This is a genomic window from Cupriavidus sp. GW822-FHT03E04 (assembly GCF_058801495.1).
In genome coordinates this window covers 1-55,783 of the sequence record NZ_JBXANI010000035.1, presented here as the reverse complement: position 1 = coordinate 55,783, position 55,783 = coordinate 1, and the positions used below count along the sequence as shown (strand labels likewise).

Sequence of the window (55,783 nt, the reverse complement as noted above, 5' to 3'; positions counted from 1 at the left end):
TGCCCTTGGACTTGGACATCTTCTCCACGCCATCCAGGCCCACCAGCAGCGGCATGGTCAGGATGCACTGCTGCTCCTGGCCGTATTCCTTCTGCAGCTCCCGGCCCACCAGCAGGTTGAACTTCTGGTCGGTGCCGCCCAGTTCCAGGTCGGCCTTGAGCGCGACGGAGTCGTAGCCCTGCATGAGCGGGTAAAGGAACTCATGCACCGAAATCGGAATCCCAGTGCGGAAGCGTTTGGTGAAGTCGTCGCGCTCCATCATCCGCGCCACGGTGTACTTGGCCGCCAGCTGGATCATGCCGCGCGCGCCCAGCGGATCGCACCACTCGCTGTTGTAGCGGATCTCGGTCTTGGCCGGATCCAGTACCAGGCTCGCCTGGCTGTAGTAGGTCTGGGCGTTGGCCTCGATCTGCTCGCGCGTGAGCGGAGGACGGGTGGCGTTGCGCCCGGACGGATCGCCGATGGTGGAGGTGAAATCGCCGATCAGGAAGATGACCTGGTGGCCCAGGTCTTGCAACTGACGCATCTTGTTGAGCACCACCGTGTGGCCGATATGGATATCGGGCGCGGTCGGGTCCAGCCCCAGCTTGATGCGCAGCGGCACACCGGTGGCCTCGCTGCGCGCGAGCTTGGCCAGCCATTCGGATTCGACCAGCAGTTCGTCGCAACCGCGCTTGGACACCTCCAGGGCGTGCATCACGGTGGGCGTGAGGGGGTAGGAAGTGGCAGCGCCGGAGGAAACTTCAGTCATGACGTAAGTCTTTGAAAAACATGAGAATTCAGACCGCGGCACAAAACGGCTTGCGGCCGGTTTTGGTATAATCCGCGCTTCTTGTGCAAACGGGATTGTTCCCGTGGGCCAACCGCCATTCTAGGCGGCAAACCAATATGGCAGGCGCCGCCCCTCCGGGGAGGAAGGCAGACGAGGCAAAAAATCGTCGCGGCAACGCAGCCCGAAACAAAGAGTGAATTTTACGTGATGTGGTCCAGACTCCGCGAAGTTTTCGCGCGGGAGCTGGTGGTTCTGGTCGATCCTACCAATGCCCTGCACGCCCGTCGGCGCAAGCAGTTGACAGCGGCGGTGGGTACGGTGTTCACGCTGGGCATGGCAGCCGCCATGGGCGTGGCCCCCCGTAGCGCCTTCGACGACCCCCAGGCTCCGCGTGTCCGGGAGGCGATACGCCTGCCCGATCTACGCACACAACTCGAACAGCTTACCGAAACCGACGCCACCTTTGTGCGCGAAGAGCGCATGCAGCGCGGCGACACCATTGCCAGCCTGCTCAAGCGGCTCGGTGTGGACGACCCCGATGCGCAGGCCTTTATCCGCCGCAACACCACCGCGCGCGGCCTGTTCGACCTCAATCCCGGCCAGACGGTGCAGGCCGAGGTTGACGAGAACAACCTGCTGGTGTCGCTGCAAGCCAATCTCGGTGGTGACGCAAACGCCTCCCGCGAACTGGTGATCGAACGCGCGGGCGACCCTGCCGATCCGGTCTACAAGGCCCGCGTGCAGTCGGTGAAGAACGAGCTGCACTATGAGATGCTGTCCGGCGCCATTGCCTCGGGTGGCTTCTTCAAGGCCATGGACGCGGCCAATGTGCCCGACGAGATCGTCCAGCAGATGCTATCGATCTTCTCCGGCGTGATCGATTTCCACCATGACATCACCAGCGGAGACCGCTTCCGCATCGTCTACGAAGCGGGCTTCCGCGACGGTGCGTTCGTGCGCAACGGGCGCGTGATGGCGGTCGAGCTGATCAACCACAACCAGTTGCACCAGGCGCTCTGGTACGCACCGGAAGGCAGCAAGCAGGGCGCATACTACACCTTTGACGGGCGCAGCATGAAGCGGCCGTTCCTGCGCTCGCCGGTGGAGTTCTCGCGCGTGTCGTCGGGCTTTGGCGGGCGCGACCATCCGCTGCACCACCACTGGGCGCAGCACAAGGGCGTGGACTTTGCCGCACCTACGGGCACCAAGGTGATGGCCACCGGCGACGGCGAAGTCGAGTTTGTCGGTCAGCAGAACGGCTACGGCAACATCGTCATCCTCAAGCACCATAGCGGCTACTCCACCTACTACGCGCACCTGTCCGGCTTTGCCACGATGAAGCGCGGGCAGCATGTGTCGCAAGGCGAGGTCATTGGCTACGTCGGCCAGACCGGCTGGGCCACCGGCCCGCACCTGCACTACGAGTTCCGCGTCAACGATGTGCCGCTGAACCCGCTGGCCATCGCCGCGCTCGACACGCCCGCTCTGTCCGGCCCGGCGCGCCAGCAGTTCCTGAGCTATACCAGCGAGATGCTCAGCCGCATCAACGCGCTGCGTACCTACAACGTGGCTTCGGCCAGCAATTGATCCATCGAGCCTGCCCAGCATGCCAACTTCGTCCCCAGACTGCTTTATCGGCATCATGTCCGGCACCAGCATGGACGGCGCGGACGGCGTGCTGGTCGATTTCTCGGGGCCACGGCCCACGGTGCTGGCGGCGGCCTTCCAGTCCTTCCCGGCCGAACTGCGCGACGCGTTCAGCGCGCTGCAGCAGCCCGGCGATGATGAAATCCACCGCGAGGCGCTGGCCGCCAATGGGCTGGCGCGCGTCTATGCGGCTTGCGTGGCAACCCTGCTGCGCAATGCCGGGCTGGCGCCGGAGGCCATCGCGGCAATCGGTGCGCACGGCCAGACCGTGCGCCATCGGCCCGGCTTGTACGACGGCATCGGCTATACCCGCCAGAGCCAGCAACCCGCGCTGCTGGCAGAGTTGACGGGCATCGACGTGGTGGCGGATTTCCGCAGCCGCGACGTGGCGGCCGGCGGCCAGGGCGCACCCTTGGTACCGGCGGTGCACCAGGCGCTGTTCGGCGACGCCGCCCAGACACGGGTGGCCTGCAATATCGGCGGAATCTCCAATATCAGCGTGCTGCCCGCCGCCAGCGAAGGCGGCGCGGCGCGGCCGGTCACCGGCTTCGACTGCGGCCCGGGCAACGTGCTGCTCGACTACTGGATCGACCGGCATCACGGCCTGGCCTACGACGCCGACGGCGCCTGGGGCGCCAGCGGCAAGGTCGACCAGGCGCTGCTGGCGCGCCTGCTGGCCGAGCCTTATTTCAGCGTGGCCCCGCCCAAGAGCACGGGCCGCGACCTGTTCCATCCTGCTTGGCTGGAAAATCATCTTTCCCAGCACGGCACGGCACTCGATCCCGCCGACGTGCAGGCCACGCTGGCCGCGCTGAGCGCCGAAGCCATCGCCCGCGATGTCAAGCAGCACGCGCCCGACGCGGCGCGGCTGATTGTGTGCGGCGGCGGCGCCCGCAACCGCCTGGTGATGGCGTTGCTGGCGCAGGCGCTGCCCGCTGTCACGGTGCAAAGCTCGGACGAACTGGGCGTTCCGGTATCACAGGTGGAGGGCATCGCTTTTGCGTGGCTGGCGCGGCAGATGCTGCACGGGGCGCCGGGCAATGTGCCTACCGTCACTGGCGCGGCCGGCCCGCGTGTCTTGGGCGCGCTCTACCCTCGATAGCCACACCTCGCCACCCTCACGCCGGCTCGGCGTGGCCTGCCTCGCAAACCCACTGGATAAACGCTTGCGCGACGGGCGAAGGCCGCATGGCTGGCGAACGCGCCAGCACCACGCGCTGCGGCGCCACGGCCTCGCGCAGCGGCAAGCAAACGATGGGCTGCCCGTCATAGCTGTGGTCGCCCGCGGGGCGCGTGCATGACAGCGCCACGCCATAGCCGTGCGCCACCAGGCCGCGCTGCATCTCGAAGGTCTGCGTGTACTGGTGCAGTTGCGGGCGCAAGCCGTGCGCCCAGAACAGCGAGAGGAAGTACTCACGTGTTTGCGCAATATCCTCCAGGATCAGCCGTTCGCCAGCAAGGTCTTTCAGACTTACGCTTTGCTGGGCGGCCAGCGCATGGCCGGGGTGCAGCAGCGCGTAAGGCGCAAGCCGGGCAAGTATCCAGCGCGCAATGCGCTGGTCGAAGCCGAGATCGTAGGTCAGCGCCAGTTCCGCCTTGCCGGCAGCGAGCGTGCGATGCACCGTGGCCAGGTCGGCCTCGAACAGCGTCACGGCAACATGCGGATGCAGCCGCCGGAAGCCGGCCAGCAGCCGCGGTGCGTAGTAAGCGCCAAGATCCTGGAAGCACGTCAGCGACAGTTGCCCGCTAAGGCCGCGCGCCTGTGCCTGGTCCACGCCATCGGTTGCCAGGCCGGCGGCCAGCGCCAGGATGTCGCGGGCGCGGCCCAGCAGGCGCTGGCCAGCCGGCGTCAGCTCCAGACCGCGGCTGACCTGGCGGCGAAACAGGGTCTCGCCTAGCGTTTCCTCAAGCTGCGCCACGGCCTGCGACACGGAAGGCTGCGATACGTGGCGCGCACGGGCAGCCGCGCTGATGCTGCCGTGCTCGGCGGCCGCGACAAAATACTCGAGCTGGCGGAAGGAGAATCCAATCATGATTTCCTATACTACAGCATAGGAAATATATTCTTTTCCTATTGCCATGCTGCCCCGATACTCGTCCCAAGCCAGCCATCCACGGGACCCTCATGCACATCACCGCAACCGAAATCGAGACCTACCAGCGCGACGGCGCCCTGGTGTTGCGCGGCGCCTTCACTCATTGGGTGACGCCGCTGCGCGAAGGATTCGAGCAGAATCTCGCGAAGCCGGGCCCTTTTGCCATCGAGAACGTCGGCAGCGGTGAGCGCGGCCGCTTTTTCGAGGATTACTGCAACTGGGAGCGCATCCAGCCGTTCGCCGACTTCATCCGGCGCTCACCGGCCGCAGCCATCGCCGGCCACATCATGCAGGCCGAGGCCGTCCAGGTGTTCCACGAGCACATCCTGGTCAAGGAACCGGGCACGGCAAAGCCCACACCGTGGCACCAGGACCTGCCCTACTACTGCGTGGATGGCCTGCAGACCGCGAGCTACTGGATCCCACTGGACCCTGTCACCACCGCCAATACCTTGCGCGTGGTGCTGGGCTCGCACCGCTGGCCCAAACTGGTCAGGCCCAAGCGCTGGGCCAGCAATGAGAATTTCTATGCTGGCAGCGACCGCTTCATGGAGATGCCGGACGTGGACGACGGCAGCCACACAATCCTGATACCGGAGCTGGAGCCGGGCGATGCCGTGGTGTTCGACTTCCGCACGGTACATGGTGCCGCGGGCAATACCGGCACGGGACGCCGCCGCGCCTTCTCGGCACGCTTCCTGGGCGACGACGTGCGCTACCTGGAGCGGCCTGGCCGCACCTCGCCGCCCTTCCCCGGAATCGGCCTGGCCAGCGGCGAGCGGATGCGCGAGGACTGGTTCCCGGTGGTCTGGCGCCGGGACGCATAAATAAAAAAGCGCACCAAAGTGCGCTTTTTTATTGCCGCGAGAACCTGTCGGAAGCCGCGGCGCCCTTGCGAGCCTTATACTGAGAACGAAGAGCCGCAACCGCAGGTGGTGCTTGCGTTGGGGTTCTTGATCACGAACTGTGCGCCGTTGATGTCTTCCTTGTAATCGATCTCGGCGCCCACCAGATACTGGTAGCTCATCGAATCGATCAACAGCGTGACGCCATTCTTGTCCAGCGTGGTGTCGTCCTCGTTCACCTCTTCGTCGAAGGTGAAGCCATACTGGAAGCCGGAACAGCCGCCGCCCTGCACGAACACGCGCAGTTTCAGATCGGCATTGCCCTCTTCCTCGATCAACTGCTTGACCTTGTCGGCAGCGCTGTCAGTAAAGACGAACGGGGCCGGCATGTCCTCGGTAACGGGTGCCTCTGCGACTGCGTTCATGGGGTTCTCCTATGTAGATACGCCTGTATTTTAAGCGCTCCGGGAAGATCGTGCCGAAACCCCGTGAATTCAAGGGGTTCTGTTGATGCAACCAGGCCACGGGTGCCGTATCAGGCGGATTCTTGCGTGCCGGATGCCAGAACCAGGTTGGGCAGCGCCTTGGGTTGCGCATTGCCGAGCGGCACGAGACGGCCCTCCACCAATGCCCCCTGGTGCATTTCCAGCGCGGCGTAGTGCACCTCGCCCTGCACGCGGGCGTGCGGTTGCAGCTCCAGCAGCTCGGTCGCGTGCACAGGCCCGGTGACCGTGCCGTTGAGAATCAGGTGCCCGACCCGGACTTCGCCCTCGACCACGCCTTTTTCGCTGATGACCAGCATGCTCGCCTGGTCGGCAGCCGCCGTCACGTTGCCGCGTACCCGGCCATCCAGGCGCAGGCCACCCGAAAACGTCAGGTCGCCCTGGATCACGCTGTGCTGGCCAATCAGGGTATCGATCGACAAGCCCTTCTTTTTGGAAAACAACATAGGTCCCTTTTTTCGTTGCTGGCCCAGCGCACCCTCACGGCATGGCCGTCTGGGTCGCGCGCAACTGACCGTTTTGCAAAATTCGTACCGTGACCGCCCGCACTGTGGCGCCGGCAGGCAGCGCAAAGGCACTTTCGATCCGCTGGTAGTGCGTGACCTGCAGGCCAGGCAACGAACCGGCGCCATTTTCCGGCAGGCTCAGGGTGACCGGCTTGCCATCCCGCAACAGCGAAACGACCAACTGTAACTCACCGCGGAACTCCGGCAAGGATGAAAAAGCCTTGGATCCACCCTGCATTATCAGCAATCGATAGTGCATCTTCAGTGGGTCGGCTTCATCAAGACCCACGCGAAAACTCCGCACATGGATGCCGGACGTATTGCCGCTGGCCGGGAGCAGGCCCTCGAAAAATGCCAGGTCTTCCTTGAGTTGAGCGACCTCGCCTTCCGCCGTCTTCAACTGCCCGGCCAGCGCCTCCTGGGCGCTGCGGGCCATCTGCAACTGCGCCTCGGCGGTGTTGGCCACCGCCTGCAAGCGCTCGTGCTGAGCCGTCATCTCCGCCACCTGCTCGCGCAGCGCCTTGTTTTCCGCCGTCATATCCGGCGCACCCGTCAGCCGCCGGCCAGCGTCGTACGCCCAACGCGCGGCGACCACCACCACCACGAGCACGACGACGAGCGCCGCGGCGGCGCCCAGCACGCGCAGCGGCCACGGCAGATGCGAACGCACCGCCAGGCTCCCGGATAGCGAGCCCCGGCGCGGGCGCAGCACGCGATACTTCATGCGCCGCGGGCTCGCGGCACCGTCAGGCGGGCGCGGTGCAGGTCGGCAGGCCATCGCATCCAATGCATCATGGTCGGGTTCTCCGGACGGCAAGAGCAGGGATTGTATCCGGGGAGATGCAAAGTATTTGTAAAACGTGGTGATAGCCTGCCGTTGCGCGGCATTGCACACGCCTTCACCGGCGCTAGCGGCGAAAAAAAAAACCGCACGGCGAACCGTGCGGTTTTTTCTGAACGGCCAGATCCGGTTGAACCGGACCCGCCGAACACACATTAACGCTTCGAGAATTGCTTCCGACGACGCGCCTTGTGGAAACCGACCTTCTTACGTTCCACTTCACGCGCATCGCGCGTGACGAAACCGGCCTTGGACAGCGACGGCTTCAGGGTGGCATCGTAGTCGATCAGTGCACGGGTAATGCCGTGGCGCACTGCGCCGGCTTGACCCGTTTCACCGCCGCCAGTGACGTTGACCTTGATGTCGAAGGTCTGTGCGTTGGCAGTCAGTTCGAGCGGCTGGCGCACGATCATCAGCGAGGTTTCGCGAGCGAAATACTCATTGATGGGCTTGCCATTGACGATGATATCGCCCTTGCCCGACTTGATGAAGACCCGAGCCACTGCGCTCTTGCGGCGGCCAGTACCGTAATTCCAATTTCCGATCATGGATGGCCCCCTTAGATTTCCAGCGCTTTAGGCTGCTGCGCTTCATGCGGATGCTCGGCTTCGGCGTAAACCTTCAGCTTCTTGATCATCGCATAGCCCAGCGGGCCCTTCGGCAACATGCCCTTCACAGCTTTTTCCAGGGCACGGCCCGGGAAACGTTGCTGCATCTTACCGAACGTCGTTTCGTAAATGCCGCCCGGGTAACCCGAGTGACGATAGTACTTCTTGTCGGTTTCTTTGGTACCCGTGACACGCAGCTTGCCTGCGTTGACGATGATGATGTAATCACCCGTGTCGACGTGCGGAGTAAATTCCGGCTTGTGCTTGCCGCGCAGTCGGCGTGCCACTTCGCTGGCAACACGGCCGAGGACTTTGTCCGTCGCGTCAATCACGTACCAGTCGCGCTTAACCTCTGCAGGCTTTGCGGAAAAGGTCTTCATGATTTTTCCTGAGACTTGTAGAACCTGCCCGAAACATTGACTTTACGTCGTCGGCCGACCCTTAGGATCTGACCTTCCTGCTTGTATGTGCAGGCTCTCCCTGAATTCCTTCCCGCGGGCATGACGGAAAAGCCTACGAGTATACTGCGGACTGAGGCCGGAGCGCAAGGAAAGTTAGGGAAGAACGCCAAGATGGTGCCGCTCCGTGCGCTGCTCGCCATCCGGAATGGCAGCAAACAGCATAAAAGCAAGCCATGAAGCACTTCACAGCAGGATGTGCATCCGGCCTGGCTGGCGCAGAATAAAAAAAACCCAAGCTATTGAGCTTGGGTTTGAATCCACCAAAGGAGGAGGGTGGAGGAGACACCGGGAGATCGACGGGGCTGGATCGTGGTGCGGGCCGGCGAATGTGGCTGAAACCATCCGATTCGCTTTCGCACTCTGCGCCGTGTTGTGCGCCGTCGTTCAATGATTCAAATTATACATGAGCACTCTCCCAGCGCAAGGAAATTTGCAGTGCGAAATGTTGTTCCGCATTGTGAAAAACCATCAAGAGGCATAGGGAGATTTTTTATATAATAAAATCAACAACTTAATGATTGATCATGTTGTCACAGCACTGTCATCTTAGAAGAAAGCTTCAGTTTTCGGGAAAAATGTCGAGTTACGGCGCTTCTAGCTAAGTGGCCTATACTCAAAAAGCAAGCTTTGAAATCGCGTGTTCATGATCGAATACGCACTCACTAGAACGCAGGATCGAACAAAATGGAATGCAAAGTAACTTGGATGGGCACCGACGGCATGAGCTTCGTGGCCGAGACGGGCAGCGGCCATATCGTGGCGATGGACGGTGCGCCCGAGGGCGGCGGCCACAACCTTGCCCCGCGTCCGATGGAAATGGTTCTGCTGGGTACCGGCGGCTGCACCGCCTATGACGTGGTGCTGATCCTGAAGAAGAGCCGGCAGGATGTGCGCGGCTGCAGCGTGAAGCTGCAAGCGGAGCGCGCCAGCGAAGACCCGAAGGTGTTCACCAAGATCAACTTCCATTTCACGGTGAGCGGGCGCAACCTGAACCCCGGCGCGGTCGAGCGTGCCATCCACCTGTCGCACGACAAGTATTGCTCGGCCTCCATCATGCTGGCCAAGACGGCGGAAATCACGCACACGATGGAAATTGTAGAGGTGTAGGCGCCTGGCGCCTGCCCAGCCCCGGGGGAGCCGGCGGTGGCGCGCCCAATTGGGATGGGTGCGCGCCACGCTAAAGAATCAGAAGCAAAGCAGGCCGATAAGCCGGATTCTGTGCGCGCCGGCTTCCTTGCGGTTGCCGGCACGTGACAATCATTCCTCTAGGCCGGTCGTTACCGACCGGCTCAAGCTCCCTACCCGCAGGCTCAGCGGGCCGCCTCAATGCCTGCCTATTTGGGATTGCTCCAGGTGGAGGTTACCGCGTTTCACCCTTCCCATCGGGCGAACCCGATGGCAAGACTCGTCTCTGTGGCCCTATTCCGCACGTTGCCGTGGATGGCTATTAGCCAACACCCTGCCCTATGGAGTCCGGACTTTCCTCCCCTTGCACCACGAGGGTGCAAGCAGCGATTGTCTGGCCTGCTTTGCGGCCCGCAGTCTAACACCGTTTGGCCACGAACCGGCCACCCTCATGCGGCCTGCGCGCGGCGCCCGCGACGGAACACCGTGGTATCCGCGTAGTAGGCCGGATCGCGATTGGCTTCGCACCAGCCGGGAATGCCCAGCACCGGCAACGGCGCAAAGCGGCCGCTGTGCAGCTCGGCCGCTTCCAACGAGGCGCACACGGAATCGTCGAGCGAGCCGGGGAGCGCGGCGCCTGCAGCCGGCGGGACGGCCAGCGGCCATGCATGCGCGGTCAGGGCCTTATAGGGCCGCACCAGCTTCTCCAGCAAGGCGTGGCCGAAGGGCACCACGCTGCAGCGGGCGGTGCTGTCACGGCTGCCGGCATGCTCGCTACCGTCCCAGACATCCCGCCGCGCCACGAACAGGTGCTCCCAGCCGAAACCGCGCAAAACGAACTCCAGGCCACTGTCGGCACTCAGGAACAGAATGGCGTTCTCGTCGAACAAGGTCGCGGCATCGCGCAGGCTGCCACGGCGGCCCTGCACGCCCGCCACCGCGATAGCGTGGGCCTGCAGCCGGTTCAGCACGCGTTTGGAACGGGGAAAATGCAGCCAGATGAGCGCATTGAAGAAATCGTGCAAGTTGTCGCGCGTCGGCACGGCGCCGGTGGCGTAAATATGTGCCTCGTAGGCCGTGCCGGCGGGCAATTCGGCTTGCGCAACGAAACGCAGCGGCACACCGCGGGCGTTGCGCAGCGCGCGCTGCGTGGCCACTTCGCTGAGGACGGCGCGCAGGTCGGCGCCGCCTCGCAACGCGCTGCCCAGCGCCGAGCCGATGGTGGCGAACGGCCGGAACCACGGCTGTGCCCAGTCGATCTGCGCCACCGCCGCAGCCAGCGCCAGCCGGACCTGGCTTTCTGCTTGCACTTGCACTTCGCCAGTGCGGCTTAGCGGGCCTTCCAATGCAGCGTCTCGCCGCCGCGCAGCGGCACCAGCGTGGTGTCGCCATAGGGCAGTTCGGCTGGCAGTTCCCACGCCTCGCGGACCAGGGTGAGCGTGCCGCTATTTCGCGGCAGGCTGTAGAACGCCGGGCCGTTGAAGCTGGCGAAGGCTTCCAGCTTGTCCAGGGCACCGGCGGCTTCGAAGGCCTCGGCGTAGAGCTCCATGGCGTGCAGCCCGGTATAGCAGCCGGCGCAGCCGCAGGCATGTTCCTTCAGCCCGCGCGCGTGCGGCGCGCTGTCTGTGCCGAGGAAGAAGCGCTCGCTGCCGGACACGGCCGCGGCCACCAGGGCTTCGCGGTGGGTCTCGCGTTTGAGCACCGGCAGGCAGTAATAGTGCGGGCGGATGCCGCCGGTGAAGATGGCGTTGCGGTTGTACAGCAGGTGATGCGCAGTGATGGTGGCGGCGACGGGGCCTTCCGCGTCGCGCACGTACTCGGCCGCATCCTTGGTGGTGATGTGCTCGAACACCACCTTGAGCGCCGGGAAATCGCGGCGCAGCGGCGTCATGACCTTGTCGATGAAGACGGCTTCGCGGTCGAAGATGTCGATCGCCGGATCGGTCACTTCGCCGTGCACCAGCAGCGGCAGGCCCACGCGCTGCATGGCTTCCAGCGCTGCCGCGCAGTGACGCAGGTCGGTCACGCCGGCATCGCTGTTGGTGGTGGCACCGGCCGGATACAGCTTCACCCCGTGCACGAAGCCGCTGGCCTTGGCAGCGACGATCTCCTCGGCGGTAGTCTTGTCGGTCAGGTACAGCGTCATCAGCGGCTCGAACGCCATGCCCGCCGGCAGCGCGGCCAGGATGCGGTCGCGGTAGGCCGCGGCCTGCGCCACCGTGGTCACGGGCGGCTTCAGGTTGGGCATGATGATGGCGCGGGCGAACTGGCGGGCGGTATCCGGCAGGACGGCGGCGAGGGCCGTACCGTCGCGCAGGTGCAGGTGCCAGTCGTCCGGGCGGGTAATGGTGAGAGTCTGGGTCATGGCTTTCGGGGGCCGGCCGGCAGTCGCGGCTGGCGCTTATCAGGGATTACAGAATCAGGATGGCGCGGTAGTCATTCACATTGGTCCGCGTGGGGCCCGTCACCACGAGGTCGCCGGCGGCTTCGAAGAAACCCCAGGCATCATGCGCATCGAGCCGGGCGCGCGCCGGTGCACCGGCAGCCTGCGCACGCGCGAGCGTGGACGGGTCCAGCAACGCGCCGGCATTATCCTCGGAGCCGTCGATGCCGTCGGTGTCCGCCGCGATGGCGTACACATTATCAACGCCATCCAGCTCCAGGGCGAGCGACAGCAGGAATTCCGAGCACCGTCCGCCACGGGGCTTTCCAGCCGCCCCGCCACCGCCCTGCGGCAACGTGACGGTGCACTCACCACCGGAAATCAGCACCACGGGCACCGCGAATGGCGCATTGTACGCGCGTATCTCGCGCACCAGCGCCGCGTAGACCCGGGCAACTTCCTGCGCCTCGCCAGTCACCGTGTCGCCCAGCACCACCGGCTGGATGCCGCGCGCGCGGAAGTGATCCGCTGCCGCCATCAGGCTGCCGTGGGCGGTAGCAATCACACGATTCTCAACCCGCGCGAACAGCGGATCGCCAGGCTTGGGCGTTTCCGCCACTTCGCCGCGCGCACCGCGCTCCAGGTAAGCCTGCACCACGGGCGGGACCACCGCACCGTAGCGGCGCAGGACCGCCAGGGCATCGGCGTAGGTACTGGCATCGGGCACGGTGGGGCCGGAGGCGATGGCACTGGGGTCATCCCCGGCCACGTCCGACACGATCAGCGTGGTCACCGGCGCGCGGCAAGCCTGGGCGAGGTGCCCACCCTGGATGCGCGACAGGTGCTTGCGCACGATATTCATGTCCGTGATGGGAGCGCCGCAGCGCAGCAGCTCCTGCGTGGTGGCCTTGAGGTCCGCCATGCCGATGCCCTCGGCCGGCAGCGACAGCAGGCTGGAGCCGCCGCCGGACACCAGCACGATCAGCCGGTCATCCGGCCCGAGCTCGCCCGCCCGCGCCAGGATCTCGGCCGCGGCGCGCTCGCCGGCCTCGTCCGGCACCGGGTGGCCGGCCTCTATCACGCGCACGTGTTCGGTCGGCAGGCCGTGGGCGTAGCGCGTCACCACCAGCCCGTCGAGCTGCACCGCGCTGTTCTGGCTGGCATATGCCCGCTCCACGGCCAGCGCCATCGAGGCCGCAGCCTTGCCGGCGCCTACCACCAGGGTACGCCCGCCAGCCTGGGGCGACGGCAGGTGGTCCGCCACGATGCGCAGCGGATCCGCTGCCGCCACCGCGGCATGGAAGCTATCGAGCAGCAGGGCACGCGCGTCGGCCGCGGCGACCGGCAAAGGTTGGGCGGTCGTGCTCACAGCGCTTGCGCGATGGCCTGGCCCAGGTCGGCCGTGCCAGCCTTGCCGCCAATGTCGCGGGTCAGCGGGGCATGCTCCGGCCCGGCCGACAGCACCTTCTCGATGGCGCCCAGCACGGCCGCGCCGGCTTCCGGCTGGCCCAGATGTTCCAACATCATGGCGCCACACCAGATCTGGCCGATCGGGTTGGCCACACCGCGCCCTGCGATGTCCGGCGCAGAGCCATGCACCGGCTCGAACAGGCTGGGGAAGGTGCGGTCGGGGTTGATATTGCCCGAGGGCGCGATGCCGATGGTGCCGGTACAGGCCGGCCCCAGGTCGGACAGGATGTCGCCGAACAGGTTGCTGGCGACCACCACGTCGAACCAGTCCGGATGCTGGACGAAGTGCGCGGTGAGGATGTCGATGTGGTACTTGTCAACCTTCACGCCGGGGTAGTGGGTAGCCATGGCCTCCACCCGCTCGTCCCAGTACGGCATGGTGATGGAGATGCCGTTGGACTTGGTAGCCGAGGTCAGATGCCTGGCCGGACGCTTTTGCGCCAACTCGAAGGCGAACTTGAGGATGCGGTCCACGCCCGTGCGCGTCATCACCGTTTCCTGGATCACCACCTCGCGCTCGGTGCCGGGGAACATGCGCCCGCCGATGCTGGAGTACTCGCCCTCGGTGTTCTCGCGCACTACGTAGAAATCGATGTCGCCCGGCTTGCGCGCATTGCCGTCGCGGTCCACCAGCGGGCTGCGGATACCGGGCATCAGCCGCACCGGGCGCAGGTTGACGTATTGGTCAAAGGAGCGCCGGAACTGCAGCAGCGAGCCCCACAGCGAGACATGGTCGGGCACGGCGTCCGGCCAGCCCACCGCGCCGAAGTAGATGGCGTCGTACTTGACCAGGGTGTCGAACCAGTCGTCCGGCAGCATCTTGCCGTGGCGGGCGTAGTAGTCGCAGCTGGAGAAGTCGAAGTGATCGAACTGCATGTCGATGCCGAACCGGCGCGCGGCGGCGTCCATTACGCGCAGGCCCTCAGGCATCACTTCAGTGCCGATGCCATCGCCGGGGATGACTGCGATCTTGTATTTGCTCATGTCTCGAGGGCCCGCTGAATGGTATTGAAATCGGGGAAAAACGCGCTGCGCTTGGCAGATAACCCGGGCAGGCCGGATAATGGAACATTCTATTGCAATCCGGCAGCCTGCTGCCGGTCCGGTGCCCGCCATGTGCCAGCTGCTCGGCATGAACTGCGCCACGCCGACCGACGTGACGTTCTCCTTTACCGGCTTCGCCGCCCGCGGCGGCGTCACGGATCACCATGCCGATGGCTTTGGCGTAGCGTTCTTCGAGGACAAGGCCTGCCGCCTGTTCATCGACAACCAGTCCGCCGGCACCTCGCCCGTGGCTGAGCTGGTCAAGCGCTACCCGATCAAGTCCAAGAACGTCATCTCCCATATCCGCAAGGCGACCCAGGGCACGGTGCGGCTGGAAAACTGCCACCCCTTCATGCGCGAACTGTGGGGGCGGCACTGGATCTTCGCCCACAACGGCGACCTGAAGGACTTCTCGCCTTTCCTGTCGGGGGTCTACCAGCCGGTCGGCGACACCGATAGTGAACTCGCCTTCTGCACGCTGATGCAGGGGCTGCGCAAGCGCTTCCCCGGCTCGCAGCCGCCGCTCAACGAGCTGTGCCACGCGCTGGCGGACATCACGCGCGAGATCACGCAGCACGGCGTGTTCAACTACCTGCTGTCCAATGGCCAGGCCTTGTTCTCCCACTGCTCCACGCGCCTGTACTACATCGTGCGCCAGTGGCCCTTCTCCACCGCCCACCTGATCGATGCCGATCTGTCGATCGACTTCGCCCAGGTCACCACGCCCGACGACCGCGTGGCGGTGATCGCCACCGCGCCACTGACCGACAACGAAACCTGGACCGCCTTCGCGCCCGGCGAGCTGATGATGTTCGAGGAAGGCCGCTCGGTGATGACGCTGACCGTGCCGATCCCGCCGGAAGTCCAGGCCAAGAACGCGGCCAACAGCGACTGCACCTGAGCCATTGCGGGCAAGCCATGCAAAAAGGGACGCCGAGGCGTCCCTTTTTGCATCCTGCCTGCCACCCATCAGCGCGGCGAGGCGGCCACCCGCATCAGTGATGCAGGATCTTCGACAGGAACTGCCTGGCCCGCTCGGAGCGCGCTTCGATATTGCCGAAGAACTCTTCCTTGGCGCAGTCCTCGACGATCTTACCCTGGTCCATGAAGATCACGCGGTTGGCGACCTTGCGCGCGAAACCCATTTCGTGGGTCACGCACATCATGGTCATGCCTTCCTGCGCCAGCTGCACCATCACATCCAGCACTTCGTTGACCATCTCCGGGTCCAGCGCGGAGGTCGGCTCGTCGAACAACATGCAGATCGGATCCATCGACAGCGCGCGGGCAATTGCCACGCGCTGCTGCTGGCCGCCCGACAGCTGGCCCGGGAACTTGGCCGCCTGGGCTTTGAGGCCCACGCGATCCAGGTACTTCAGGCCCTTCGCCGTTGCCTCTTCCTTCGAGCGGCCAAGCACCTTCATCTGCGCGATGGTCAGGTTCTCGGTGATCGACAGGTGGGGGAACAGCTCAAAGTTCTGGAACACCATGCCCACGCGCGAACGCAGCTTGGGCAGGTTGGTCTTGGGTGAGCCCACCGAGGTGCCGTCCACCGTGATGTCGCCCTTCTGGAAGGGCTCCAGCGCGTTGACGGTCTTGATCAGCGTCGACTTGCCCGAGCCCGAGGGGCCGCACACCACCACAACTTCGCCCTTGGCGACCTTGGTGGTGCAATCGGTCAGCACCTGGAAGGCGCCATACCACTTGGAGACGTTATTGATTTCAATCATACGGCCACCTTTTTCTGGTAACGCTTGACCAGCAGCGATGCGGAGAAACAGATAATGAAATACACCAGCCCGGCGAACAGCAGCATCTCCACGATGCGGCCGTCACGCTCGCCGATGCCGTAGGCCTGGCCAAAGAAGTCCGCCAGCGCACTCACGTAGACCAGCGACGTATCCTGGAACAGGATGATGCCTTGCGTGAGCAGCAGTGGCACCATGTTGCGGAAGGCCTGCGGCAGGATCACCAGACGCATCGACTGCCCGTAGGTCATGCCCATGGCCTGCGCGGCGAACATCTGCCCGCGCGACACGCTCTGGATACCCGCGCGGATGATCTCGGAATAGTACGCCGCCTCGAACAAGGCAAAGGCAATCAGCGCCGAGGTCATGCGCAGGTCGGATGCCTGCGACAGGTTGAACGCCTTTTGCAGCAGCTGCGGGATGATCAGGAAGAACCACAACAGCACCATCACCAGCGGAATCGACCGGAAGATGGTGACGTAGCCCTGCGCGAACCAGTTCAGCGCCTTGACGGAGGACAGCCGCATCATCGCCAGGATGGTGCCCCAGACGATGCCGACCACCACCGCAGTGACGGTGATCTTGAGCGAGACCAGCATCCCCTCGCCCAGCACGTCCAGCGTGGTCGCGTTGATCGAGCTGAAATCGAATGTATATGCCATGACTTGTCCTCTTACTTGCCGCCGATGAAGCCGGGCACGCGGGTGCGGCCTTCGACCCAGCGCATGAGCAGCATGACCACGATATTGATCAACGCGTACATGATGGTCACCGCGATGAAGGACTCATACGGGCGCGCCGTGTAGTCCACCAGTTGGCGCCCCTGCGCCGCCAGCTCCAGCAGCCCGATGGTCGACGCCACAGCGGAGTTCTTGAAGATGTTCAGGAACTCCGAGGTCAGCGGCGGCACGATGACGCGGAACGACATCGGCAATAGCACGTAACGGTAAGTCTGGGCCAACGTGAAACCCATCGCCAGGCCGGCGTTGCGCTGGCCCGGCGGCAGTGAGTTGATCCCCGAGCGCACCTGCTCGCAGACCCGGGCTGCGGTAAACGTGCCCAGGCAAAGCATGGCTGCAATGAACTGCTGCGCGAACGGGTTCATCTGCTTGATCGCCTCGCCACCGGGCAACAGCTCGGGCATGACGAAATACCAGATAAACAACTGCACCAGCAGCGGGATATTACGGAAGATCTCTACGTAGGTGGCAGCCAGGCCGGACAGCCACTTGTTGGGCACCGTGCGCAGTACGCCGAGTACGGAGCCGATGACGAGGGCGATGATCCACGACGAGAGCCCGAGTGCAATGGTGACCTTCAGGCCGGAAATCATCCAGTCCAGGTAGGTCTCGTTCTGGGCCGCTTGTTCGAGGAATACACCCCAATGCCAGCTGTAGTTCATGATGTGTCCTCAAAAAGAAACGGAAGGACATGCCTTCCGTTTCACACAACCGGAATCCCAGTATCAGTCGAGCGCCTTGTCGTTCGGCGTCTTGAACAGTGCCTTCATGTCTTCCGACAGCGGGAAGTCCAGGTTCAGGCCCTTGGGCGGGACCGGCTGCTGGAACCACTTGGTGTACAGCGTGTTGATCGAGCCATCCTTCATCATGCCCGTGATCACGGTGTCCGACAGCTTCTTGAACTGCGCATCGTCCTTGCGGATCATGCAGCCATAGGACTCGCGCGATTGCGGCTTGCCCACCACGATCCAGTCGGCCGGGTTCTTGGCCTTGGCGCGTTCGCCATACAGCAGTGCATCGTCCATCATGAAGGCAACGGCGCGGCCCGATTCCAGCGTCAGGAACGACTGGCCATGGTCCTTGGTGCTGATGATGTTCATGCCCAGCTTCTGGTCATCGTTCATCTTGCGCAGCAGGCGTTCCGAGGTGGTGCCGGCGGTCGTCACCACGTTCTTGCCCTTGAGGTCGGCCCAGTCCTTGATGCCGCCATCCTTCTTCACCATGATGCGGGTGCCGATGATGAAGATGCTGGTGGTAAACGATGCCTGCTTCTGGCGCTCGAGGTTGTTGGTGGTCGAGCCGCACTCGATGTCGATGGTGCCATTCTGCAGCAGGGTGATGCGGTTCTGCGAGGTGATCGGGATTTCCTTGACCTGCAGGTTCGGCAGCTTCAGCTGGTCCTTGACCGCTTCCACGATCTTGACATTGATGTCGTAGGAATAACCGACCTGGCGCACGCCGCCGAGGTTGTAGTTGAACGGAATCGACGACTCACGAACGCCAAGCGTAATCACACCGGTGTCTTTGATCTTCTGCAGCGTGCCCGTCAGTTGCTCGGCAGCTTGCGCGGTACCGCACAGCACGCCAGCAGCAATCATCAGGGAAGCCAACTTGGCAACATTCATAACATCTCCTTGACCATGAAGAGAAAGGCGGGACTCTAACAAAAAACCACCCGCCGACGAAATAGTATTGCGCAGGCAAGCACTCAAGACAACGGGTTTTTCCCCTAACAGCGCCATCTAAGGCATGGTTTGCAAGGCAAACGAGGCATGCCTCCACTGCCGTAAAGCCGTTGCGCTAACGCGTCGGGCCGGCCTTGCGGCAACGCCTCGCCAGCCCGGGAGCCCCCTGGCGTGCGCTGGGCGGCGAGCGCATACGACAACGCGGCTGCCGGGAAGCCCGGCAGCCGCGTTACCAATCCTGGATAGGCTTGTTGCGCCGCAGCATCGCCAGGTAGCGACGCTGCGGCGCCAAGCCGCGTCAGGCATCAGGGATAGAGACCGCGCATTTCGCGCGCCTGAAGAATCCGCGTGCACGCCACGATGAAAGCGGCCGTGCGCAAGGTAACCTTGTTGTCCTGAGCGACCTGCCAGATCGCCCGGAATGCCTCTTGCATGATTCGTACCAGGCGCTGGTTGATTTCCTCTTCGGTCCAGAAGAAGCTGGAAAAGTCCTGTACCCATTCGAAATAGGAGACCGTAACGCCGCCGGCATTGGCGATGACGTCGGGCGCCACCAGGATATTGCGCTCGCGCAGGATGTCGTCGGCCTCGGGCGTGGTCGGGCCGTTCGCACCTTCGATGACCATGCGTGCCTTGATGTGGGGCGCGTTCTGGGCTGTGATCTGGCCTTCCAGCGCGGCCGGGATCAGGATTTCGCAATCCACCTGCCAGAATTGCTCGGCGGAGATGGTCTCGCCCTGGAAACCTTCGATGGTGCCGCTGTGCGAGGCATATTCCATCATGGCGGGCACGTCCAGGCCAGCCGGGTTGTACAGCGCGGTGCGGTGGTCCTGCACCGCCACCACCTTGGCGCCTGCCTCATGGAACAGCTTGGCGGCCACGGCGCCGACATTGCCGAAGCCCTGCACGGCAATGCGTGCGCCCTTGATCTCAAGGCCGAGGTTGCGCGCCGCCTCGGAACCCACCACGAACACGCCGCGGCCGGTTGCCTCGCGGCGACCCAGCGAGCCGCCCAGCGAGATCGGCTTGCCGGTCACCACGCCGGTGGCGGTGCTGCCGGAATTCATCGAGTAGGTGTCCATCATCCATGCCATCACCTGTTCATTGGTGTTGACGTCGGGCGCCGGGATGTCCTTGTTGGGCCCGATGATGAAGTTGATTTCGCTGGTATAGCGGCGCGTGACGCGCTCCAGCTCCGAGCGCGAGAGCGTGCGCGGATCGACGCGGATACCGCCCTTGGCGCCGCCGTACGGCACATTGACCGCGGCGTTCTTGACCGACATCCAGGCCGACAGGGCCATCACTTCCGACAGGGTCACATCCTGGTGGAAGCGCACGCCGCCCTTGCCCGGGCCGCGCGACATGTTGTGCTGCACGCGATAGCCTTCGAAGTGGGCAATGGTGCCGTTATCCATCTCGATCGGCACGTCCACCACCAGCGCGCGCTTGGGGCGCTTCAGGGTCTCGACCCAGCGGGCCAGCGAGCCCAGGTAAGGCGTGACACGATCGACCTGCTGCAGGTAGATGCCCCAGGGCCCGAGCGCATCGGCGTTCAGGTACGAAGGCAAGGTGTGGTTCTTGACGGCAGGATTGGACGGCGCTGCGGAAGACATCGTTTGGTTCCGGTGTGAAGGTGCCGCCAGCTTAGGGGAGGCGGCCCCGCCGAAGCCAATGCCGTTTGATTATCCCGTTATGCATGCTTTGCATAACCTTTGACCAAGGCCCCATGCTGCCCTGTGCCAGCCTTACCTGCTCTGTGGCGGTGTGCCCGGCGCACCCGCTGCACGCCTTCAGGGTTTCGGCTGTGCGGGCAAGGCCTGCGCTGCCAGCGAAGACCACACGCGCTCCACCAGCTGGCGCTTGTTGCGAACCTGCGCGCTGCGCCGCTCGTTGACGTGTTCACCCGGCTTCTCCCGGTAAAGCCGGATTTCCATGTCGATCGACAACGGCGCGCCGCGCGCGGCCTCCGCGCGCACCAGCCGGTGCTGGAGCAGTTCCTCGCGCACCGCGCTCTCCGGCAGAAAGGCCATGCCATGCCCGGACAGCGCCATCACCTTGAGCGCCTCGGCCATATCGGTCTCGTAGCATTTGTCGAGCTTGAGCGCGTCGGTGGTCTCAGACAGCAGCATGTCGACCATGCGGCCAAGGAAGGCATTGGGTGTATAGCTGAGGAAGGGCACCGGTTTCTTGTCCGTGCCCGGCAGCCGGTACAGAGGCTTGCCGGTGGCGTCCGGCACGCTGTATGGCGACAGCCGCTCGGTGCCCAGCACCATCATGTCGTAGTGCGCGGGATCGAGCTGGATGGCCTGGCGCGCATGGTGGTAGACCATCACTAAATCGCAGCCGCCATCGACCAGCGCCAGCACGGCGTCATGCACGTTGAGTGCACGCAGCCGGCACGGCAGCGTGCCGATCTCGCGCTCCACCGCCTTGAGCCATTCGGGGAAGAACGTCAGCGACAGCGTGTGCGGCACCGCGAATTCCAGCACCTGGGCATTGGCCGAACGCTGCCCCCGCATCAGCGCGCGGGTCTCGCTGACCTGCGCCAGCATGGCCAGGGCCTGTTCGTAGAACACCTTGCCCGCCGGCGTCAGGCTGGTGGGATAGCTGGAGCGGTCGATCAGCTCCGTGCCCACCCAGGACTCCAGCGACTGGATCCGGCGCGAGAACGCGGGCTGCGTCACATGACGCTGCTCGGCCGAGCGCGAGAAGCTGTGCGTCTCGGCCAGGCTGACGAAGTCTTCAAGCCACTTGATTTCCATGAGGCGGCATTATCCACCGGCTGCCCGCCGTTTCGCCACCGCCAGGAACAATATTCTATTTATTTGATTTTTATTAGAATGTGATTACACTCACTCCCAGATTTGCACGACAAGACGCACGTGCTTGCTACGGGACGGACGCTATGATGGTCGCAAACCAACAAGGAGCCCTTCATGGCCACCCAACAAGCCGCCGTTACCGATATTGCCAGCCACGCACGCAGCGCTGGCGTGCTTGGCACCCTCGACACGGCCGACGGCCAGCCGGATCTCTTTGCCCCGCTGTCCGACGGCATGTCGTCCGCCTTTGCCGCCAGTGCGCGCATGGTGGCGCAAGGCATCGAAGCCAGCCTGCCGGACGCCGCCACGCTGCTGGCGCTGCTGCCGGAATCGCTGCGCGAAGGCTCGGCTGAGGGCTATGTGCGCCACCTGGTGCACGCCGATCCGCTGGCGCGCTTCTCCGCCATGCTGATCGTCTGGCGGCCGGGACAGCACAGCCCGGTGCACGGACACCAGACCTGGTGCGCCTACCGGGTGCTGCGCGGCACGCTGCATGAGCGCCACTACCGCTGGGACGCGCAAGCGCGGCAGGCGCATCCGTGCGGCGAGATCACGCGCACGGTGGGCGATACCTTCAGCGTGCCGGCTGGGCTGCGCCATATCCATGCGCTCGGCAACGACAGCGACGCGGTGGCCGTGTCGCTGCATATTTATGGGGTGGACCAGGAACACATCTGCAGCGGTGTGAACCTGCTGGTGGACGCGGCCTGAGTCTTGCGGGCGGCCAGGCACCCGAACGACGCTGCGCGCCAACAGGATTTGCCATGGACCGATACGACCGCCAGATACTTGCCGCTCTCCAGGAAGACGCCACCGTGCCGGTGGCCGAGCTGGGCGAGCGGGTGGGCCTCACCTCCACGCCGTGCTGGCGGCGCGTGCAGAAGCTCGAGGAAAGCGGCGTGATACGCAAGCGGGTGGCGCTGCTGGACCCTGCGCTGCTGAATGTGGGCGTGACGGTATTCGTCTCGGTCCGCACCAGCCAGCACAGCGTCAAATGGCTCAAGACCTTTCATGACCTGGTCGCCTCGATCCCCGAGGTGACTGAGTTCTATCGGATGGCCGGGGATACCGATTACCTGCTGCGCGTGGTGGTGCCGGATATCGCGGCCTATGACCGGGTCTACAAGAAGCTGATTCAGGGGGCTGAGCTGGCGGATGTTAGTTCTAGTTTTGCTATGGAGCAGATCAAGTACACGACGGCTTTGCCTTTGGATTATGCGTGATTGGGGTTGGTTGCTGTTTCTTTGAGCAGTGTTGGTTTTTGCGCCCACGGTGCCATATGACATCGCCCTGCGGGGTTGGTCTGCTGTTTCTTTGAGCGGTGTTGGTTTTTGCACCCAACAGCCGTACGACATCCCCCTGCGGGGGATGCCGGTCACTCTTCTTTGCGTCGGCAAAGAAGACTAACGAGAAGAAAGCCGACCCTGCCGGGAGCAGAGCAATCAGGCTTGTGGGCCTCGGTGGTTGCGTCGTACGGCCCTGAGTATTGGCTGGCGTATCTTACCGGCTTGAAGGGCATCGTAACTGCATGACCCAATGGTCACGTGGTGGTGCCCCTGACCTCGTGCTCGGTGAGCGTTCGGCCATCTGCCGTTCGCGGTGCCGAGCGCCACGACGCTGCCTGCATTGGTGGTTTCGTGGTTTTGTCTCTAGCGGCGGGCGCCCGGCCATTTGAGGCGCTGCCGGTTCCTTGCTCTTAACGCCCCTGGTTTCGTGGTGGGCACCGTGGCCCGGTTCGCGGGGGCAGCGCTCGCATATCACGACGCTCGTCCTCCGAGACAAAACCACGAAACCAGCCACACCCGAAATGGCGCAGCACTTCGCCCCGCGAACGGCAGATGTGGGAATGGGCGCCGCGCCCGAGGTCAGGGGCCCCACGACGAAACCCATGGGTCATGCCATTGCGGTGATCTGTGAGCCGGTAACGGCAGATACCAGCAGTACCACTGGCCATACGACGAAACCAGCGCCCTGCGCCCCCGCGATTGCTCTGCCCCCGGCAGGGTCGGCTTTCTTCTCGTTAGTCTTCTTTGCCGACGCAAAGAAGAGTGACCGGCAGCCCCCGCAGGGGGATGTCGTATGGCCTTTGGGTCCAAAAACCAACGCCGCTCAAAGAAACAGCCAAAGACGCAACCCCTTCATCCCCCCTCATCCCCCTTCACCCCCGATGCGCCCACCCCGTCATCCGCCTCTCCACCACAGCAAAAAACTCATACATCACCATCGCCATCACAGCAATCACCACCAGCCCGGCAAACGCCAGCGGCATCTTCATCGCCGATCCGGCGGACACCAGCAAATAGCCGATGCCTTCATTGGCAGCACTCATCTCGGACACGGTAGTGCCGACGAAAGCCAGCGTGATCGCCACCTTGAGCGAAGCAAAGAAGTAAGGCATCGACCGCGGCAGCCCGACCTTGAGCAACACATCGGTGCGCTTTGCACCAAGTACGCGCAGCACATCCTCCAGTTCCGGCTCCAAGGTGGCCAGCCCCGTGGCGATATTGACCATGATCGGGAAGAACGAGATCAGGAAGGCGGTCAGGATCGCCGGGCCGGCACCCAGGCCAAACCACACCACCAGGATTGGCACGAAGGCTGCCTTCGGCAACGCATTGAACGCCGTCATCAGCGGATACGCGGCGGCGTACGCCAGCTTGGACGAGCCCATCAGCAAACCCAGCACCACGCCCACGATGATGGCGAGGCCAAAGCCGACCATGGTGGTCCAGAAGGTACGCCAGGCGTGGCCGGCAATCACATCCCAGTATTCGAACAGCGACGTGACGATCGCGCTGGGGCTGGGAAGGATGAAGTCCGACACATTGAACACAAGGCACGCGCCCTGCCACAGCAGCAGGAACGTGCCCAGCAACAGCCATGGCGCCACGCGCTGCACGCGGCGTTGCTGAGCCGCGCTCATCGAGGAAGAAAAAGTGCTCATGGTCAGTGCTGCCGTACGTGGCCGATCTTCTCGCGCAGCGAATGCACGAGGTCGGCAAAGGGTTCGGTATAGGTCAGGTCGAGGTCGCGCGGACGCGGCAGGTCGATCTCCTTGCGCGTGAGGATGCGCCCCGGGCGCTGGCTCATCACGTAGACGGTGTCGGCCAGGAACACGGCCTCGCGCAGGTCGTGGGTGACCAGGATCACGTTGAAGCGCTGGGCCTGCCACAGGTCGCGCAGCACGCACCACAGCTCCTCGCGGGTAAAGGCATCGAGCGCGCCGAAGGGCTCGTCGAGCAGCAGCATGCGCGGCTCGTGGATCAGTGCGCGGCAGATCGAGGCACGCTGCTGCATGCCGCCGGAGAGCTGCCACGGGTACTTGTCCTCGTAGCCGGCCAGGCCCACGGTGCGCAGCAGCTCGCGTGCGCGCGCCGTGTACTCATCGCGCTTCTGGCGCAGCGTGGAGCGGTAGGGCTCGACAATCTCCAGCGGCAGCATGACGTTCTGCAACGTGGTGCGCCAGGGCAGCAGCGTCGGCGCCTGGAAGGCCATGCCAACCATCTTGAGCGGGCCGGCGACCTTCTCGCCGGCGATCTTGACCACGCCGCGCGTGGCCGGCTTGAGCCCGGTCGCCAGCTTCATGAAGGTGGACTTGCCGCAGCCGGAAGGCCCGACGATGGCGATGAACTCGCCCGGCTCGACCTGCAGCGAGATGTCCTCGATCGCGAACTCGCCCTGGCGCGCGAGTTCGTCGTTATAGGCGAGCCAGACCCGGTTGAATTCGACGAAGGGCTGCGCTGCCGGCTCGGCCGGCAGGTCCGACGGGGCCACGGCCCCTGTGCGCATGGAGATCGTGCCGGCGGTCATCGCAGCACATCCAGTTCGGCAGCGGATGGCAGGTAGGCGTCGGTCCACAGGTTGTCGGGGTTGATGCGGCCCTTGGTGCCGAAGGCGTCAGCCACTTGCGAAGCCATCAGCGACAAGCGCGGCTTGTTGACGCGGCCAAAGCCCTCGGCGCGCGCGTCGGGCGACTTGACCACGCTGTCCAGCGCCATCTTCAGGCGCTTGGTCTCGAGCTTCTCGTCGATGATGCCGTCACGCGCCTTGACCGCCTTGATGCCCTCTTCCGGCTTGGCGATCACGTCCTTGGCCGATTTGGCGAAGGCGCGCAGGAAGGCCTTGACGGCCTCCGGGTTCTTCTTGAGGAAGTCCTCCGAGGCGATCACGGCGTTGCCGTACAGCTTCACGCCGTATTGCGGGTAAGGCAGCACCACGATGTCCTCGTCCTTCACGCCACGCGCATTCAGGTTGAGGATGGAGGTGAACGAGAAGCCCGTGATGGCGTCGAGGTCGCCGCGCGTGAGCATGGTCTCGCGCAGGGTCGGGTCCATCGCCTGCCAGTTGAAGCTCGATGCCTGCAGGCCGTTGGCCTTGGCGAAGATCGGGAAGGCGCGGCGGCCGGCGTCGAATACCGGTGCGCCGAGCTTCTTGCCGGCCAGGTCGTGCGGGGTCTTGATGCCGGACTTCTTCAGCGCGAGCACGGCGGCTGGGGTGTTGTTGTAGACCATCATCACGGCCACCGGCTTGTTCTTGGCATCCGGGTTGTTGCCGTAGAACTCCATCACCGAGGCCAGGTCGGCAAAACCCATGTCGTAGGTGCCGGAGGCCACGCGGTTGACCACGTTGCCCGATCCGTTGCCGGCGTCGATCGACACATCGAGCTTCTCGGCCTTGTAGTAGCCCTTCTGCTCGCCCAGCAGGAACAGCGCCGACGGGCCTTCGAAGCGCCAGTCGAGCTGGAAACGGACCTTGGTCTGGGCGTGCGCCTCGCCGGCAAATTGTGTCGACAGCACCAGGGCGGTGCCCAGCGCCATGCCAAGCTGCAGCCAGCGGCGGCGCGCGGTGGATGCGGCAGCGCCGGACGCGGTGTGGGCGGGCTGGGCGCCGGCGTGAGCGGCAGTGGCCTCGAACGGGGTGGCGGCACGGAATAGCGGCATTGAACTCTCTCCAGTTAGTCGTCTTCCTGGATAGTTCGTCTGCAAGGCGCATGCCATGCAAACACGCACCACGATGGGGCTGATACGCCACCTATTGTCGAACCAAATTCGTGCAACCGGATGTTTCGGGACGATTTGCCGCAATAGATTGTCAACAATCCATTGCGGCCCTGGCGATTGCCGTGTCAGGCGTCCTGGGTTGCGTCGCCGGCTTCGATGGCCAGCGCGGCATCCTCCACGGGGGCCTCGCTCTGTGCCGCGCTGCGCGCCTGGATGTGCCACATCTCGGCGTAGCGGCCGTCGAGCCGCATCAGTTCGGCATGGGTGCCGCGCTCGATGATGCGGCCGCGGTCCATCACCAGGATCTGGTCGGCATGCACCACCGTAGAGAGCCGGTGCGCGATCAGCAGCGTGGTGCGGTTCTGCGCCAGGCGCATCAGCTCGGCCTGGATGGCCTGCTCGGTACGGGAATCCAGCGCCGAGGTGGCTTCATCGAAGACCAGGATCGGCGGGTTCTTCAGCAGCGTGCGGGCAATGGCGACGCGTTGCTTCTCCCCGCCCGACAGCTTGAGGCCGCGCTCGCCCACCGGCGTGTCGTAGCCCTGCGGCAGCTCGCGGATAAAGCCGTCGATCTGAGCCGCGCGCGCGGCCTCGATGACTTCGTCGCGGCTGGCGTCGGGGCGGCCGTAGGCGATGTTGTAGTAGATGCTGTCGTTGAACAGCACGGTGTCCTGCGGCACGATGCCGATGGCGCGGCGCAGGCTGTCCTGCGTGATCGTACGGATATCCTGGCCGTCGATCTCGATGCCGCCGCTGCTCACGTCATAGAAGCGGAACAACAGCCGCGCCAGCGTGGACTTGCCCGAGCCGCTGTGGCCTACCACCGCGGTAGTAGTGCCGGCGGCGATGGCGAAGTCCACCTCGTCCAGGATCACGCGATTGCTCTCGTAGCCAAAGCCGACATGGTTGAAACGCACCGCCGCGCCCTGCACGTGCAAGGCCGCTGCGTCCGGCGCATCGGCCACTTCGCGGTTGGTGCCCAGCAGCACGAACATGCGGTCCATGTCGGTGGTGGCCTGCTTGATCTCGCGGTAGATCACGCCGAGGAAGTTCAGCGGAATGTACAGCTGGATCATCAGCGTATTGACCAGCACCAGGTCGCCCAGCGTGAGCTTGCCCGCCGCCACGCCCACGGTGGCGCGCCACAGGATCAGGATCAGGCCGGTGGCGATGATGGCCTGCTGGCCGAAGTTGAGGAACGACAGCGAATTTTGCGAGCGGATCGCCGCAGTGCGGTACTTGCGCAGGTTCTCGTCATAGCGGCCGGCCTCGTACTCCTCGTTGCCGAAGTACTTGACGGTCTCGAAGTTGAGCAGGGAATCGATCGCCTTCTGGTTGGCGCGCGAATCCAACTCGTTCATCTTGCGCCGGAAGTGCGTGCGCCACTCGGTCACCACGATGGTGAACACGATGTAGCTCACCAGCGCGCAGCCCGTGATGGCAGCGAACCAGATGTCGTAGTGCAGGATGAAGAAGCCCATCACCAGCCCCATCTCGACCAGGGTCGGCAGGATGCTGTAGAGCGAGTAGGAGATCAGCGACTGGATGCCGCGCGTGCCGCGCTCGATGTCGCGGCTCATGCCGCCGGTCTGGCGGTCCAGGTGAAAGCGCAGCGACAGCGCGTGCAGGTGGCGAAACACCTGCAGCGCGATCTCGCGCACCGCGCTCTGCGTGACCTTGGAGAACAGGATCTCGCGCAACTCGGTAAACAGCGTGCCGGACAAGCGCAGTATCCCGTAGGCGACGATCAGCCCCACCGGCACCACCAGCAGCGCGCTCGCGCTGCCGGCGGGAACATTCATGTTGTCCACCAGCTTCTTCATCAGGACCGGCACGCCCAGGTTGGCCACCTTGGCCGCCACCAGGCACACCAGCGCCAGGATCACTCGCCACTTGTAATGCCAGACGTAGGGCAACAGGTTGCGCACGGTCTGCCAATCGCTGCGGGGAACGTTGGATTTGCCGAAGAGGGAGGAAGGCTGGGCGGGGGACGGCTCGGCCGACGTAGAGTAGCGTCGCATACGTTAGAATTCGGGCGAATATGCGATTGTGGCAGAGATCGACATAATTAGCCGGCGCCACGCCGCTTATCCCCGTCACGGAACCGCCTCGACGCCCGGACCGCACGCCGGCAAGGTCACTCCGGCATGCGCACCGGCGCGCCAGCACCCCGCCGCAGCCCTTGCTACCCCGCCCCAACCCTATCCAGCCTCATCAAGCAGCCATCATGAATCAACCCAACGTCCTCCCCTGCCTGCCCCCTGGCAAGAATCCCGCACTGCGCGTGGTCCCCATGCCGGCGGATGCCAATGTGCATGGCGACGTCTTCGGAGGCTGGATCATGGCCCAGGTGGACATCGCCGGCTCGATTCCGGCGGTGGAGCGCGCCCAAGGCCGCGTGGCCACCGTGGCGGTGAACTCCTTCCTCTTCAAGCATCCGGTCTTTGTCGGCGACCTGGTGAGTTTCTACGCCGATATCGAGAAGACGGGCCGCACCTCGATCACCGTATCGGTGGAGGTCTATGCGCAACGCATGCGCCACAGCAACGAGATCGTCAAGGTGACCGAAGCCACCCTGACCTATGTGGCGACGGACGATACAAGGCAACCGCGGGTGTTGCCAGCGATATAAGGCGGCCGCCTGAAGCCGGCTCCCCTGTCAGGCATTCCTGGCGGGGCGCCGGCGCGAGGAAAATCGGAAATTTCCGCAAGCACATGCAGCCGTTTCTGATTGCTCCGCCTCGCCCCACAACCTTAAATGCTAATGATTATCATTTTCATTTAAGGAGAATTGCATGCGTTCGTACATCAGGTCTGCCGCGCTGCCGCCACGGCGCCCTCTCGCTTCCGTCGTCCTGGCCGCGGCCTGCGCCACACCAGTCCTGGCAGACGATCTGCAACGGCAAGGCAAACCCATCGAACTGGCGCCAGTCACGGTTACGGGAACGCAAGCACCCAGCTCCAAGGTTGAAGCCTCCGGCTCGGCCAAATACGCGGCACCGCTGCTCGATACGCCCCAGACCATCACGGTGGTACCACAGCATGTGCTGGAGGAGCAGAACGCCTTGAGCTTGCGGCAGGCGCTTTCCAACGTTTCGGGCATCACCTTCAACGCCGGCGAGGGCGGCGGCGGCTCCGGCGACAGCATCAATATCCGCGGCTTCAGCGCCAACGCGAACATGCAGATCGACGGCTTGCGCGACAGCGGGCAGAACAACCGCTCCGACCTCTTCAATCTCGAAGCGGTCGAGGTGATCAAGGGACCGAATTCGGTCTTCGGCGGCGCCGGCACCACCGGTGGCAGCATCAACATGATCAGCAAGCAACCCAAGGCGGACAGGTTCACGCACGTCGGCGGCGGGCTCGGCACGGCCAGCTTCCACCGCCTGACCCTGGATACCAACCAGCCGCTGCCGTGGGACGGGCACGCAGCGGTCGTCCGCCTGAACCTGATGGCGCACGGCAACGACGTGCCGGGGCGCGACGCCCTTGAACGCCGCCGCTGGGGCATCGCGCCGTCGATCACCTTCGGCATGCAATCGCCGACGCGCCTGACGCTGAGCTATTTCCACCAGCGCGACGACAACCTGCCCGACTACGGCGTGCCAGCGTTGAACGGCCAGCGGCTCGCCGGCGTCAGCCGGCACGGCTACTTCGGTTGGCGCAACGTGGACCGGGAGAACATCACCACCGACGCGGCCACCGTCAAGTTCGAACACGAGTTCAACGACAACCTCAAGCTACAGAACCTGACCCGCTATTCGCACCTGCACCGCGACACCGTGATCTCGGCCTCGCACGTGAACCAAAGGGGGCTACCGCCAGGCCGCTACCTGCCGGCGGGACCGCAGGGCTATGGCCGCGACTCGGCCACCGAGCTGTGGATCAACCAGACCAACCTGACCAGCCGCTTCGACACCTTGGGGTTGGGGCACATCCTGGTCAGTGGCTTCGAGATCTCACGCGAGACCTACGACCGGACCACCTATTCCTACAATCTCTCCAAATACTATCCCGCCAACGGTTTCGATCTCTCCAGCCCGCCAGGCTACTGGAGCGCGCCCACCGACCGGCGCGACAGCGCGCGCAACAAGACATGGCTTGACGTCAAGGCGCTGTACGCGCTTGACACCATCGCCCTGGGCAAGCACTGGGACCTGAACCTCGGCCTGCGCTACGACTGGATAGATGGCAGCGCCGAGAGCACGCCGCTGGGCAAGGCGACCGACCGCGCGGACAGCACTACCAACCAGCTCAGCAGCCGGGCGGGCCTGGTGTTCAAGCCCACGGACAATGGCAGGATCTATTTCGCCTACGGCACCTCCTTCAACCCGTCTGCCGAGTTCCTGGTCAGCACCGGCTCGGGCGTGAACAAAGCCACGGGGGGACTGGCGCCCGAGAAAAACAAGACCTATGAGCTCGGCAGCAAATGGGAGTTCATGGCGCGGCGCCTGGGGCTGAACGCGGCGCTGTTCCAGGTCGACAAGGACAACACGCGCGAACGCCTCTCCGATGGCAGCTATGCGCTGGCCGGCGAGCAGCGCGTGCGCGGCGTCGAGCTGGGCGCGGCTGGCAAGGTGACGCCGAACTGGGACGTTTTCGCCAACTACACTTACCTGAACAGCAAGACACTCAAGTCACTGTCGCTGCCCGAGCGCGAAGGCAAGGCGCTGGCCAACACTCCGGCGCACTCCTTCAGCCTGTGGACCACCTACCAGCTGCCCGCGGGCTGGACGCTGGGCTACGGCGCGCGCTTCATCGGCAGGCGCAACGTGACGTCGGTGGGGGACGGCACGCTTGGTGCCTACCTGGTGCACAACGCCATGCTCGGCTATGCGCCAAGCAAGAACCTCAAGTTCCAGCTCAACGTCGACAACCTGTTCAACAAGGCCTATGTGGAGCGGGTGCGCCAGACGCTGGGCAGCGCATCGCGCTCGTCCGCGATCGAGTACGGCGATGGCCGCTCCGCGGTGCTGTCGGCCGTCTACTCCTTCTAACGCCACGCGCCAGGGTCAGCCAAATGATGATTCACATACCCGGCGTGCTGACGCCGGAACAGGTGCGGGAAAGCGTAAGCCTGCTGACGCAGGCCGACTGGGCCGACGGCAAGGCGACTGCGGGATTCCAGTCCTCGCTCGCCAAGGACAACCTGCAATTGCCGCACGACTCCCCGCAGGGCAAGCACATCGCCGCGATGATCGAGCAGGCCTTGCGGCGCCATCCGCTGTTCTTCTCGGCGGCGCTGCCGGCCAGGATCTACCCCAAGCTGTTCAACGCCTATGCGGGCGGGCAATCGTTCGGCACCCATGTCGACAATGCCATCCGCTACCTTCCCGACGGCTCGGACAGCATCCGCACGGATATCTCGGCCACGCTCTTCCTGTGCGAGCCCGACGACTACGACGGCGGCGAACTGATCATTGAGGACACCTATGGGACGCACGAGGTCAAGCTACCCGCCGGCGACATGATCCTGTATCCGGCTTCCACCCTGCACCGTGTCAGCCCGGTGACCCGGGGCACGCGGCTTTGCGCGTTCTTCTGGATCCAGAGCCTGCTGCGGGACGCCCGCCAGCGCGCCCTCCTGTTCGACCTGGATACCGCTATCCAGGAAATCGGGCATGCGCTTGGCCATGGACACGCCACCGTGGTACGCCTCACCGGCGTCTACCACAACCTGCTGCGCGAATGGGCGACGCCCTGACCTTGGCCTCGCCTCGATGTCGCGCAAATGGCGGCAGCGGCGGGGGCGGCCCATCCGCCGTATCGGCCAGGGATGTCCGCAGGCTCAGCTGAAGCGCGAGAAGTCCGGGCGGCGCTTCTCGAAGAACGCCTTGAACGCCTCCTTGGCTTCCGGCGCCTGCAGCATGCGCCGGAACACTTCTCCCTCCTCCGCCATCCTGGCCTGCACGGCCGCCTTATCGCCGCCCTTCATCAGGCGCTTGGTTTCCCTGAGCGACGAAGCCGGCAGCGCCGCCAGCTTGCGCGCCTGCTGCAGCACGAACTCATTGAGCTCCGCCACCGGCAGCACGCGCGTGGCCAGGCCGATCTGTAGCGCTTCCTGCGCGCTGAAGGCCTCACCCAGCATCAGTTTCTCGGCAGCGCGCTGGTGACCCAGCAGGCGCGGCAACAGCATGCTCGATGCCGCCTCCGGGCACAGGCCCAGTTGCACGAACGGCAGCGACAGCTTGGCCGTCTCGGAAACGTAGACCAGGTCGCAATGCAGCAGCATGGTGGTGCCCACGCCCACCGCCGGGCCGCTCACCGCCGCCACCAGCGGCTTGCTGGCCTGGCTGATCTGCTGCAGGAACTGGAATACCGGTGCCGGCTGGTCACCCTCGCCCGCGGTGGGCGGACGCTGCATGAAGTCTTCCAGGTCATTGCCCGCGGTAAATACTTCCGGCTTGCCGCGGATCACGATCACGCGCACGGCGGGATCGGCATCGGCGGCGCGCAGCGCATCGGCCATGGCCTGGTACATCGCCGCCGTGATGGCGTTCTTCTTGTCGAGGCGATCGAACTCGAGGGTCAGGATGCCTTGCTCGATGGTGGTCAGGATGCTCATGAAATCGTGTTCTCCTCACTGCTTGGTTGACTTGTCCGCCGTGCCGAAACACGTTCACTCGAACGCCGGCGGATTCTCGCAAAGATAGCTCATCCCGAACGCCTTTGCGCCGACGTTGAGCGCCACCGTCAGGCTCATCGGCGCCAGCATCAGCTCCACGTCATGCTGCTGCGCGGTGCGCGCGAGCGACTGATAGGCTGGCAACACTTGAATCGCCCCGGGTGGCCCGGCATAGCTCAGCGCTACCGCCGGGCTCAGCAAGCGGCCGCTGCGGATGCACTGCTGCGCATGCGCCATCACGCGGCGCATGCCTTCGTCCGCGCCGCGTGTCTTGGCCACCGGCTCGGTCTGGCCGCGATGCATATGCACGACGGGGCGGATATTGAACGCGCTGCCGAGCATGTAGCGGCCCCAGGTGATGCTGTTCTCGCCCTTGTGCTTGGCCCGCGTGTACATGTAGAGCAACTCGTCGGGCACCAGGAACATGTGCGCGGCGTGGCGCAGGCGTGTCTCCACGGCCTGCACCACCGTTTGCGCGCTGGCGCCGCCGCCAAGCAGGCGCGCCGCCTCGCGCACGATCAGCGCCTGGCCCGGGCCGATCGCGCCGGTGTCGATTACCTTCAGCTCGAACAACCCCGTGCGCCCCGCGTCCTTGCGTGCCTTGAAGCTCCTGGCCACGGTGCCGACCACGGCGCCCGAGGCGTGCGCATACAGTTTGCTGCGGCTGCTGGCGATGGTGAGCAGCAGCGCGCGGTCGCATGAGGTCACCACATGCTTGAGCAGGTGGTCTTCGATCTCGCGCTCTAGCAAGGGGATGGATTCGGCGTAGTGGTCCTGCTTGCCGACCAGATACTGCTCGTAAAGCGACGGCAAGGCCGGCTCGTCGCGCACGTCGGCCACAAAGCGGTCGCCCGCGCGAATGCGGAACGGCACCGTGCGCACGCCAAGTTCGGCCATCAGCGCGCGCGGCATGTCACACGCGGCGTCGGCCAGGATGAGTGTCTCCTGCATCTTGTTGTTTCCTCCCGGTCAGGTGAGCCGCGTCGAGGCGGCAGCTGTCTCCTTGTTATGGCACTCCTTTCTTCACCTGATCGAGAGTCGGGGCAGGCAGCACGAACGCACCTGGCGCCCATGCTGCCTGCCCCGCGGCGCGTTTAGACGCGCTCGAAAATACCTGCGGCGCCCATGCCGGTGCCGACGCACATGGTGACCATGCCGTACTTCAGGTTGTGACGGCGCAGCGCGTGCACCACGGTGGCCGAACGGATCGCGCCGGTGGCGCCCAGCGGGTGGCCCAGTGCAATCGCGCCGCCCATCTGGTTGACCTTGGCCGGGTCCAACTGCAGGTCGCGCATCACCGCCAGCGACTGCGCGGCGAAGGCTTCGTTCAGCTCGATCCAGTCCATCTGGTCCTGCGTGAGGCCGGCTGCCTTGAGCGCCGCGGGAATCGCTTCCTTGGGGCCGATGCCCATGATCTCGGGCGGCACGCCGCGCACCGCGAACGACACGAAGCGCGCCAGCGGCACCAGGTTGAACTGCTTGAGGATCTTTTCCGAAACCAGGATCAGCGCGCCAGCGCCATCCGAAGTCTGCGAGCTGTTGCCGGCGGTGACGCTGCCCTTGTTGGCAAACACCGGGCGCAGCTTGCCCAGGCCTTCGACCGAGGTCTCCGGACGCGGGCCTTCGTCCAGCGAGATGGTGCGTGTCTTCACGTCGACCTGGCCGCTGGCCAGGTTGGGGAATTTCTCGACGATCTCGATCGGGGTGATTTCGTCCTTGAAGTCGCCGGCCTGCTGGGCACGGATCGCCTTCTGGTGCGAAGCGAGCGAGAAAGCATCCTGGTCTTCGCGGCTGACCTGCCATTTCTGCGCGACCTTCTCGGCGGTCAGGCCCATGCCGTAGGCGATGCCGATGTTCTCGTCGCGCTCGAAGATCGCCGGCGACATCGACGGCGAATTGCCCATCATCGGCACCATGCTCATCGATTCCACGCCGGCGGCGATCATCACGTCGGACTCGCCCACGCGGATGCGGTCGGCGGCCATCGCCACGGCCGACAGGCCGGAGGCGCAGAAGCGGTTGACGGTGATGCCGCCCACGGTGTTCGGCAGGCCCGACAGCAGCGCACCGATGCGCGCGACGTTCAGGCCCTGCTGCGCCTCGGGGATGGCGCAGCCAACGATGGCGTCTTCGATCAGCCTGGGATCGAGGTTAGGCACCTGCGCCACGGCCGCGCGCAGGATGGTGGCCAGCAGGTCGTCCGGGCGGGTGTTCTTGAACGCGCCCTTGGGAGCCTTGCCGATCGGCGTGCGGGTCGCGGCAACGATGTATGCGTCTTGCAGTTGTTTCATGATGTCGGTTCCTCGCTTGCCTTAGTTGCGCACCGGCTTGCCGGTCTGCAGCATGCCCATGATGCGTTCCTGGGTCTTGCCCGTGCCGAGCAGGTCGACAAAGGCCTTGCGTTCCAGCGCCAGCAGCCATTCCTCGCTGACCAGCGAGCCGGCTTCCACGTCGCCGCCGCACACCGCCTCGGCAATGCGGCTGGCAATCAGGAAGTCGTGCGCGGAGATGAAGCCGCCGTCGCGCATATTGGCCAGCGACGCCTTGATGGTGGCAATGCCGGAGCGGCCCGCCACCGGCATCAGCGTGCCCGGTACCGGGGCGCGGTAGCCAGCGTTGGACAGCGCGCGCACTTCGTTCTGCGCCACGTAGAGCAGCTCGTGCACGTTGAACACGATGGTGTCCGACGGCTGCAGGTAGCCCATCTTCTGCGCGTCCAGCGCCGAGGAGGAGACCTTGGCCATGGCCGCTGCCTGGAAGCGGTTGGTGAGGAACTGCAGGTAGTTGGTGCTACCGGCGGCTTGCGCAGCACGTGCGGCAGCCAGCGCAGCCTCCTTCAGGCCGCCACCGGCCGGCACCAGGCCCACGCCCACTTCCACCAGGCCGATATAGGTTTCCAGCGCGGCCACGCGCTTGGCCGAATGCAGCATCAGCTCGCAGCCGCCGCCCAGCGCGATGCCGGACGCCGCCGACACCACCGGCACGGCGGAATACTTCACCCGCATCATGCCGTCCTGGAATTTCTTGACGAAGGGCTCGATGCCCTTGGCGCCGCCCATCATGAAGGCCGGCATCGCGGCTTCCAGGTTGGCGCCCGCGGAGAACGGGCCGCCCGGCGCGCCCAGTTGCAGCGACGTCGGCTGCCACACCACCAGGCCCTTGTACTCGGCTTCGGCCAAGTCGATGGCGCGCGTCAGGCCATCGATCACGTCCGGGCCGATGGTGTTCATCTTGCTCTTGAACGAAACCACCAGCACATCGTCCTGGCCCTCGCTCACCCAGATGCGTACCGCATCGTTTTCTTCCACGGTGCGGCCAGCCTTGCGCGGATCCGTTGCGGCGGTGCCCTTGACCGCGGCGCGGAACACCTGGCGCTCGTACACCGGCAACGCATTGCGCTGCACGAAGGCTTGCGCGGCGGGCGACCACGAACCCCGCGCGCCATGCACGCCCTGGTTGTCAGCGACGGGGCCTTCGAACACCCACGACGGCAGCGCCGCGCTGGACAAGCCCTTGCCCGCGTCGATGTCTTCCTTCACCCACTCGGCTACCTGCTTCCAGCCGGCCGATTGCCAGTCCTCGAAGGGGCCGGAGTTCCAGCCGAAGCCCCAGCGGATCGCCAGGTCGATATCGGCGGCGGAGCCGGCGATCTGCTCCAGGTAGACGCCGATGTAGTGGAACACGTCGCGGAACACGGCCCACAAGAACTGCGCCTGCGGGTTGCTGGATTCGCGCAGCAGCTTGATGCGCTCGGCCGGTTCCTTCTTCAGCATGCGCACCACGATCTCGTCGGCCTTCTTGCCCGAGTCGACATATTGGCCCGTCTTGGGGTCCAGCACCTTGATGGTCTTGCCTTCCTTCTTGTAGAAGCCAGCGCCGGTCTTCTGGCCCAATGCGCCCGCATCCACCAGCCCCTTGAGCACGGCGGGCGTCCTGTACACCGGCGCAAACGGATCGTCCAGCAGGGTGTCCTGCATGGTCTTGATCACGTGGGCCATGGTGTCCAGGCCCACCACGTCGGCAGTGCGGAAGGTGGCGGACTTGGCGCGGCCCAGCTTGGCGCCGGTCAGGTCGTCGACCACGTCGAAGGGGATGCCGTACTTCTCAGCCTCGGCGAACACCGCCAGGATCGAGAAGATGCCAACGCGGTTGGCAATGAAGTTCGGTGTGTCCTTGGCGCGCACCACGCCCTTGCCGAGCGTGGAGGTCAGGAAGGTTTCCAGGCGGTCCAGGATCGCGGGCTGCGTGGTCGCGGTCGGGATCAGCTCCACCAGGTGCATGTAGCGCGGCGGGTTGAAGAAGTGCACGCCGCAGAAGCGCGACCTCAGATCCGCGTCGAAACCATCGGACAGCGCGGTGATCGACAGGCCCGAGGTATTGGTAGCGAAGATCGTGTGCGATGCCAGGTGTGGCGCGACCTTCTTGTACAGGTCGTGCTTCCAGTCCATGCGCTCGGCGATGGCCTCGATCACCACGTCGCACTCCTTGAGCAGCGCGAGGTCGTCCTCGTAGTTGGCGGGCTGGATCAGGCCGGCTTCGTCCTTGATGCCGAGCGGCGCCGGCGAGAGTTTCTTCAGGTTCTCGATGGCGCGCAGCGAGATGCCGTTCTTGGGGCCTTCCTTGGCCGGAAGGTCGAACAGCACCACGGGCACGCGGGCATTGACGAGATGGGCGGCGATCTGCGCCCCCATGACGCCGGCACCCAGCACGGCGACCCTCTTGACGATGAAATTGGACATGCGCGCTCCTAGGAAAGTGAGCGTTGAGATGAGGTGGGCTGGCTGCGCGTGGCGCCGGCGTTGATGCTGGTGGTGACGCTGGTGTGCTCCCCTCTCCCGCTTGCGGGAGGGGTCGGGGGAGAGGGTGAGCGGTCGATCAAGCGGTATCGCTCGTTGAACCGTCGGCCCTCTCCCCCGTCCCCTCTTCCATTTCATGGGAGAGGGGAGCACACCATTGGCATCGACACCGTCAGAGCCAGTAGCCTGCGCCCGCGCTAAGACAACCGCATGAATTCAGGATAAACAATCCGATCAGAACAGATCCGCGTCCAGCGCCATCAGCGTGGCCGAACCAGCGCGTGCCATGCGGATCTGCGATGCCGTCTCCGGCAGCAGCTTGGCAAAGTAGAAGCGTGCGGTCGCCAGCTTGGTGGTGTAGAACTTGTCGCCGCTGGCTTGCTTCTCCAGCGCGATCTTGGCCATGCGGGCCCAGAAGTACGAGAACACCAGGTGGCCCACCACGCGCAGGTAAGGCACGGCAGCAGCGCCGACTTCGTCGGGGTTGCCCATGGCCTTCATGCCGATTTCCATGGTGAGCTTCTGCACCTTGTCGCCCAGGTCGGCCAGCGGGTTGACGAACTCCTGCATGGCTTCGTTGGTGCCTTCTTCCTCGACGAACGCCTGCACGATCTTGCCGAAGGCCTTCATCTTGGCGCCCATGTCGCCCAGGATCTTGCGGCCCAGCAGGTCCAGCGCCTGGATGGTGTTGGTGCCTTCGTAGATCATGTTGATGCGCGCGTCGCGCACATACTGCTCCATGCCCCACTCGGCGATGTAGCCGTGGCCGCCGAACACCTGCATGCCTTCGTTGGTGGCGGTGAACGCGTTATCGGTCAGGAAGGCCTTGATCACGGGCGTGAGCAACGCAACCAGGTCGCCCGCTTCCTTGCGCACGGACTCGTCCGGGTGCGACAGTTCGCGGTCGATCTGCAGCGCGGTCCAGTAGCTGAACGCGCGGCCGCCTTCGGCAAAGGCCTTCTGCGTCAGCAGCATGCGGCGCACATCCGGGTGCACGATGATCGGGTCGGCCGGCTTGTCCGGAGCCTTGGGACCGGTCAGCGCGCGCATCTGCAGGCGGTCCTTGGCATACGCCAGCGAGTTCTGGTAGGCCACTTCGGTCAGCCCGAGGCCCTGCATGCCCACGCCCAGGCGGGCGGCGTTCATCATCACGAACATGGCGTTCAGGCCCTTGTTGGGCTCGCCCACCAGCCAGCCGCGCGCGCCGTCCAGGTTCATCACGCAGGTGGCGTTGCCGTGGATGCCCATCTTGTGCTCGATCGAGCCGCACTTGATGCCGTTGCGCTCGCCCGGGTTGCCGCTGGCATCGGGGACGAACTTCGGCACCACGAACAGCGAGATGCCCTTGGTGCCCTGCGGTGCATCCGGCAGCCGTGCCAGCACCAGGTGGATGATGTTGGCGGAGAGATCGTGCTCGCCGGCCGAAATAAAGATCTTGGTGCCGGTAATGGTGTAGGAGCCATCGGCCTGCGGCTCGGCCTTGCTGCGCAGGATGCCCAGGTCGGTGCCGCAGTGCGGCTCGGTCAGGCACATGGTGCCGGTCCATTCGCCGGAGACCAGCTTGGGCAGGTAGACCTTCTGCAGCTCGGGCGTGCCGTGCGCGTGCAGCGCTTCGTATGCGCCGTGCGACAGGCCGGGGTACATGGTCCACGCCTGGTTGGCCGAGTTCAGCATCTCGTACAAGGCATTGTTGACCAGGATAGGCAGGCCCTGGCCGCCGTATTCGGGGTCGCAGCCCAGTGCCGGCCAGCCGGCTTCCACGTATTGCTTGTACGCTTCCTTGAAGCCCTTGGGCGCCGTCACCACGCCATCGCCGACGTAGGTACAGCCTTCGCGGTCGCCGCTCTGGTTGAGCGGGAACACGACCTCGGAGCAGAACTTGCCGGCTTCCTCAAGCACCTGGTTGATGGTGTCCGCGTCAACGTCGGCGTGCTTCGGCAACGCCTTGAGTTCGGCTTCCACGCCGAGCAATTCATGGAGCACGAACTGCATGTCGCGCAACGGTGCGGTGTACTGGCCCATCAAAGACTCCTTGGAGGTTTGCAAAGCCGCTACGCCGCCCGTGCACGATCCGGCACGGGACGCCGCGGCGGCGTCAGGTACGGTAGGACTGAATCAGTTTATTGAGCGCGACCATGGCAAGCTCGGCACTCGCGGGCAAGCGCAGGAAGCGGGCGTCATGATGCAAGCCTAGTTCAAGGCTGTACATTTCGAACAGCATCAGGCGCGGATCGCAATCCGCGCGCAGGTGCCCCTCTTCCCGTGCCTGGTCGATGGCGCGCGTCAGCGCGGCGCGCCAGATGGTGACGCTCTTGACGAGTTCGTCACGCACCGGGCTTTCCGCGCGGTCGTCGTACTCCACCGCCCCGCTGATGTAGATGCATCCCGTGGTCACTTCCTGGATGCGTTTTTCCATCCAGCGGCGCACCATGGACTGCAGGCGCGGCAGCCCACGCGGCTCGTGCAGCGAGGGATAGAAAACCTCCTGCTCGAACCGGCGGTGATACTCGCGCACCACCTCCACCTGCAAGTCCTCGCGCGAACCGAAATGCGCGAACACGCCGCTTTTGCTCATCTGCATGCGTTCCGCCAACAAGCCGATGGTCAAGCCTTCGAGCCCGTCGCGGGACGACAGCTCCAGCGCGGCATCCAGAATCGCCACGCGCGTCATTTCCCCCTTGCGCATGGGCGCGGGGGACGCGGAAGTGGCGGATTCGAGACGAGCTGACTGGTGTCGCATGATTTTTTCTCCGTTCTTCGCGGCGCGAAACGGATCGCGCCGCCTATGACCCTGACGTAATGCATATTTATTTCGCTGCCCGGCTGACTGCTTCACCGCCTGGCAGACCCGAATGCACGCAGTCTAAGGCAAAAAAGAACGACCGTTCAGATTATTGTGATCGCGCCCGCTGGCAGCAAGCTTTTAATTAGATCGGGGTTTCTAAACGCGGCGGCCGCGCTCGTGCGCCGCAACATGCCGCGACGCGGCGAGATAACGATCATTGTTGCCGCGAGTGATGCACAGCAGCATCGCCCCACCGGGTATTGTCCCGCGATCAGTAGCGCCCTGTCACGCCAGCGATGATCACGCCGACACGCAGCACCATATAGGCGGCCCAGTTCGCCATCCGGCGCACCGCCGAACGGCGCGCATGCGTGGCGGCCTTGACCTCGATGCTGCGCGAGGCAATGGCGTGCTCCAGCTCCTGGCGCAGCTCGGCACAGAACGCGCCGTCATAGACCGCGACATTGGCCTCGCGGGCCAGCAGCAGGCTGAACGGGTCCATGTTGCTGGAGCCCACCGTGGCCCAGGCATCGTCGACCACAGCCACCTTGGCGTGCAGGAAACTATCGGCGTATTCGAAGATTTCCACGCCGGCGCCGAGCAAGGTCGCATAAAGCGAATGGGTTGCATAGTGCTGCAAACGGTACTCTACCCTGCCCTGGAGCAACAGCCGCACGCGCACGCCGCGCTTGCGGCATGCCAGCAGGGCGCGGCGCATCTTGTGCCCAGGCAGGAAGTAGGCGTTGGCAATGATCACTTCCCGCCGCGCGCCGCCCAACGCCTGCAGGTACTGGCGTTCGATGGCGCGGCGGTTGCGCAGGTTGTCGCGCAGCAGCAGCACGGCGCGCATGCCGCCGGCCTGGTCCTGGCGCGGCAGCGGCAGGTCGGTGATCAGCGGAAAATCCGCCGCCACCCCCGCCAGGCCAACGCTGCGCATTTCGCCACGCAGCGATAGCTGCCACCACAGGCGTTCGGCGGTCAGCGCGATCTGGTTGACCAGCGGGCCCCGCACCTCCACCGCGAAGTCGTAGCGGGGGCCGAGCCCGGCGCTCTCGAAGGGCCCATGGTTGTAGTCGTCGATGATGTTGATGCCGCCAACAAAGCCGATCTGCTGGTCGATCACGGCCAGCTTGCGGTGCAGCCGGCGCAGGTTGCGCCGTGCCAGGCTGAAGCGGCGCAGCGGACGGAAGATCTTGAGGCAAGCCCCGCCCTCGCGCAGCCGCTCGGCAAGCCCGGCCGGCATGTCGCCAGCGCCGAAACCGTCCACCACCAGGTGCACGGCCACGCCCCGTGCGGCGGCACGGATCAGCGCATCGCTCACCGCTGCGCCGACCGCATCATCGGCGTAAATGTAGGTCTCGAGCGAAACCGAGAATACAGCCTGGTCGATCGCGGCAACCAAGGCCGGGAAGAACTCATTGCCGCCGCGCAGCAAACGGACCGCGTTGCCGCCCAGAGGCCTGCCGCGGCGCCATTCGGAGCGCAGTGGGCCGGCATGCCGCGGCGCGCGTGCGGGGGCATCGTCGCGGCTTGCGGTAAGCGCGGGAGGCGGCGCGCGGGGCGGGCGTGGGGGCGGAATCGATGACATGAGCCACATTATCAGGCACGCCGATGTCCTGTGCGTGCGCCAGGCGACGCGCGCGGCGCACACAGCGTGTGGGGCCATGCGCGCCGCGGCGGCCGTTCTCTGCTATCGTCGCCGCTTCATCCCCTCGCAACCCCCGACATCGTGAAGGTTTTCGGCATCTCCGGTGCGTCCGGCAGCGGCAAGACCACGTTGCTGGATCAAGTGATCCCGCGCTTCGCCGCCGCCGGCCTGCGCGTGGCCGGCGTCAAGCACACCCACCATGGCTTTGACCCGGATACCCCGGGCAAGGACTCCTGGCGTATGCGCCAGGCCGGCTGCGCCAACGTCGTGCTGGTGGGTGCGCGGCACCTCACGCTGATGCGCCACTATCCCGAAGCCGAGGCCTCGCCTGAGCTGGCCGATGCGCTGGCCGTGCTGCCCGCCGACACGGACCTGGTGCTGGTGGAAGGTTACAAGCGCAGCGATTTCCCCAAGCTGGAAGTGTTCCGCCCTGACCTGGGCAGGCCGCCGCTATGGCCGGAAGTGCCGAGCATCATGGCCGTCGCCAGCGACCAGCCGCAGGCTGTGGCCGCGCTCACCGCGTTGCCCGTGCTGGACCTGGCGGACCTTGACGCGATCTGCCAGATCATCCGCGACAGCGCGCTCGAACTCACGCCCGCGCTAGCCGCCGCCTTGGCGCAGCCTCACCAGACCCGATAGACATGCCCGCTGCGCGGCCCTTCCACGCTGCGCTGGAAGGCCAGCGCGACGCGCGCCGCCGGCACCGGCTCAAAGCCGGGGAAGTAATCGCCATACGCGGGCCATGACTCCTGCACTACCGTGGGGCTGACCACATTGATGCGCAGGCCGCGCTCCAGCTCGGGCGCCGCGCTACGCACGAACCCCTCCAGCGCCGCATTGACGCTGCCGGCATTGGCGCCCATGCGGATCGGCTCGCTGCCGACAATGCCGCTGGTGAGCGTGATCGAGCCGCCATCGTTCAGGAAATGCTGGCCAACCAGCGCCAGCCGCACCTGCCCGAGCAACTTGTCCTGCAGCCCGATTTCGAAGTCCTCGGCCCGCATCAGCGCGAGCGGCCCGAAAAACAGGCTTCCGGTCGTGGCGACGATGGCGTCCACCCGGCCGGTCGCATCGAACAAGGCCTGCACGGATTCCGGCCGGGTCAGGTCGACCCGATGTTCGCAGCGCGACTTGCCGACCCGCACCACGTCGTGGCGAGCCGACAGGTTCTCTACTACCGCCTGGCCGAGCGTTCCGCTGGCTCCGATCACAACAATCTTCATCGCATTCCCCATGGTTCTGGTTGTCTAGGAAGACGGCATTCCTTCCACCGCCATCAGGAATGCATTGTGAAAGTGGATTCGGGATGGATAAATGGGCTAGGATTTTGCATATCCCTAATTTTTAATTAGCAATCCATGGACAAGCTGCGCAGCATGGAAGTGTTTGCCGCCGCTGCCGAAGCCGGCAGCTTCAGCGCCTGCGCCGATGCACTGGGCCTGTCGGCGGTGATGGTAGGCAAGCATGTCGTCCAGCTGGAACGGCATCTGGGCGTGCGTCTGCTGCAACGCAGCACGCGCCGCCAAAGCCTGACCGAAGCCGGCCACCTGTTCCTGGAGGAATGCCGGCAGATCCTGGAGCGCGTGCGCAAAGCGGAGACCGTGGCAGAACGTCTGCACAGCCAGCCACGCGGCCGCCTGCGCGTGACCGCGCCGGTGACGTTGGGGGAGACGGCGGTCGCCGAAGCGGTATCGGCCTACCTGCTGCGCTACCCGGAAGTCACGGTGGAACTGGTGCTCGACGACGCTTTCACCGACCTGATTGCCGATGGTTTCGACGCCGCCGTGCGCATCGGCACGCTGGCCAGCTCCGACCATCTGGTGGCGCGGCCGTTGCGGCCGTATCGCATGGCGATCTGCGCGGCGCCGGCCTACCTCGCGCAAGCGGGCCATCCGCGCACGCTCGCGGAGCTGGCCGGGCACCGCTGCCTGAACCATCTGTTGTGGCCGCCAGGCATGGGGTGGCCGGCCCCCGAGGATGACGGGGCGCCCAAGGCATCGGCGCCGCTGGCGGCCAACAACGGCCAGGCGCTGCGGCGCGCGGCATTGGCTGGCTGTGGCGTGGTGATGCAGCCGGAAGTGCTGCTGGCGGCGGACATCGCCGCCGGGCTGCTGGTCCCGTTGCTGGAAGACGCCATGCCAGCGCCAAGGCCGGTCCACCTGCTCTATCCGCGCGACCCGCGGCCGCTGCCCAAGCAGGCCTGCTTTGTTGACGTCATGCTGGAGAAAATGGGGGCCTGAGGATGGGCCTCAGGAAGTCGTGCCTGCCTTGGCCTTGTGGACAACCGGCCGCTCCGGCACGGCAATGCGGGCAAGCTCCGCCATCAATGGCACATGGTCCGAGCGCTGGGCCCAGTCGCGGCCGGTCAGCGCGCTGGCGTGCTCGATCTCGAAGCCCCGCACATAGATGCGGTCGAGTTGCCACCAGGGCATGTGGCTGGGAAAGGTGTGCAGCCGCGCGCCACCGGCGGAGGACACCTCCGTCGCGCCAAGCGTGGTGCAGATCAGGTTGTCGAGCCGGTGGTTCCAGTCGTTGAAATCCCCCGCGATCAACAGCGGCGCCCCGGCTGGCACCACGTCCTGCACGCGCTTGACCAGCGCCTCCGCCTGGCGCGCGCGGCTGCGCGCGAACAAGCCGAAATGCACGCAGATCAGGTGGGCCTCGACCCCGTTCATATCCGCTACCGCGTGCAGCAGGCCGCGCTGCTCGAAGCGATGGTCAGAGATGTCGAGGTTTTCCGACATCAGGATCGGATGGCGCGACAGGATGGCATTGCCGTGGTGCCCATGGTCGTACACCGCATTGCGGCCGTAGACCGAATGCGGATACGCGTCGGTCGCCAAATAGTTGAGCTGGGTGTAATCCGGGTCGAACAAGGCCGCCGCCACCAGGCGGTCATTGCGATCCTGCACCTCCTGCAGGAAGACGATGTCGGCATTCACCACGTGCAGGCCATCGCGCACGTTATGGATACGCGACTTGCCCTTGATGCCGGTCACGCCCTTGTGAATGTTGTAGGTGACGACGCGCAGCCTCATAGGTCCGCTCCGCAAGCCGCACGCTGCCCCCGCACCCGCCAGCCCAACTGCAGCACCGCCTCGGCGTTGCTGGTCGAGAAGCAGAGCGCGGCGGCCTCCCGCCACGGCAGCCACTGATACTGCAAGTGCTCGCGCGGCGCCAGCGTCACCGGCAGCGGCTGCGCGACACGCAGGCCAAACCAGTGCTCGGTGTTGCGCGTCACGCCCGGCGCGTAGCGGTGGCGCCACTGCGGGTAGATTTCGTACTCGATAGTGTGGTTCCAGTCGTCCAGCCGGTGCTCGGCGGCGACCAGGCCGGTTTCCTCGGCCACCTCGCGCGCGGCTGTCAGCGCCAGCGGCTCGTCGGGCGTGTCCAGGCTGCCGGTGACCGACTGCCAGTAGCCCGGCCGGTCGGCGCGCTCGATCAACAGCACTTGCAGGTCTGGCGTGTGGATCACAACCAGGACGGATTCAGGGATTTTGTAGGGCATGGGGATAGGACAAACGGCGTCCCCAAGCTTACCGCAGATGCGCCCGGGCACCATGGGAAACATGGCGGAAATGACGGATGCGGCGGCCTTGCCGCCCAGGCCCCTTCATGCTGCGTGGACGCTGGACTGAGCCGGCGTTTCTCGCAACCAGGTCTCGAATACGCCAGGCGAGTCGCCGTGTCCCCACGCAGCGCGTAGTTGCTGCATCAACGGCGTCAGCGCGCGTGTGTACTCGCGCGAAGCCACCTGCGCATGGGCGGCCAGGCGGTCCGCGCATTGCTGGACCTGCGCCTGCAGCTGCGCGCGCTCGTGCGCGATCTCTTTTTCGCGCACGCCCAGCGTGTTGTACTTCTGGATCAGGAAGCGCTGGTAGTCACCGGCTTCGACACCTTGGGCGGCCTGTGCGTTGACCTGCTCGAAGCGCATCACGATGCTGCCAGTCTCCTGCTCGATATGCATGGCCTCCGCGGCCAGCGCCTGCAAGCCGTCCTGCAGCCGCAGCGCTTCGCGACGCTCGTCGCGCAGCTTCACGACGTACTCATCGAAGCTGCGCTGGGCCGTCAGGTAAGACTGCACCACCGGCTGCGGCGCCACCACCAGCAACGGATCCGCGCCGCCCGCGCGGCTGCCCTGCAGCAAAGCGTCATCGGGCAGCCTCAGGTTGCCAAGGTCCTCCAGCCAGCGCCCACGCGCCATGACGGTGCCCACCGTATCCAGCGCCACCCGGCGCAGGGCTTCGGCGCGCTGCATCTCCACCGGCTCCAGCATTGGCACGCCCCCACCGCCGGTCTTCGCAGCATGCGCGATATCCGGCACACAAGCCGCCACCGTGGTGGCCACGGACTCCGACATGGCCACCGCCGAGCGGCGCACCGCGCGCCGCAGCTCGAAACGCGCCAGCAGCATCATCACCAGCCCGGCCGCCAGCCAGGTGAGGATGGTCTCGGCATGGGCCAGTAAAAACTGGCGAATCAGTTCTACATCCAGGTGCACGGCAAATTCCTCCCGCGCGGCCGTCGTGCCTTCGAATTGGGCTTGCGGCTTGGCGCTATAAAGGGAGAAGACTGGACGGGAGGGGGCTTCGTTCCGCGATGTAACAATTGGAAACCAGGGATTGGGTGCCGGCTGTGGCACTTGGCATGCATCGCGGCCGCCAATGCAAAAAGGCCGCGCTGTCGCGCGGCCTTTTCAAGCAGTCCGAACCCCGGCTCAGGCCGTCTTCGGCTCCGCAGCACGCAGGCGGATATGCAGCTCGCGCAGTTGCTTCTCATCGACCGAGCTCGGCGCTTGCGTGAGCAAGTCTTGCGCGCGCTGGGTCTTGGGGAAGGCGATCACGTCGCGGATCGAATCGGCGCCGGCCATCATGGTGACGATGCGATCCAGGCCGAAGGCCAGGCCGCCGTGCGGGGGCGCGCCATATTGCAGCGCGTCCAGCAGGTAGCCGAACTTGGCACGGGCTTCTTCCTCGCCGATCTTCAGGGCGCGGAACACCTTGCTTTGCACGTCCTCGCGGAAGATCCGCACCGAGCCACCGCCCATTTCCCAGCCGTTCAGGACCATGTCGTAGGCCTTGGCGATGCACTTGCCCGGATCGGTTTCCAGGTATTGCAGGTGCTCGTCCTTGGGGCTGGTGAACGGGTGGTGCATGGCGACCCAGCGGGCATCTTCCTCGTCGTACTCGAACATCGGGAAGTCGATCACCCACAGCGGCTTCCACACGTCCTCGAACAGGCCGTGGGTCTTGCCGAACTCGGAGTGGCCGATCTTCAGGCGCAGGCCGCCGATGGCGTCGTTGACGACCTTGGCCTTGTCCGCGCCGAAGAAGATGATGTCGCCGTCCTTGGCGCCGGTGCGCTTCAGGATCTCGGCGATGGCTGCGTCGTGCAGGTTCTTGACGATCGGCGATTGCAGGCCGTCGCGGCCCTTGGCCACTTCGTTGACCTTGATCCAGGCCAGGCCCTTGGCGCCATAGATGGCGACGAACTGGGTGTAGGCATCGATCTCGCTGCGCGAGATGGCGGCGCCGCCCGGCACGCACAGGCCGACCACGCGGCCGTTCTCGCTGTTGGCGGGGCCGGAGAACACCTTGAAGTCGACGTCCTTCATGGCGTCGGTCAGTTCGGTGAACTCGAGCTTGACGCGCAGGTCAGGCTTGTCCGAACCGAAGCGGGCCATGGCCTCGCGGAATTCCATCACGGGGAAGCTGGCGTCCAGGTCGACGTCGATGGCGTTCTTGAACACCGTGCGCATCATGTCCTCGAACAGGTCGCGGATTTCCTGCTCGTTCAGGAACGAGGTCTCGCAGTCGATCTGCGTGAACTCGGGCTGGCGGTCGGCACGCAGGTCCTCGTCGCGGAAGCACTTGGTGATCTGGTAGTAGCGGTCGAAGCCCGACACCATCAGCATCTGCTTGAAGATCTGCGGCGATTGCGGCAGCGCGAAGAAGTGGCCCGGGTTGGTCCGCGACGGCACCAGGTAGTCCCGCGCGCCTTCGGGCGTGCTCTTGCCCAGCATCGGGGTCTCGATGTCGATGAAGCCTTGCGCGTCCAGGTACTTGCGCACTTCCATGGCCACCTTGTAGCGCAGGCGCAGGTTGTACTGCATCTGCGGGCGGCGCAGGTCCAGCACGCGGTGCGTCAGGCGGGTGGTCTCGGACAGGTTGTCGTCATCGAGCTGGAACGGGGGTGTGACCGACGGGTTGAGCACGGTCAGCTCATGGCACAGCACCTCGATCTTGCCGGAGGTCAGGTTGGCGTTCTCGGTGCCCGCCGGACGCGGGCGCACCTTGCCGGTGATGCGCACGCAGAACTCGTTGCGGATCTCTTCGGCAGCCTTGAACATCTCGGGACGATCGGGGTCGCACACCACCTGCACCAGGCCTTCGCGGTCGCGCAGGTCGATGAAGATCACGCCACCGTGATCGCGGCGACGCTGCACCCAGCCGGTGAGAGCCACTTCTTGGCCCGACAGTTGTTCGGTCACGAGACCGCAATAGTGAGTACGCATGGAGGACATAAGGGAATTCCCGGAATAACGCGGCCGCCGATGCGGCCGGCGATCAATTTGAATGCGATGAGCCGGTGGACTCGGCGAGGGCTTCTGCCTCCGCCTCGCCGGCGCGCACGGAGCCGCTCTTGCGCGGTAGCTCGGTCGGCGCCACCACGCCCATCGAGACGATGTACTTCAGCGCGGCGTCGACGGTCATGTCGAGTTCGATGGTATCGGCCTTGGGCATCATCAGGAAGAAGCCCGAGGTCGGATTCGGCGTGGTCGGCACGTAGACGCTGACATACTCGCCCTGCAGATGATTCTGCACATCGCCGCCGGGACGGCCGGTGAGGAATGCGATGGTCCACGAACCCTCACGCGGGTACTGCACCAGCAGCGCCTTGCGAAAGGCATTGCCGGACGAGGAGAGCAGCGTATCCGAGACCTGCTTGACGCTGGTGTAGATCGGCCCGACCACCGGGATATGGCGCAGCAGCGCTTCCCACCAGCGCACCAGGCGCTGGCCGATGAAGTTGTGGGTCAGCAGGCCGACCAGCAGGATGAACACCACCGTCAGGATGGCGCCCAGGCCCGGGATGCGCACCTTGAACAGCTGGACCGGCTGCCAGGCTTCAGGCAGCAGCGCCAGGCTCTGGTCCATGGTGCTGATGACCAGGTTCAACACCCACAGCGTGATGCCCAGCGGCACCAGCACCAATAGCCCGGTGAGGAACCAGGTCTTGAGGGCGGAAGTCTTCTTCGCCGGCACGATGCGTTCTGCCTTCAATGGCTGGCGACGGCACTGCCGGAACCGCCGGCAGTACTGGTCGGCGCCGTGCTGACGGTGCTGGAGGATTCCGTGGCTGCGCCGGACGAGGCCGGTGCCGCTGCTTCGCTCTTGCCCTCGGTGGCGCTGCCGGCGGCCGCCGTGGCGGGCGCAGCGGACGTGGCACTGTTGCCACCGCGGAAATCGGTGACGTACCAGCCCGACCCCTTGAGCTGGAAGCCCGCGGCGGTCAGTTGTTTCTTGAACGTGCCCTTCGCGCCGCAGGATGTGCAGTCGGTAAGCGGGGCATCGCTCATTTTCTGCAGCACATCGCGCCCGTGGCCGCAGGCGTCGCAACGATAGGCATAGATCGGCATAGTGGCTCTCCGCAAGGAGTCTGGAACGGAAATTGGATGGAACCGCGAGGCCGCGCCGAGCGGGAAGTTGCCACTCCCGTGCGCGCACCTTGCGGTGCAAAGCCTTGAATTATAAACCGTTCTGAGAACGCCGGGCCGGCGGAAAAAGAGGCCGGGGTGCCTTCGAAGCCACGCGTGACCCGCCGGATGCCCGCAACGCTCAGGCCAGATGGACTTCCTTGACACGCGGATGGTCGTTGATCCACTGCGGCAGCAGCGAGCCGAACACCATGCCGCCGATGGAGACCAGCAGGCCGACCATCTGCGGCGGCACCGCCGCGTCGGCGAAGGCGATTTCGCAGCACAGCCAGGAAACCAACCCGAGGATGATCGCGGCAAGGCCGCCCTGGCGCGTGGCCGGCTTCCAGAACATGCCAAAGGCCAGCGGGACGAATGACGAGACCAAAGTGACCTTATATGCATTTTCCACCATATGGAAAATGGACAGATGCGAGTTCAGCGCGAACAGCGTCACCAGCACGGCGAACACCAGCACCACAGCCTGCATCACGCGCAGGAAGCGGCGGTCGTCGAGATGGCGGAAATAGGGCCGCAGGATATTCTCGGCAAAGGTGACCGACGGTGCCAGCAGCGTCGCCGAGGCACAGCTCTTGATGGCGGACAGCAGCGCGCCGAAGAACATCACCTGGGCGAACATGGGCGCGTGCGTCAGGATCAGCTTGGGCAGGATCAGCTGCGAATCGGTGTTGATGTACTTCTGCACCATCTCCGGGTCGATCATGGTGGCCGAATAGGCCAGGAACATCGGGATGAAGGCAAAGCAGAAGTAAAGCACGCCGCCCAGCACCGAAGCGCGCCCGGCAATCTTCTCGGTGCGCGACGAGGTCACGCGCTGGAACACATCCTGCTGCGGGATCGATCCCAGCATCATGGTGAACAGCGCGGCCGCGAAGCCGATGATCTGGATCAGGTCCAGCGAGGGCAGGAATTCGAACTTGCCGGCCGCCGCCGCATGCGACACCACCGCGGCCACGCCGCCGGCCTGGCCGCTGACTTCATAGCCGATATACAGCATCCCGATCACGATGATGATCATCTGGATGAAGTCGGTCACCGCCACGGCCCACATGCCGCCGAACAGGGTGTACACCAGCACGCTGGCGGCTCCGATCATCATGCCGGTTTCCTGCGACAGCGCGCCGTCCGAGACGGTGAAGAACACCAGCCCGAGCGCCTTGATCTGCGCGGCAACCCAGCCCAGGTAGGACATCACGATACACAGCGTGGTCAGCACCTCGGCCAGCCGCCCGTAGCGATTGTGATAGTAATCGCCGATGGTGAGCAGGTTCATCCGGTACAGCGGGCGCGCGAAGAACAGGCCGACCAGGATCAGGCAAAGCGAGGAACCGAAAGGATCGGACACCACCCCGGACAAGCCTTCCTTGAGGAAAACCGCGGGGATGCCCAGCACCGTCTCCGAGCCGAACCATGTCGCGAACACGGTGGCGGTGACGATGTAGAACGGCAGGCTGCGGCCGGCGACCGCGAAGTCGGTGGCGTTGCGCACGCGCAGCGCGGCCCACAGGCCAATGCCGACGGAGATTACCCAATAGATGATGACGAACCAGATCAGCATGCTGCTGCCCTATCCCAAAGTGCCCTTGCGGCGAGAAACCGGTTGCCGGTGAGGCGGGATTTGCGGCCAGCCTTGCCCGGAGTCCAATTCATCGGTCGGGGCCGCATGGGTGGCTGAGCTAGCCTGCGGTCGTAGCCGAATCAAAACGCGGATTATAGCGACGCCTGCCGCGCGGCGAGAAAAAAACCCGCCACCACGCGGAAATTGCCCGGGACGGTGCAGCCCCGGCGCCACAGGTGACGTGGACTGCGCCGTGGATGCCCGCCACGGCCGCGGCGCCCCGCCGTGGTGCGCAAGGCTTGCGGCTTACGCGTGGGCTTACGCGCGGGCTTACGCGCGGTTACACAGCTTACAAACCCTGCGTCAGCACGCCGTGCCCGGCGCGCATTAAGGAAGCCAAGGCAGCAACATCGGGCGCCGCGCCCACGAGCCACGCTGCCGCACCACGGCCCAATGAGGAAAAGGAGAACACCATGTCGAACCGCCAAACCAAGATGCTCAAGACCCTGATGATTGCCGCAGGCCTGCTCGGCGCCGGCCTGGCCAGCGCCCAGACTGCGGCGGTCTCGCAGGATGTGCAGCGCAACGTCAACCAGGAACAGCGCATCGAGAACGGCCTGAAATCCGGCAGCCTGAGCACGCGCGAAGCGGCCAGCCTGGAAAAGCAGACCGCCCGCGTGGACCACATGGAAGCGCACGCCCTGGCCAACGGCTCGGTCTCGCCGCGCGAGCAGGCGTCCATCCAGCGTGCCGAGAACAACGTGAGCCGCGACATCGCGCATGACACGCACAACGGCATCACCGGCAACCCCGCCAGCGCCTCATCGCAGCGCATGCAGGCCGACGTGCAGCGCAATATCAACCAAGAGCAGCGCATCAAGAACGGCGTGGCCAATGGCTCGCTCACCAACCGCGAGGCCGGCAGCCTCGAACGCGGCCAGGCTCACGTGGATCGGCGCGAAGCGCGCGCCGGCGCCAACGGCCATGTTGGTGCGGGCGCGCAGCGTGGAATCCAGCGTGCCGAAAACCGCGACAGCCGGGCGATCTACCACGACAAGCACAACGCCCGCGTGCGCGGCTGACGCAAAGGCTGGCGCCTGCGGCTGAACGCTGAACCCTGAAACCTAAGCCCTGCGGCGCCAGACCTGCCACTGCTCGCGGCCGGCAAATATCGGCAGCGAGCCAGTGGCGGCCCGCGCCTCCACCAGCTCGAAGGCCGGCTCAAGCAGCGCGCGCAGTTCTGCCTCGGGGATGGCAAAAGGCGGCCCGCCGCGCGTCTCGTCCAGGAAGAAGTAGCCGGCCAGCAGCCCGCCCGGCGGCAGCAGTTGCGCCACACGAGCGGCGTAGCCGGCCCGCATGGCTGGCGGCAAGGCGCACAGGAAAGCCCGCTCGTAGATCCACTGGCAGGCAGGCTCGGGCGCGAAGGCAAAGAAATCCGCTTCGTGCACGACAGCCCCGGCCGGCCCCAGCGCGCGGCGCGCGCTGGCTACGGCCTCGGGTGAGAAATCAATGGCGGTCACCGGCCAGCCGCGCGCATGGAGCCACCCCGCTTCCCAGCCGTTGCCACAGCCAGGGATTAGCGTTGGGCACGGTGCCATCGCGCTGGCGAAGGCCTCGAAATCGGCCGGCACGCCGCCCAGGTCCCAGGGCATGAAGCCCTTCTCGAAGCGCTCATCCCAGAAAGCCGGGTCCCCCGCGTTGCGCGTGGCAAAGACTGGCGGGGCTGCGGCCTTGATCGGCGCGTTATCGGATTTGGTCAAGCTGGCCTCCACTGCATTGCATTTCATCAACTTTGCACTCGCCACCCAGGCGATTCGGGGCACGATCCCGTGCGCTACCAGTAGCCAACCCAGGCCAGCAGCTCGGTCAGCACCACCCCGGCGATGAATCCGCCAACCAGCAACAAGGCCGTGCCGACCAGGCGGTTGGTGCGGCGCTGCTCGGCGACCAGGGCGGCCAGCAGCTTCTCCTGCTGGCCATTGTCGACCAGGGCGCGGCGCTCGAGGAACTGGTGCGCCAGGCGCGGGAAGTCGGGCAGCATCTTGGCCCATTGCGGGGCCTCCACCTGGATGCGCTCCCAGGCACCCTTCCAGCCGACCTGCTCGTGCATCCATTTCTCGAGGAAGGGCTTGGCGGTCTTCCACAGGTCCAGGTCCGGATCGAGCTGGCGTCCCAGCCCTTCGATATTGAGCAAGGTCTTCTGCAACAGGACCAGTTGCGGCTGGATCTCAACGTTAAAGCGGCGCGAGGTCTGGAACAGGCGCATCAGCACCATGCCCAGCGAGATCTCCTTGAGCGGCTTGTCGAAATAGGGCTCGCAGCACGCCCGTACCGCGCTCTCCAGTTCCTCCACCCGCGTATGGGCCGGCACCCAGCCCGACTCCACGTGCAGCAGCGCCACGCGATGGTAGTCGCGGCGGAAGAAGGCAATGAAGTTCTGCGCCAGGTAGTTCTTGTCGAACTCGGACAGCGCGCCGACGATGCCGAAGTCCAGCGCGATGTAGCGTCCAAAACTCTGCGGCGCCACCGACACCAGGATGTTGCCCGGGTGCATGTCGGCATGGAAGAACCCGTCGCGGAACACCTGCGTGAAGAAGATCTCCACGCCCTCCTCCGCCAGCAGGTGCATGTCGACGCCAGCCGCCCTGAGCGACTCGGTGCGCGAGATGGGGATCCCATGCATGCGCTCCATCACGAAGACCTCGCTGCTGCACCAGTCCCAGAACACCTCTGGCACCAGCAGCAGCTTGGTGTCGGCAAAGTTGCGGCGCAGCTGGCTGGCGTTGGCGGCCTCGATCATCAGGTCGAGTTCGTCGTGCAGGTATTTGTCGAACTCGGCGACGACCTCGCGCGGCTTCAGGCGCTTGCCGTCAGCCCAGAAACGCTCAAGCCAGGCGGCGAGGTCCCGCATCAGCGCCAGGTCGCTGTCGATGACCGGCAGCATGCCCGGGCGCAGGACCTTCACGGCGACTTCGCGGCCGTGGTTGGGACCGCCCTTCAGGATGGCGAAGTGAACCTGGGCGATGGACGCGCTGGCCACCGGCTTGTGGTCGAAGCTCTCGAACAGCGTCGCCAGCTTCCGGCCCAGCGAGCGCTCGATGATCTTGACCGCCACGACTGAATCGAACGGCGGCACCTGGTCCTGCAGCTTGGCGAGCTCGTCGGCGATGTCCTCGGGCATCAGGTCGCGCCGGGTGGAGAGCACCTGGCCAAACTTGACGAAGATCGGCCCCAGGCGCGTCAGCGCCAGGCGCAGGCGTTCGCCCCGGGGCATGTCGAGCTTGCGGCCAATGGTAATGACACGCACCAGGAATCGGATGCGGCGGCTCTTGAAACCAGACAGCACGAGCTCGTCGAGGCCGTAGTAGAGGATGACGAAAACGATCTTGCAAAGGCGCAGGAAGCGGGTCATGCAGGTTCTTCAGTGTTGGGGCCGTGCTGCTTGGCCGGTCTGGCAATGGATAAAGCCGTGGATGCGCAATTGAGCAGGGTTCTGGCGGCGGCAGGCCGCGGGCGATCAGCGATGGGCGGACGGCAGCGTGCCGGCGCCACGCTCGGAGCGGGTGCGCTGCTCCAGCTTTTCCAGCCGCTTTTCCAGCCGGGCGAGGTCGTCGCGCAGCGCGCTCACGCCGGCGCCGAACTCGTCGAGCGCCGCGTGGCGCACCAGGGTCGGCTGCTCGTCGAGCAGGTATTCGGTCACGTTATCGACCAGCGCGCGGCCCACCCGCGTGGCCTGGGCATGCACCTGCTGCACGCCGTCCACCACCCGCTGCGCCACGCTGTCGCTCACCGGGCCGCCCAGGATGCCGCGCAATGCGCGCGACAGGTCCTCGGCCGCATCCCAGCGCAGGTTGCGGGCCAGCGTGGAGACCGTGTTGGCCAGCTCGGCATCTCCCTCGATGCGCACATGCCTCATCGCCGCCGCCTGGCCGCCGCCCGCCACATCCGAAGCCACCAGCGGCCACAGCTGCAGCGGCACGGTCAGCGTGACCGCCGGGGTTTCATCCACCGCGGCCAGCTCCGTCAGGCCCTGTCCCGTCACCTTCAAGGCGAGCGTGAACGCGGCCGCGTCAAAGCGGATGATGCGCCCGGCGAAGGGCTGGAGCATGGTGGTTGCCCAGGGCTCCTGTTCCAGCAGGTGGTTCAGGGCGGTGATCGGGGGGGTGGCCAGGGGGGTGGGGAGGGTGGTCATGATTGGGTGGGGCTGGGGGCGGGCCTTTCAGGGGAGTGGGTTGGTCGGTTCTAAAGTCAAAATCAACTTCAACGGCTTAACATCAAAAGCAACTGCAGTTTCACCACCCCTGCGGGGCGGCGACCTACTTTTTTGTCTTGCCAAAAAAGTAGGCAAAAAAGGCGCG

General features: G+C 65.0%; 52 protein-coding genes and 1 other RNA gene (1 of these 53 cut by a window edge). 13 read left to right on the top strand and 40 right to left on the bottom strand.

Annotation, left to right across the window (positions count from 1 at the left end; all coding sequences use genetic code 11):
• Nucleotides 1–751: the 5' portion of a tyrosine--tRNA ligase gene (gene tyrS / locus AC1RQC_RS35365; RefSeq protein WP_492813569.1), read on the bottom strand. It extends 491 nt beyond the left edge of the window; only the first 751 of its 1,242 coding nucleotides appear in the window; its start codon is at nt 749–751; its stop codon lies off the left edge, out of view.
• A 228-nt stretch (nt 752–979) separates the two neighbouring features.
• On the opposite strand from tyrS, the gene AC1RQC_RS35360 reads away from it, so the two are divergent.
• Together AC1RQC_RS35360 and AC1RQC_RS35355 are read left to right on the top strand one after the other, a co-directional pair.
• Entirely contained in the window at nt 980–2,359 is a 1,380-nt protein-coding gene (locus tag AC1RQC_RS35360; RefSeq protein ID WP_043343687.1) for a M23 family metallopeptidase, read from the top strand.
• Between the two features lie 19 nt (nt 2,360–2,378).
• Nucleotides 2,379–3,521, top strand: a complete 1,143-nt coding sequence (locus AC1RQC_RS35355; RefSeq protein ID WP_492375701.1) for an anhydro-N-acetylmuramic acid kinase — start codon at nt 2,379–2,381, stop codon at nt 3,519–3,521.
• A 16-nt stretch (nt 3,522–3,537) separates the two neighbouring features.
• On the opposite strand, the gene AC1RQC_RS35350 is transcribed toward AC1RQC_RS35355, so the two are convergent.
• The gene (locus AC1RQC_RS35350; RefSeq protein WP_492375702.1) at nt 3,538–4,452 is read right to left on the bottom strand and encodes a LysR substrate-binding domain-containing protein; all 915 of its coding nucleotides are present in this window, start codon (nt 4,450–4,452) and stop codon (nt 3,538–3,540) included.
• Nucleotides 4,453–4,544: 92 nt separating this feature from the next.
• Here AC1RQC_RS35350 and AC1RQC_RS35345 point away from each other — a divergent pair, with 92 nt between their 5' ends.
• Nucleotides 4,545–5,342 carry a phytanoyl-CoA dioxygenase family protein gene (locus AC1RQC_RS35345; protein ID WP_492375703.1) on the top strand — a complete coding sequence of 266 codons (798 nt, stop codon included), beginning with the start codon at nt 4,545–4,547 and terminating at the stop codon, nt 5,340–5,342.
• 74 nt (nt 5,343–5,416) lie between these two features.
• On the opposite strand, the gene erpA is transcribed toward AC1RQC_RS35345, so the two are convergent.
• The 5 genes from erpA to rplM form a co-directional block, all read right to left on the bottom strand.
• Entirely contained in the window at nt 5,417–5,785 is a 369-nt protein-coding gene (gene erpA / locus AC1RQC_RS35340; RefSeq protein ID WP_017225530.1) for an iron-sulfur cluster insertion protein ErpA, read from the bottom strand.
• A gap of 110 nt (nt 5,786–5,895) precedes the next feature.
• Entirely contained in the window at nt 5,896–6,309 is a 414-nt protein-coding gene (locus AC1RQC_RS35335; protein WP_174427448.1) for a bactofilin family protein, read from the bottom strand.
• Nucleotides 6,310–6,343: 34 nt separating this feature from the next.
• The gene (locus tag AC1RQC_RS35330) at nt 6,344–7,093 is read right to left on the bottom strand and encodes a DUF6776 family protein (RefSeq protein WP_492886117.1); all 750 of its coding nucleotides are present in this window, start codon (nt 7,091–7,093) and stop codon (nt 6,344–6,346) included.
• 272 nt (nt 7,094–7,365) lie between these two features.
• On the bottom strand, nt 7,366–7,758 hold the full coding sequence (gene rpsI / locus AC1RQC_RS35325; protein WP_006156414.1) for a 30S ribosomal protein S9: 393 nt from the start codon (nt 7,756–7,758) through the stop codon (nt 7,366–7,368).
• Nucleotides 7,759–7,769: 11 nt separating this feature from the next.
• Nucleotides 7,770–8,198: a 50S ribosomal protein L13 gene (gene rplM, locus AC1RQC_RS35320; protein WP_006156415.1), complete on the bottom strand. Its 429-nt coding sequence runs from the start codon at nt 8,196–8,198 to the stop codon at nt 7,770–7,772.
• Between the two features lie 765 nt (nt 8,199–8,963).
• Between rplM and AC1RQC_RS35315 the strand changes: the two genes are divergently transcribed.
• The gene (locus AC1RQC_RS35315; protein WP_150987978.1) at nt 8,964–9,386 is read left to right on the top strand and encodes an OsmC family protein; all 423 of its coding nucleotides are present in this window, start codon (nt 8,964–8,966) and stop codon (nt 9,384–9,386) included.
• An 82-nt stretch (nt 9,387–9,468) separates the two neighbouring features.
• Here AC1RQC_RS35315 and rnpB read toward each other — a convergent pair.
• The 5 genes from rnpB to AC1RQC_RS35290 all read right to left on the bottom strand — a co-directional run bounded on the left by rnpB (nt 9,469) and on the right by AC1RQC_RS35290 (nt 14,241).
• An RNA gene (gene rnpB / locus AC1RQC_RS35310) (RNase P RNA component class A) lies at nt 9,469–9,810 on the bottom strand.
• Between the two features lie 43 nt (nt 9,811–9,853).
• Nucleotides 9,854–10,720 carry a DUF3025 domain-containing protein gene (locus AC1RQC_RS35305; RefSeq protein WP_492830551.1) on the bottom strand — a complete coding sequence of 289 codons (867 nt, stop codon included), beginning with the start codon at nt 10,718–10,720 and terminating at the stop codon, nt 9,854–9,856.
• A 14-nt stretch (nt 10,721–10,734) separates the two neighbouring features.
• The gene (gene pyrC, locus AC1RQC_RS35300; protein ID WP_492813567.1) at nt 10,735–11,769 is read right to left on the bottom strand and encodes a dihydroorotase; all 1,035 of its coding nucleotides are present in this window, start codon (nt 11,767–11,769) and stop codon (nt 10,735–10,737) included.
• 46 nt (nt 11,770–11,815) lie between these two features.
• Nucleotides 11,816–13,156, bottom strand: a complete 1,341-nt coding sequence (locus tag AC1RQC_RS35295) for a glycerate kinase type-2 family protein (RefSeq protein ID WP_492375707.1) — start codon at nt 13,154–13,156, stop codon at nt 11,816–11,818.
• The gene (locus tag AC1RQC_RS35290) at nt 13,153–14,241 is read right to left on the bottom strand and encodes a tartrate dehydrogenase (protein ID WP_492375708.1); all 1,089 of its coding nucleotides are present in this window, start codon (nt 14,239–14,241) and stop codon (nt 13,153–13,155) included. Before AC1RQC_RS35290 ends, AC1RQC_RS35295 begins: the two co-directional genes overlap by 4 nt.
• A gap of 130 nt (nt 14,242–14,371) precedes the next feature.
• Between AC1RQC_RS35290 and AC1RQC_RS35285 the strand changes: the two genes are divergently transcribed.
• Nucleotides 14,372–15,202, top strand: coding sequence for a class II glutamine amidotransferase (locus tag AC1RQC_RS35285; RefSeq protein ID WP_492375709.1), 831 nt, complete (start codon nt 14,372–14,374; stop codon nt 15,200–15,202).
• A gap of 94 nt (nt 15,203–15,296) precedes the next feature.
• On the opposite strand, the gene AC1RQC_RS35280 is transcribed toward AC1RQC_RS35285, so the two are convergent.
• The 6 genes from AC1RQC_RS35280 to AC1RQC_RS35255 form a co-directional block, all read right to left on the bottom strand.
• Nucleotides 15,297–16,031 carry an amino acid ABC transporter ATP-binding protein gene (locus tag AC1RQC_RS35280; protein ID WP_150987966.1) on the bottom strand — a complete coding sequence of 245 codons (735 nt, stop codon included), beginning with the start codon at nt 16,029–16,031 and terminating at the stop codon, nt 15,297–15,299.
• Nucleotides 16,028–16,711 (bottom strand): glutamate/aspartate ABC transporter permease GltK, encoded by a 684-nt coding sequence (gene gltK, locus AC1RQC_RS35275; RefSeq protein ID WP_492375710.1) that lies wholly within the window; start codon nt 16,709–16,711, stop codon nt 16,028–16,030. Before gltK ends, AC1RQC_RS35280 begins: the two co-directional genes overlap by 4 nt.
• Nucleotides 16,712–16,722: 11 nt before the next feature.
• Nucleotides 16,723–17,451 carry an amino acid ABC transporter permease gene (locus tag AC1RQC_RS35270; RefSeq protein ID WP_441640555.1) on the bottom strand — a complete coding sequence of 243 codons (729 nt, stop codon included), beginning with the start codon at nt 17,449–17,451 and terminating at the stop codon, nt 16,723–16,725.
• A gap of 63 nt (nt 17,452–17,514) precedes the next feature.
• The gene (locus AC1RQC_RS35265; protein WP_492886115.1) at nt 17,515–18,414 is read right to left on the bottom strand and encodes a glutamate/aspartate ABC transporter substrate-binding protein; all 900 of its coding nucleotides are present in this window, start codon (nt 18,412–18,414) and stop codon (nt 17,515–17,517) included.
• 365 nt (nt 18,415–18,779) lie between these two features.
• On the bottom strand, nt 18,780–20,087 hold the full coding sequence (locus tag AC1RQC_RS35260) for a Glu/Leu/Phe/Val family dehydrogenase (RefSeq protein WP_043343639.1): 1,308 nt from the start codon (nt 20,085–20,087) through the stop codon (nt 18,780–18,782).
• Nucleotides 20,088–20,264: 177 nt separating this feature from the next.
• A complete protein-coding gene (locus tag AC1RQC_RS35255) occupies nt 20,265–21,236 on the bottom strand; it encodes a LysR family transcriptional regulator (RefSeq protein ID WP_492375711.1) in 972 nt (323 codons plus the stop codon).
• Nucleotides 21,237–21,410: 174 nt separating this feature from the next.
• Here AC1RQC_RS35255 and AC1RQC_RS35250 point away from each other — a divergent pair, with 174 nt between their 5' ends.
• Complete coding sequence (locus AC1RQC_RS35250; RefSeq protein ID WP_492813566.1) at nt 21,411–22,007, top strand: cysteine dioxygenase family protein; 597 nt, start codon at nt 21,411–21,413, stop codon at nt 22,005–22,007.
• A 53-nt stretch (nt 22,008–22,060) separates the two neighbouring features.
• On the top strand, nt 22,061–22,519 hold the full coding sequence (locus AC1RQC_RS35245) for an Lrp/AsnC family transcriptional regulator (RefSeq protein WP_043343633.1): 459 nt from the start codon (nt 22,061–22,063) through the stop codon (nt 22,517–22,519).
• 935 nt (nt 22,520–23,454) lie between these two features.
• On the opposite strand, the gene AC1RQC_RS35240 is transcribed toward AC1RQC_RS35245, so the two are convergent.
• From AC1RQC_RS35240 to AC1RQC_RS35225, 4 genes are all read right to left on the bottom strand, one after another.
• Entirely contained in the window at nt 23,455–24,240 is a 786-nt protein-coding gene (locus AC1RQC_RS35240; RefSeq protein WP_492886113.1) for an ABC transporter permease, read from the bottom strand.
• A gap of 2 nt (nt 24,241–24,242) precedes the next feature.
• Nucleotides 24,243–25,085 carry an ABC transporter ATP-binding protein gene (locus AC1RQC_RS35235; RefSeq protein WP_492376512.1) on the bottom strand — a complete coding sequence of 281 codons (843 nt, stop codon included), beginning with the start codon at nt 25,083–25,085 and terminating at the stop codon, nt 24,243–24,245.
• A gap of 17 nt (nt 25,086–25,102) precedes the next feature.
• Nucleotides 25,103–26,236, bottom strand: coding sequence for an ABC transporter substrate-binding protein (locus tag AC1RQC_RS35230; RefSeq protein WP_492813560.1), 1,134 nt, complete (start codon nt 26,234–26,236; stop codon nt 25,103–25,105).
• Between the two features lie 185 nt (nt 26,237–26,421).
• On the bottom strand, nt 26,422–28,317 hold the full coding sequence (locus AC1RQC_RS35225; RefSeq protein ID WP_492886112.1) for an ABCB family ABC transporter ATP-binding protein/permease: 1,896 nt from the start codon (nt 28,315–28,317) through the stop codon (nt 26,422–26,424).
• Nucleotides 28,318–28,523: 206 nt separating this feature from the next.
• On the opposite strand from AC1RQC_RS35225, the gene AC1RQC_RS35220 reads away from it, so the two are divergent.
• The 3 genes from AC1RQC_RS35220 to AC1RQC_RS35210 all read left to right on the top strand — a co-directional run bounded on the left by AC1RQC_RS35220 (nt 28,524) and on the right by AC1RQC_RS35210 (nt 32,000).
• Nucleotides 28,524–28,928, top strand: a complete 405-nt coding sequence (locus AC1RQC_RS35220) for an acyl-CoA thioesterase (RefSeq protein ID WP_150987934.1) — start codon at nt 28,524–28,526, stop codon at nt 28,926–28,928.
• A gap of 163 nt (nt 28,929–29,091) precedes the next feature.
• Nucleotides 29,092–31,293: a TonB-dependent receptor gene (locus AC1RQC_RS35215; protein WP_492886110.1), complete on the top strand. Its 2,202-nt coding sequence runs from the start codon at nt 29,092–29,094 to the stop codon at nt 31,291–31,293.
• A 23-nt stretch (nt 31,294–31,316) separates the two neighbouring features.
• Nucleotides 31,317–32,000: a Fe2+-dependent dioxygenase gene (locus AC1RQC_RS35210; RefSeq protein WP_492886108.1), complete on the top strand. Its 684-nt coding sequence runs from the start codon at nt 31,317–31,319 to the stop codon at nt 31,998–32,000.
• 84 nt (nt 32,001–32,084) lie between these two features.
• Here AC1RQC_RS35210 and AC1RQC_RS35205 read toward each other — a convergent pair whose 3' ends face one another.
• The 7 genes from AC1RQC_RS35205 to clsB form a co-directional block, all read right to left on the bottom strand.
• On the bottom strand, nt 32,085–32,861 hold the full coding sequence (locus tag AC1RQC_RS35205; protein ID WP_492376509.1) for an enoyl-CoA hydratase: 777 nt from the start codon (nt 32,859–32,861) through the stop codon (nt 32,085–32,087).
• 54 nt (nt 32,862–32,915) lie between these two features.
• Nucleotides 32,916–33,872: a DegV family protein gene (locus AC1RQC_RS35200; RefSeq protein WP_492830548.1), complete on the bottom strand. Its 957-nt coding sequence runs from the start codon at nt 33,870–33,872 to the stop codon at nt 32,916–32,918.
• A 143-nt stretch (nt 33,873–34,015) separates the two neighbouring features.
• Nucleotides 34,016–35,215: an acetyl-CoA C-acyltransferase gene (locus tag AC1RQC_RS35195; protein WP_492376513.1), complete on the bottom strand. Its 1,200-nt coding sequence runs from the start codon at nt 35,213–35,215 to the stop codon at nt 34,016–34,018.
• 18 nt (nt 35,216–35,233) lie between these two features.
• Nucleotides 35,234–37,660: a 3-hydroxyacyl-CoA dehydrogenase/enoyl-CoA hydratase family protein gene (locus tag AC1RQC_RS35190; protein WP_492886106.1), complete on the bottom strand. Its 2,427-nt coding sequence runs from the start codon at nt 37,658–37,660 to the stop codon at nt 35,234–35,236.
• A 291-nt stretch (nt 37,661–37,951) separates the two neighbouring features.
• Nucleotides 37,952–39,739: an acyl-CoA dehydrogenase C-terminal domain-containing protein gene (locus AC1RQC_RS35185; protein ID WP_492376810.1), complete on the bottom strand. Its 1,788-nt coding sequence runs from the start codon at nt 39,737–39,739 to the stop codon at nt 37,952–37,954.
• Nucleotides 39,740–39,812: 73 nt separating this feature from the next.
• Nucleotides 39,813–40,403: a TetR/AcrR family transcriptional regulator gene (locus tag AC1RQC_RS35180; RefSeq protein WP_043343612.1), complete on the bottom strand. Its 591-nt coding sequence runs from the start codon at nt 40,401–40,403 to the stop codon at nt 39,813–39,815.
• A 370-nt stretch (nt 40,404–40,773) separates the two neighbouring features.
• The gene (gene clsB, locus AC1RQC_RS35175) at nt 40,774–42,090 is read right to left on the bottom strand and encodes a cardiolipin synthase ClsB (protein ID WP_492387281.1); all 1,317 of its coding nucleotides are present in this window, start codon (nt 42,088–42,090) and stop codon (nt 40,774–40,776) included.
• 141 nt (nt 42,091–42,231) lie between these two features.
• On the opposite strand from clsB, the gene mobB reads away from it, so the two are divergent.
• On the top strand, nt 42,232–42,789 hold the full coding sequence (gene mobB, locus AC1RQC_RS35170; protein ID WP_416047582.1) for a molybdopterin-guanine dinucleotide biosynthesis protein B: 558 nt from the start codon (nt 42,232–42,234) through the stop codon (nt 42,787–42,789).
• On the opposite strand, the gene AC1RQC_RS35165 is transcribed toward mobB, so the two are convergent.
• On the bottom strand, nt 42,774–43,373 hold the full coding sequence (locus AC1RQC_RS35165; RefSeq protein ID WP_492886104.1) for a short chain dehydrogenase: 600 nt from the start codon (nt 43,371–43,373) through the stop codon (nt 42,774–42,776). The genes mobB and AC1RQC_RS35165 overlap by 16 nt on opposite strands.
• Nucleotides 43,374–43,508: 135 nt before the next feature.
• Here AC1RQC_RS35165 and AC1RQC_RS35160 point away from each other — a divergent pair, with 135 nt between their 5' ends.
• Nucleotides 43,509–44,390 (top strand): LysR family transcriptional regulator, encoded by an 882-nt coding sequence (locus AC1RQC_RS35160; protein WP_492376556.1) that lies wholly within the window; start codon nt 43,509–43,511, stop codon nt 44,388–44,390.
• 9 nt (nt 44,391–44,399) lie between these two features.
• Here the strand turns inward: AC1RQC_RS35160 and AC1RQC_RS35155 are convergent, their stop codons facing one another.
• The 7 genes from AC1RQC_RS35155 to AC1RQC_RS35125 all read right to left on the bottom strand — a co-directional run bounded on the left by AC1RQC_RS35155 (nt 44,400) and on the right by AC1RQC_RS35125 (nt 51,425).
• Entirely contained in the window at nt 44,400–45,188 is a 789-nt protein-coding gene (locus AC1RQC_RS35155) for an endonuclease/exonuclease/phosphatase family protein (RefSeq protein ID WP_492886102.1), read from the bottom strand.
• Nucleotides 45,185–45,658: a dihydroneopterin triphosphate diphosphatase gene (gene nudB, locus AC1RQC_RS35150; protein ID WP_492376554.1), complete on the bottom strand. Its 474-nt coding sequence runs from the start codon at nt 45,656–45,658 to the stop codon at nt 45,185–45,187. The genes AC1RQC_RS35155 and nudB overlap by 4 nt, the downstream gene beginning before the upstream one ends.
• A gap of 105 nt (nt 45,659–45,763) precedes the next feature.
• Nucleotides 45,764–46,651: a hypothetical protein gene (locus tag AC1RQC_RS35145; protein WP_492376553.1), complete on the bottom strand. Its 888-nt coding sequence runs from the start codon at nt 46,649–46,651 to the stop codon at nt 45,764–45,766.
• Nucleotides 46,652–46,867: 216 nt separating this feature from the next.
• Nucleotides 46,868–48,673, bottom strand: a complete 1,806-nt coding sequence (gene aspS / locus AC1RQC_RS35140) for an aspartate--tRNA ligase (protein ID WP_043343591.1) — start codon at nt 48,671–48,673, stop codon at nt 46,868–46,870.
• Nucleotides 48,674–48,716: 43 nt separating this feature from the next.
• Entirely contained in the window at nt 48,717–49,415 is a 699-nt protein-coding gene (locus AC1RQC_RS35135) for a DUF502 domain-containing protein (RefSeq protein ID WP_492376558.1), read from the bottom strand.
• Between the two features lie 14 nt (nt 49,416–49,429).
• Nucleotides 49,430–49,789, bottom strand: a complete 360-nt coding sequence (locus AC1RQC_RS35130; protein ID WP_492376552.1) for an FmdB family zinc ribbon protein — start codon at nt 49,787–49,789, stop codon at nt 49,430–49,432.
• A 199-nt stretch (nt 49,790–49,988) separates the two neighbouring features.
• On the bottom strand, nt 49,989–51,425 hold the full coding sequence (locus tag AC1RQC_RS35125; RefSeq protein WP_253933021.1) for a high affinity choline transporter 1: 1,437 nt from the start codon (nt 51,423–51,425) through the stop codon (nt 49,989–49,991).
• A 473-nt stretch (nt 51,426–51,898) separates the two neighbouring features.
• Here AC1RQC_RS35125 and AC1RQC_RS35120 point away from each other — a divergent pair, with 473 nt between their 5' ends.
• Entirely contained in the window at nt 51,899–52,507 is a 609-nt protein-coding gene (locus tag AC1RQC_RS35120) for a hypothetical protein (protein ID WP_492376551.1), read from the top strand.
• A gap of 42 nt (nt 52,508–52,549) precedes the next feature.
• Here AC1RQC_RS35120 and AC1RQC_RS35115 read toward each other — a convergent pair whose 3' ends face one another.
• From AC1RQC_RS35115 to AC1RQC_RS35105, 3 genes are all read right to left on the bottom strand, one after another.
• On the bottom strand, nt 52,550–53,212 hold the full coding sequence (locus AC1RQC_RS35115; RefSeq protein WP_492376550.1) for a methyltransferase domain-containing protein: 663 nt from the start codon (nt 53,210–53,212) through the stop codon (nt 52,550–52,552).
• 47 nt (nt 53,213–53,259) lie between these two features.
• Nucleotides 53,260–54,837: a ubiquinone biosynthesis regulatory protein kinase UbiB gene (ubiB, locus tag AC1RQC_RS35110; protein WP_416047571.1), complete on the bottom strand. Its 1,578-nt coding sequence runs from the start codon at nt 54,835–54,837 to the stop codon at nt 53,260–53,262.
• A 105-nt stretch (nt 54,838–54,942) separates the two neighbouring features.
• Nucleotides 54,943–55,617 (bottom strand): ubiquinone biosynthesis accessory factor UbiJ, encoded by a 675-nt coding sequence (locus tag AC1RQC_RS35105; protein WP_492387280.1) that lies wholly within the window; start codon nt 55,615–55,617, stop codon nt 54,943–54,945.
• Nucleotides 55,618–55,783 lie beyond the last annotated feature (166 nt).

What these genes read in the sequence shown, in the direction of transcription:
- AC1RQC_RS35230 (WP_492813560.1), bottom strand. Translation starts at nt 26,236, where the DNA reads ATGCCGCTATTCCGTGCCGCCACCCCGTTCGAGGCCACTGCCGCTCAC.
- AC1RQC_RS35235 (WP_492376512.1), bottom strand. Translation starts at nt 25,085, where the DNA reads ATGCGCACAGGGGCCGTGGCCCCGTCGGACCTGCCGGCCGAGCCGGCA.
- AC1RQC_RS35190 (WP_492886106.1), bottom strand. Translation starts at nt 37,660, where the DNA reads ATGTCCAATTTCATCGTCAAGAGGGTCGCCGTGCTGGGTGCCGGCGTC.
- AC1RQC_RS35285 (WP_492375709.1), top strand. Translation starts at nt 14,372, where the DNA reads ATGTGCCAGCTGCTCGGCATGAACTGCGCCACGCCGACCGACGTGACG.
- AC1RQC_RS35115 (WP_492376550.1), bottom strand. Translation starts at nt 53,212, where the DNA reads ATGAAATGCAATGCAGTGGAGGCCAGCTTGACCAAATCCGATAACGCG.
- AC1RQC_RS35130 (WP_492376552.1), bottom strand. Translation starts at nt 49,789, where the DNA reads ATGCCGATCTATGCCTATCGTTGCGACGCCTGCGGCCACGGGCGCGAT.
- AC1RQC_RS35200 (WP_492830548.1), bottom strand. Translation starts at nt 33,872, where the DNA reads ATGCAGGAGACACTCATCCTGGCCGACGCCGCGTGTGACATGCCGCGC.
- AC1RQC_RS35205 (WP_492376509.1), bottom strand. Translation starts at nt 32,861, where the DNA reads ATGAGCATCCTGACCACCATCGAGCAAGGCATCCTGACCCTCGAGTTC.
- AC1RQC_RS35220 (WP_150987934.1), top strand. Translation starts at nt 28,524, where the DNA reads ATGAATCAACCCAACGTCCTCCCCTGCCTGCCCCCTGGCAAGAATCCC.
- AC1RQC_RS35125 (WP_253933021.1), bottom strand. Translation starts at nt 51,425, where the DNA reads ATGCTGATCTGGTTCGTCATCATCTATTGGGTAATCTCCGTCGGCATT.
- AC1RQC_RS35155 (WP_492886102.1), bottom strand. Translation starts at nt 45,188, where the DNA reads ATGAGGCTGCGCGTCGTCACCTACAACATTCACAAGGGCGTGACCGGC.
- AC1RQC_RS35330 (WP_492886117.1), bottom strand. Translation starts at nt 7,093, where the DNA reads ATGAAGTATCGCGTGCTGCGCCCGCGCCGGGGCTCGCTATCCGGGAGC.
- AC1RQC_RS35255 (WP_492375711.1), bottom strand. Translation starts at nt 21,236, where the DNA reads ATGGAAATCAAGTGGCTTGAAGACTTCGTCAGCCTGGCCGAGACGCAC.
- pyrC (WP_492813567.1), bottom strand. Translation starts at nt 11,769, where the DNA reads ATGACCCAGACTCTCACCATTACCCGCCCGGACGACTGGCACCTGCAC.
- AC1RQC_RS35350 (WP_492375702.1), bottom strand. Translation starts at nt 4,452, where the DNA reads ATGATTGGATTCTCCTTCCGCCAGCTCGAGTATTTTGTCGCGGCCGCC.
- ubiB (WP_416047571.1), bottom strand. Translation starts at nt 54,837, where the DNA reads ATGACCCGCTTCCTGCGCCTTTGCAAGATCGTTTTCGTCATCCTCTAC.
- AC1RQC_RS35355 (WP_492375701.1), top strand. Translation starts at nt 2,379, where the DNA reads ATGCCAACTTCGTCCCCAGACTGCTTTATCGGCATCATGTCCGGCACC.
- AC1RQC_RS35280 (WP_150987966.1), bottom strand. Translation starts at nt 16,031, where the DNA reads ATGATTGAAATCAATAACGTCTCCAAGTGGTATGGCGCCTTCCAGGTG.
- AC1RQC_RS35245 (WP_043343633.1), top strand. Translation starts at nt 22,061, where the DNA reads ATGGACCGATACGACCGCCAGATACTTGCCGCTCTCCAGGAAGACGCC.
- AC1RQC_RS35240 (WP_492886113.1), bottom strand. Translation starts at nt 24,240, where the DNA reads ATGAGCACTTTTTCTTCCTCGATGAGCGCGGCTCAGCAACGCCGCGTG.
- erpA (WP_017225530.1), bottom strand. Translation starts at nt 5,785, where the DNA reads ATGAACGCAGTCGCAGAGGCACCCGTTACCGAGGACATGCCGGCCCCG.
- aspS (WP_043343591.1), bottom strand. Translation starts at nt 48,673, where the DNA reads ATGTCCTCCATGCGTACTCACTATTGCGGTCTCGTGACCGAACAACTG.
- rplM (WP_006156415.1), bottom strand. Translation starts at nt 8,198, where the DNA reads ATGAAGACCTTTTCCGCAAAGCCTGCAGAGGTTAAGCGCGACTGGTAC.
- rpsI (WP_006156414.1), bottom strand. Translation starts at nt 7,758, where the DNA reads ATGATCGGAAATTGGAATTACGGTACTGGCCGCCGCAAGAGCGCAGTG.
- AC1RQC_RS35185 (WP_492376810.1), bottom strand. Translation starts at nt 39,739, where the DNA reads ATGGGCCAGTACACCGCACCGTTGCGCGACATGCAGTTCGTGCTCCAT.
- AC1RQC_RS35105 (WP_492387280.1), bottom strand. Translation starts at nt 55,617, where the DNA reads ATGACCACCCTCCCCACCCCCCTGGCCACCCCCCCGATCACCGCCCTG.
- AC1RQC_RS35335 (WP_174427448.1), bottom strand. Translation starts at nt 6,309, where the DNA reads ATGTTGTTTTCCAAAAAGAAGGGCTTGTCGATCGATACCCTGATTGGC.
- AC1RQC_RS35215 (WP_492886110.1), top strand. Translation starts at nt 29,092, where the DNA reads ATGCGTTCGTACATCAGGTCTGCCGCGCTGCCGCCACGGCGCCCTCTC.
- AC1RQC_RS35165 (WP_492886104.1), bottom strand. Translation starts at nt 43,373, where the DNA reads ATGAAGATTGTTGTGATCGGAGCCAGCGGAACGCTCGGCCAGGCGGTA.
- AC1RQC_RS35345 (WP_492375703.1), top strand. Translation starts at nt 4,545, where the DNA reads ATGCACATCACCGCAACCGAAATCGAGACCTACCAGCGCGACGGCGCC.
- AC1RQC_RS35250 (WP_492813566.1), top strand. Translation starts at nt 21,411, where the DNA reads ATGGCCACCCAACAAGCCGCCGTTACCGATATTGCCAGCCACGCACGC.
- AC1RQC_RS35290 (WP_492375708.1), bottom strand. Translation starts at nt 14,241, where the DNA reads ATGAGCAAATACAAGATCGCAGTCATCCCCGGCGATGGCATCGGCACT.
- AC1RQC_RS35160 (WP_492376556.1), top strand. Translation starts at nt 43,509, where the DNA reads ATGGACAAGCTGCGCAGCATGGAAGTGTTTGCCGCCGCTGCCGAAGCC.
- nudB (WP_492376554.1), bottom strand. Translation starts at nt 45,658, where the DNA reads ATGCCCTACAAAATCCCTGAATCCGTCCTGGTTGTGATCCACACGCCA.
- AC1RQC_RS35210 (WP_492886108.1), top strand. Translation starts at nt 31,317, where the DNA reads ATGATGATTCACATACCCGGCGTGCTGACGCCGGAACAGGTGCGGGAA.
- AC1RQC_RS35225 (WP_492886112.1), bottom strand. Translation starts at nt 28,317, where the DNA reads ATGCGACGCTACTCTACGTCGGCCGAGCCGTCCCCCGCCCAGCCTTCC.
- AC1RQC_RS35270 (WP_441640555.1), bottom strand. Translation starts at nt 17,451, where the DNA reads ATGAACTACAGCTGGCATTGGGGTGTATTCCTCGAACAAGCGGCCCAG.
- gltK (WP_492375710.1), bottom strand. Translation starts at nt 16,711, where the DNA reads ATGGCATATACATTCGATTTCAGCTCGATCAACGCGACCACGCTGGAC.
- AC1RQC_RS35360 (WP_043343687.1), top strand. Translation starts at nt 980, where the DNA reads ATGTGGTCCAGACTCCGCGAAGTTTTCGCGCGGGAGCTGGTGGTTCTG.
- AC1RQC_RS35265 (WP_492886115.1), bottom strand. Translation starts at nt 18,414, where the DNA reads ATGAATGTTGCCAAGTTGGCTTCCCTGATGATTGCTGCTGGCGTGCTG.
- AC1RQC_RS35260 (WP_043343639.1), bottom strand. Translation starts at nt 20,087, where the DNA reads ATGTCTTCCGCAGCGCCGTCCAATCCTGCCGTCAAGAACCACACCTTG.
- AC1RQC_RS35180 (WP_043343612.1), bottom strand. Translation starts at nt 40,403, where the DNA reads ATGCGCAAGGGGGAAATGACGCGCGTGGCGATTCTGGATGCCGCGCTG.
- AC1RQC_RS35315 (WP_150987978.1), top strand. Translation starts at nt 8,964, where the DNA reads ATGGAATGCAAAGTAACTTGGATGGGCACCGACGGCATGAGCTTCGTG.
- AC1RQC_RS35120 (WP_492376551.1), top strand. Translation starts at nt 51,899, where the DNA reads ATGTCGAACCGCCAAACCAAGATGCTCAAGACCCTGATGATTGCCGCA.
- clsB (WP_492387281.1), bottom strand. Translation starts at nt 42,090, where the DNA reads ATGTCATCGATTCCGCCCCCACGCCCGCCCCGCGCGCCGCCTCCCGCG.